General features: G+C 70.9%; 44 protein-coding genes and 1 pseudogene (1 of these 45 only partly in view). 17 read left to right on the top strand and 28 right to left on the bottom strand.

What is annotated here, in order from left to right; translation table 11 throughout:
• Nucleotides 1-34 precede the first annotated feature (34 nt).
• Nucleotides 35-244 carry a hypothetical protein gene (locus tag ACWA15_RS08790; RefSeq protein WP_464059242.1) on the bottom strand — a complete coding sequence of 70 codons (210 nt, stop codon included), beginning with the start codon at nt 242-244 and terminating at the stop codon, nt 35-37.
• A gap of 223 nt (nt 245-467) precedes the next feature.
• On the opposite strand from ACWA15_RS08790, the gene ACWA15_RS08785 reads away from it, so the two are divergent.
• The 10 genes and pseudogenes from ACWA15_RS08785 to ACWA15_RS08740 all read left to right on the top strand — a co-directional run bounded on the left by ACWA15_RS08785 (nt 468) and on the right by ACWA15_RS08740 (nt 12,121).
• Entirely contained in the window at nt 468-1,613 is a 1,146-nt protein-coding gene (locus ACWA15_RS08785) for an IS1380 family transposase (RefSeq protein ID WP_464059241.1), read from the top strand.
• A 234-nt stretch (nt 1,614-1,847) separates the two neighbouring features.
• Nucleotides 1,848-2,035, top strand: a pseudogene (locus ACWA15_RS08780) (transposase); the annotation flags it as partial.
• Between the two features lie 384 nt (nt 2,036-2,419).
• Entirely contained in the window at nt 2,420-3,472 is a 1,053-nt protein-coding gene (locus ACWA15_RS08775; protein WP_464059240.1) for a hypothetical protein, read from the top strand.
• 17 nt (nt 3,473-3,489) lie between these two features.
• Complete coding sequence (locus tag ACWA15_RS08770; protein ID WP_464059239.1) at nt 3,490-4,104, top strand: hypothetical protein; 615 nt, start codon at nt 3,490-3,492, stop codon at nt 4,102-4,104.
• Nucleotides 4,105-4,920: 816 nt separating this feature from the next.
• On the top strand, nt 4,921-5,490 hold the full coding sequence (locus ACWA15_RS08765; protein ID WP_464059238.1) for a hypothetical protein: 570 nt from the start codon (nt 4,921-4,923) through the stop codon (nt 5,488-5,490).
• 52 nt (nt 5,491-5,542) lie between these two features.
• The gene (locus ACWA15_RS08760) at nt 5,543-6,736 is read left to right on the top strand and encodes a peptidoglycan-binding domain-containing protein (protein ID WP_464059236.1); all 1,194 of its coding nucleotides are present in this window, start codon (nt 5,543-5,545) and stop codon (nt 6,734-6,736) included.
• Nucleotides 6,733-7,401: an ABC transporter ATP-binding protein gene (locus tag ACWA15_RS08755; RefSeq protein ID WP_464059235.1), complete on the top strand. Its 669-nt coding sequence runs from the start codon at nt 6,733-6,735 to the stop codon at nt 7,399-7,401. Before ACWA15_RS08760 ends, ACWA15_RS08755 begins: the two co-directional genes overlap by 4 nt.
• Complete coding sequence (locus tag ACWA15_RS08750) at nt 7,401-8,495, top strand: FtsX-like permease family protein (protein ID WP_464059233.1); 1,095 nt, start codon at nt 7,401-7,403, stop codon at nt 8,493-8,495. The genes ACWA15_RS08755 and ACWA15_RS08750 overlap by 1 nt, the downstream gene beginning before the upstream one ends.
• A 362-nt stretch (nt 8,496-8,857) precedes the next feature.
• Nucleotides 8,858-11,758, top strand: coding sequence for a MobF family relaxase (gene mobF / locus ACWA15_RS08745; protein ID WP_464059231.1), 2,901 nt, complete (start codon nt 8,858-8,860; stop codon nt 11,756-11,758).
• A 39-nt stretch (nt 11,759-11,797) separates the two neighbouring features.
• Nucleotides 11,798-12,121, top strand: a complete 324-nt coding sequence (locus ACWA15_RS08740) for a hypothetical protein (protein ID WP_464059230.1) — start codon at nt 11,798-11,800, stop codon at nt 12,119-12,121.
• A gap of 348 nt (nt 12,122-12,469) precedes the next feature.
• Here ACWA15_RS08740 and ACWA15_RS08735 read toward each other — a convergent pair whose 3' ends face one another.
• On the bottom strand, nt 12,470-13,798 hold the full coding sequence (locus tag ACWA15_RS08735) for an MFS transporter (RefSeq protein ID WP_464059229.1): 1,329 nt from the start codon (nt 13,796-13,798) through the stop codon (nt 12,470-12,472).
• 236 nt (nt 13,799-14,034) lie between these two features.
• On the bottom strand, nt 14,035-14,937 hold the full coding sequence (locus ACWA15_RS08730; protein WP_464059228.1) for a helix-turn-helix domain-containing protein: 903 nt from the start codon (nt 14,935-14,937) through the stop codon (nt 14,035-14,037).
• A 247-nt stretch (nt 14,938-15,184) separates the two neighbouring features.
• On the opposite strand from ACWA15_RS08730, the gene ACWA15_RS08725 reads away from it, so the two are divergent.
• The 3 genes from ACWA15_RS08725 to ACWA15_RS08715 all read left to right on the top strand — a co-directional run bounded on the left by ACWA15_RS08725 (nt 15,185) and on the right by ACWA15_RS08715 (nt 19,052).
• Nucleotides 15,185-16,231 (top strand): NAD(P)-dependent alcohol dehydrogenase, encoded by a 1,047-nt coding sequence (locus ACWA15_RS08725; protein WP_464059227.1) that lies wholly within the window; start codon nt 15,185-15,187, stop codon nt 16,229-16,231.
• Between the two features lie 19 nt (nt 16,232-16,250).
• The gene (locus tag ACWA15_RS08720) at nt 16,251-16,799 is read left to right on the top strand and encodes a cyclophilin-like fold protein (protein WP_464059226.1); all 549 of its coding nucleotides are present in this window, start codon (nt 16,251-16,253) and stop codon (nt 16,797-16,799) included.
• Between the two features lie 153 nt (nt 16,800-16,952).
• Nucleotides 16,953-19,052: an MMPL family transporter gene (locus tag ACWA15_RS08715; protein ID WP_464059224.1), complete on the top strand. Its 2,100-nt coding sequence runs from the start codon at nt 16,953-16,955 to the stop codon at nt 19,050-19,052.
• Here the strand turns inward: ACWA15_RS08715 and ACWA15_RS08710 are convergent.
• Nucleotides 19,039-19,671: a hypothetical protein gene (locus ACWA15_RS08710; RefSeq protein WP_464059222.1), complete on the bottom strand. Its 633-nt coding sequence runs from the start codon at nt 19,669-19,671 to the stop codon at nt 19,039-19,041. The genes ACWA15_RS08715 and ACWA15_RS08710 overlap by 14 nt on opposite strands.
• 130 nt (nt 19,672-19,801) lie before the next feature.
• Nucleotides 19,802-20,368, bottom strand: a complete 567-nt coding sequence (locus ACWA15_RS08705) for a TetR/AcrR family transcriptional regulator (RefSeq protein ID WP_464059220.1) — start codon at nt 20,366-20,368, stop codon at nt 19,802-19,804.
• Between the two features lie 61 nt (nt 20,369-20,429).
• On the opposite strand from ACWA15_RS08705, the gene ACWA15_RS08700 reads away from it, so the two are divergent.
• Together ACWA15_RS08700 and ACWA15_RS08695 are read left to right on the top strand one after the other, a co-directional pair.
• On the top strand, nt 20,430-22,064 hold the full coding sequence (locus ACWA15_RS08700; RefSeq protein ID WP_464059219.1) for an FAD-binding protein: 1,635 nt from the start codon (nt 20,430-20,432) through the stop codon (nt 22,062-22,064).
• 223 nt (nt 22,065-22,287) lie between these two features.
• A complete protein-coding gene (locus ACWA15_RS08695) occupies nt 22,288-23,058 on the top strand; it encodes a metal-dependent hydrolase (RefSeq protein WP_464059217.1) in 771 nt (256 codons plus the stop codon).
• Nucleotides 23,059-23,159: 101 nt separating this feature from the next.
• Here the strand turns inward: ACWA15_RS08695 and pyk are convergent, their stop codons facing one another.
• The 13 genes from pyk to ACWA15_RS08630 all read right to left on the bottom strand — a co-directional run bounded on the left by pyk (nt 23,160) and on the right by ACWA15_RS08630 (nt 42,017).
• A complete protein-coding gene (gene pyk / locus ACWA15_RS08690; protein ID WP_464059216.1) occupies nt 23,160-24,578 on the bottom strand; it encodes a pyruvate kinase in 1,419 nt (472 codons plus the stop codon).
• A gap of 86 nt (nt 24,579-24,664) precedes the next feature.
• Nucleotides 24,665-26,131 carry a glutamate synthase subunit beta gene (locus ACWA15_RS08685; RefSeq protein WP_464059215.1) on the bottom strand — a complete coding sequence of 489 codons (1,467 nt, stop codon included), beginning with the start codon at nt 26,129-26,131 and terminating at the stop codon, nt 24,665-24,667.
• A complete protein-coding gene (gltB, locus tag ACWA15_RS08680; RefSeq protein ID WP_464059214.1) occupies nt 26,124-30,701 on the bottom strand; it encodes a glutamate synthase large subunit in 4,578 nt (1,525 codons plus the stop codon). Before gltB ends, ACWA15_RS08685 begins: the two co-directional genes overlap by 8 nt.
• Before the next feature lie 136 nt (nt 30,702-30,837).
• Entirely contained in the window at nt 30,838-31,902 is a 1,065-nt protein-coding gene (gene lgt, locus ACWA15_RS08675) for a prolipoprotein diacylglyceryl transferase (protein WP_464059213.1), read from the bottom strand.
• Nucleotides 31,899-32,720, bottom strand: a complete 822-nt coding sequence (trpA, locus tag ACWA15_RS08670; RefSeq protein WP_464059211.1) for a tryptophan synthase subunit alpha — start codon at nt 32,718-32,720, stop codon at nt 31,899-31,901. The genes lgt and trpA overlap by 4 nt, the downstream gene beginning before the upstream one ends.
• Nucleotides 32,717-33,964 carry a tryptophan synthase subunit beta gene (trpB, locus tag ACWA15_RS08665; RefSeq protein WP_464059209.1) on the bottom strand — a complete coding sequence of 416 codons (1,248 nt, stop codon included), beginning with the start codon at nt 33,962-33,964 and terminating at the stop codon, nt 32,717-32,719. Before trpB ends, trpA begins: the two co-directional genes overlap by 4 nt.
• 95 nt (nt 33,965-34,059) lie before the next feature.
• Nucleotides 34,060-34,872, bottom strand: coding sequence for an indole-3-glycerol phosphate synthase TrpC (trpC, locus tag ACWA15_RS08660; protein ID WP_464059207.1), 813 nt, complete (start codon nt 34,870-34,872; stop codon nt 34,060-34,062).
• A gap of 209 nt (nt 34,873-35,081) precedes the next feature.
• Nucleotides 35,082-35,351 carry an HGxxPAAW family protein gene (locus ACWA15_RS08655; RefSeq protein WP_464059206.1) on the bottom strand — a complete coding sequence of 90 codons (270 nt, stop codon included), beginning with the start codon at nt 35,349-35,351 and terminating at the stop codon, nt 35,082-35,084.
• Nucleotides 35,352-35,507: 156 nt separating this feature from the next.
• On the bottom strand, nt 35,508-36,149 hold the full coding sequence (locus tag ACWA15_RS08650) for a Trp biosynthesis-associated membrane protein (protein WP_464059205.1): 642 nt from the start codon (nt 36,147-36,149) through the stop codon (nt 35,508-35,510).
• A complete protein-coding gene (locus ACWA15_RS08645) occupies nt 36,146-37,726 on the bottom strand; it encodes an anthranilate synthase component I (protein WP_464059204.1) in 1,581 nt (526 codons plus the stop codon). The genes ACWA15_RS08650 and ACWA15_RS08645 overlap by 4 nt, the downstream gene beginning before the upstream one ends.
• Nucleotides 37,723-38,169 (bottom strand): phosphoribosyl-AMP cyclohydrolase, encoded by a 447-nt coding sequence (hisI, locus tag ACWA15_RS08640; protein WP_464059203.1) that lies wholly within the window; start codon nt 38,167-38,169, stop codon nt 37,723-37,725. Before hisI ends, ACWA15_RS08645 begins: the two co-directional genes overlap by 4 nt.
• Nucleotides 38,170-38,268: 99 nt before the next feature.
• Entirely contained in the window at nt 38,269-40,104 is a 1,836-nt protein-coding gene (locus ACWA15_RS08635; RefSeq protein ID WP_464059462.1) for an ABC transporter ATP-binding protein, read from the bottom strand.
• A 71-nt stretch (nt 40,105-40,175) separates the two neighbouring features.
• Nucleotides 40,176-42,017: an ABC transporter ATP-binding protein gene (locus ACWA15_RS08630; protein ID WP_464059460.1), complete on the bottom strand. Its 1,842-nt coding sequence runs from the start codon at nt 42,015-42,017 to the stop codon at nt 40,176-40,178.
• A gap of 127 nt (nt 42,018-42,144) precedes the next feature.
• Here ACWA15_RS08630 and ACWA15_RS08625 point away from each other — a divergent pair, with 127 nt between their 5' ends.
• Complete coding sequence (locus ACWA15_RS08625) at nt 42,145-42,795, top strand: TIGR03085 family metal-binding protein (RefSeq protein ID WP_464059201.1); 651 nt, start codon at nt 42,145-42,147, stop codon at nt 42,793-42,795.
• Here the strand turns inward: ACWA15_RS08625 and hisF are convergent.
• Genes hisF through ACWA15_RS08595 form a run of 6 tightly spaced genes read right to left on the bottom strand, consistent with a single transcriptional unit; the run spans nt 42,743 to nt 47,663 of the window.
• Nucleotides 42,743-43,525, bottom strand: coding sequence for an imidazole glycerol phosphate synthase subunit HisF (gene hisF, locus ACWA15_RS08620; protein WP_464059200.1), 783 nt, complete (start codon nt 43,523-43,525; stop codon nt 42,743-42,745). The two genes, ACWA15_RS08625 and hisF, sit on opposite strands and share 53 nt — an antisense overlap.
• Nucleotides 43,526-43,569: 44 nt before the next feature.
• The gene (locus ACWA15_RS08615; protein ID WP_464059199.1) at nt 43,570-44,469 is read right to left on the bottom strand and encodes an FKBP-type peptidyl-prolyl cis-trans isomerase; all 900 of its coding nucleotides are present in this window, start codon (nt 44,467-44,469) and stop codon (nt 43,570-43,572) included.
• A 50-nt stretch (nt 44,470-44,519) separates the two neighbouring features.
• Entirely contained in the window at nt 44,520-45,884 is a 1,365-nt protein-coding gene (pafA, locus tag ACWA15_RS08610; protein WP_464059198.1) for a Pup--protein ligase, read from the bottom strand.
• A gap of 7 nt (nt 45,885-45,891) precedes the next feature.
• Nucleotides 45,892-46,611, bottom strand: a complete 720-nt coding sequence (gene prcA, locus ACWA15_RS08605; protein ID WP_464059197.1) for a proteasome subunit alpha — start codon at nt 46,609-46,611, stop codon at nt 45,892-45,894.
• Complete coding sequence (prcB, locus tag ACWA15_RS08600) at nt 46,608-47,465, bottom strand: proteasome subunit beta (protein ID WP_464059195.1); 858 nt, start codon at nt 47,463-47,465, stop codon at nt 46,608-46,610. The genes prcA and prcB overlap by 4 nt, the downstream gene beginning before the upstream one ends.
• A 6-nt stretch (nt 47,466-47,471) precedes the next feature.
• The gene (locus ACWA15_RS08595) at nt 47,472-47,663 is read right to left on the bottom strand and encodes a ubiquitin-like protein Pup (RefSeq protein ID WP_464059194.1); all 192 of its coding nucleotides are present in this window, start codon (nt 47,661-47,663) and stop codon (nt 47,472-47,474) included.
• Nucleotides 47,664-47,810: 147 nt separating this feature from the next.
• Here ACWA15_RS08595 and ACWA15_RS08590 point away from each other — a divergent pair, with 147 nt between their 5' ends.
• Nucleotides 47,811-51,977, top strand: a complete 4,167-nt coding sequence (locus ACWA15_RS08590; protein WP_464059193.1) for an SCO7613 C-terminal domain-containing membrane protein — start codon at nt 47,811-47,813, stop codon at nt 51,975-51,977.
• 76 nt (nt 51,978-52,053) lie between these two features.
• Here ACWA15_RS08590 and dop read toward each other — a convergent pair whose 3' ends face one another.
• From dop to ACWA15_RS08570, 4 genes are all read right to left on the bottom strand, one after another.
• Nucleotides 52,054-53,643, bottom strand: a complete 1,590-nt coding sequence (gene dop, locus ACWA15_RS08585) for a depupylase/deamidase Dop (RefSeq protein ID WP_464059458.1) — start codon at nt 53,641-53,643, stop codon at nt 52,054-52,056.
• Between the two features lie 183 nt (nt 53,644-53,826).
• Entirely contained in the window at nt 53,827-55,515 is a 1,689-nt protein-coding gene (gene arc / locus ACWA15_RS08580) for a proteasome ATPase (protein WP_464059192.1), read from the bottom strand.
• Between the two features lie 46 nt (nt 55,516-55,561).
• The gene (locus ACWA15_RS08575; RefSeq protein ID WP_464059456.1) at nt 55,562-56,575 is read right to left on the bottom strand and encodes a tRNA (adenine-N1)-methyltransferase; all 1,014 of its coding nucleotides are present in this window, start codon (nt 56,573-56,575) and stop codon (nt 55,562-55,564) included.
• Between the two features lie 90 nt (nt 56,576-56,665).
• A protein-coding gene (locus tag ACWA15_RS08570; RefSeq protein ID WP_464059191.1) for a M50 family metallopeptidase crosses the window boundary here: on the bottom strand, nt 56,666-57,671 show its 3' portion. The gene runs 119 nt beyond the window's last position; only the last 1,006 of its 1,125 coding nucleotides appear in the window; its start codon lies beyond the right edge, outside the window; the stop codon is at nt 56,666-56,668.

Here is a 57,671-nt window from a genome sequence, read left to right as displayed (position 1 = left end):
CCGGCGCTCTGGTAGACGAGAGCTTCTGCAGGTGTCAGGTCAGTGGTGTGACCGTCGTAGCTGCTTCGATGACGGCGGGGTCATGGCTGGCGACCAGGACTGCTGCGCCGCTTGCGGCTGCTTCGTGGAGCGCGTCGATGACGGTGGCGTCGTGCGCGGGAACGTGGATCCAGACCCGACGCGACGTCCCCGGGTAGATCGTGCTGCGGACCCACGTCAGCTCGACAGTCTCACCGACCGGCACGTCAGGCTGGCGCTGCGAGTCGGGGCCGTACGCGTACGTGACGCCGATCTCGTCGAGCGCAAGGGCACGCTACGCCACAGGAGTCGGCACGTCTCCACCTAGCCTCGGGCTTTCATGGCGGGGTGGTCTGACGCCCGTGTCGTGACGCAAGAAAGTGCCCCTGACCTGGGATGATGTGGATTGTCTAGAAACACGTTGAGCCAGTTCGAGGAGCACCTTCAAGGTGAAGAGTACCGTCGTCTATCCCCGTCTGAACATCGCCACGTCGAGCACCGCCGCAGTCGGCCAAGCTGGTGGGCTGCTGCTCACCGAGACGATCCGTGCGACCGGCTTGGATCGGGCGCTGGGAGAGGCATTGTTGCCGTGGCGCAAGCCGAACGCGGTGCACGACCCGGGCAAGGTGATCTTGGACCTGGCGGTCGCGTTGGCGCTGGGCACGGCGCACTCGGAGAAGGAACTGGCTGCGGGGAACTTCAAGCGTGGGTATGGGTTCCACCCGCTCTGCGCGTTCCTCGACCACGGCGGCGAGGGCACCGGTGAGCCGCTGGCGATCATGCTGCGCCCGGGCAACGCCGGGTCCAACACCGCCGCCGACCACATCGCCGTGGTCGCCGGCGCCCTCGCGCAACTGCCCGGGCACAGTGGCCGCAGGCGAGGAACGAAGAAGATCCTGGTCCGCACCGACGGAGCCGGCGGCACCAAGGCCCTCATCGAATACCTCACCGCCGCGCGCCTGTCCTACTCGATCGGCTTCACCCTGCCCGACAACACCCCGGACCTGCTCGCCCTCATCCCACCGAAAGTCTGGGTCCCCGCCCTGGACGGCGACGGCGAGATCCGCGAAGGCGCGTGGGTCGCTGAGCTCACAGGCCTCATGGACCTCACCGGGTGGCCCAAGGGCATGCGCGTCATCACCCGCAAAGAACGGCCCCACCCCGGCGCGCAGCTGCGTTTCGACGACGTCGACGGGATGCGCATCACCGCGTTCGTGACCAACACGCGCACCGGCCAGCTCCCTGACCTCGAGCTGCGTCACCGGCGCCGGGCCAGGTGTGAAGACCGGATCCGGATCGCCAAGGACACCGGACTGCGCAACCTGCCGCTCAAGGCCTTCGCCCAGAACCAGATCTGGTGCGCCATCGTCGCCCTCGCCTCGGACCTGCTCGCCTGGATGGGGATGCTTGCCCTCACCACCCATGAGGCCCGCCGCTGGGAACCCAAGAGACTCCGCCTGCGCCTGTTCACGATCCCCGCGGTCCTGGCCCGCACCAGCCGACGCACCTGGCTGCGCCTCTCCGACCGAACGCCTTGGGCGACCCTGGCCGCCCAAGCAGTCACCACGCTGCGGGCGCGCGCCGCACCGGGCTGACCACCAGCCGCGGCCCCTCCCCCGACGACTCCCCGAACGACCACCCGGCCCATGGAACCGGCGCCCACCCCGACGACACGGGGACCTTGTCATACCCGTCGGGCAGAATCACACCTCAAGCGAGCGCACCGGCGCCCAAGCGACCAAGCGCAGGGGATCGATGAAAGATCGAGGCTAGACAGGCGCGCCGACGCCCAAGGCGCCCGAACTCAACTGCTCGACGAAAGATCGAGGCTACGACGCTGGCGCAAGGAATTCCTTGGCTACTTCACGACCGACCGCGCGAACAACGGCGGCACGGAGGCGATCAACGAATTATCGAGCTCCACCGGCGGATCGCACGCGGCTACCGCAACCGCGAACACTACCGATTGCGCATGCTCCTGGTCGCCGGCGGACTGCTGCTCCCACCGCAACTCTGAAGAGCCACTTTGCCGGGCCCTTCCGGTGAACACTGGGTGAACTCTCGCCCCTTCCGCGCGTCCGGCCTGGACGCCTGCATTGGGGCAATGCAACATAGGCAGTGCATGGCTCGGGGTAGCAGATTCGGCAATGACTCAACTGGTCGATCGCGAATCATCGACGCATCTCATCTTCTCCGAGCACCTGGAGAACGCTCGGACGGTAAATGGGAGATTGAAGTGCGCAAAGATCGGAGGCTCGGCCTCGCAATGGCCGTCGCCCTGTGTATATGGACCGCCGCTAGCGTGACGGTCGCGACGTCGGCTTCTGCCGGTCCGAGCGTCCTGCGACCATCTTTGGCAGGGGACGACTCGATTACGTTGGTCCTTGCGGCCGGAGCTACGATGTCCGACCTGACAACCGCTGCGGCTTTGATCGATGCCGATCTGGTACGCGTCCGTTACGCCGGGGAGACCGGCGTCGCCGAGATGCAGGTGCCGATGGACGCCTCGGCAAGTCAAGTGGAAGCTGAGGCCATGGCACTCTTCCAACGGATAGATGCACCCGTTGCGCCCCTAGCAGGTGGAGAGATCATTGCTTCCAGGAATGTGACGGCCGACGACCTAACCGCACTCGGTTCACTGCCTGGGGTTGAGTCCGCGACCCGGCCCGAGGCGCTGGAACAGGCGGGCGACATTCGTGCGCTCAACAATATGGCAGCCGCCGCGCCGCTCGCGGGCAATGACTGGGCATCGTGGTTCCCATCTGACTGGGATGTCGAAGCGTACAATTTATCGAGGTGCACGCAGATCGTCGGTGGGAAGTGTGTTGCGACGACCCGACTAGCGGCCATGGACCACAGTTTTGCGTGGAAATCAGGCAATACCCCCTCTGCGTGGCCCGACACGGACTGGGGCCTAGAGATCGGGCTAAGCCTGTACAATGACGACACCTGCGCCGGTCAGGTGTCTAGCCATGGCTGGTGGGCGAATCAGGGGACATACGAATGGGCGACGAGCGTTCCCGCTGTCGCCGAGCCCTACCTCGACGATGACCGTGAATTCGACGCATGCGGTCGACTGTCCCAAGAGTTCGGTATCGGCCATCCCGAGAAGATGCCTACCTCCGGAGGAGCCTACGGATTTTCCATCAGTACTCCGAATCGCGGTTATGCAGTGAGCTCACCCTTCGGAGCCAGCATGCAAGTAGTGAGCAATGACTGCAACAATGCTGGCTCAAGTGCCAGTTCTTGGTGCATGGGGCTCAACACAGACCGCGTGTTCCCATACGGACAGCAATCGGTCGTTCTCGTCAATAGGAGCCGTGGGGCGCGCATGCCCAGTTGTGCGCGCATGCATGACGGCTGGACGGCTCCGGTCTTGTGGGCGAACAACACGAGCATCCTGCTGCCAGCGCCACTCGGCTACTACGACTCGTGCTTCTCCAACGACTTCTGATCGCCGGGGACCTGACGATGCCAACCCGAAGGACGCGCGACGTCGCGGCGTTGTGCGTGCTGGTGGCCGCGGTGGGGCTGGTGGCATGGTGGCCGCGGCTCGGGCGGGCACCGGCCGGCTGCGCGGTCGCGGATGTGTGCCAGGGGAACGGCACCGGCAAGCTGCTGATGGCTGTCACAGTGCTGGTGGCCGTGGTCGTCGGGATCTTCGTCGCGGTGTGGGTGCTGCTCGTCTCCCCGCGGCGCGACGACATCTCCAACCTCTCCAGTGCGCGCAGGTTCTGCATGGCAGGGACGGTCGGGATCGAGTTGCTGCTCGGGGTCGCTCTGGTGCTGCTCGCGGTCGGAGACAACGCCGACCGGCTCCCGACCAGCGCCCTGCTTGCGGCCGCGATGCTGCTGGTCGCCATCCCGCTCGCCGTCGGCCCGCACCGGGCGGTCGCCTTCGTCCTCGTCTGCGCGGCCCTCGCTGCCCTGGACCTGGTCTGGTCGGCCTACCTCGTGCTGCCGACCTCTCTCCTGCTCGTCCACGCGGGCAGCCTGCTCGCCTCGGTCTCCTCCGCCGCGCAGGCGGCACACACGTCGGCTCGTGCCGGCTCGTCGCCGAGCAGGGCGCCACGGACGGGCTCATAGCAGGGCCTCTGGGGCCGCGTCATGGCTGTGGTCGCGGGACTTGGGTGGGCTGGGCTCGTGGCAGGCCGTTTGCGGACCGTCGACGGCCGGTGCCGAACTGCCCTGGGCTGTGCGGACTATCGCCAGTCGTCGAAGAGTCCCCGTGGTGGAGCGTCGACCGTTAACCGCTTTGCTCTCCCGTCGACGTGTCCGTTGCTGGGGTTGCAGCCTTTGAATGGGCCGTCGGTGCTGAGTGTCGCGCGGTTCGGCGACCTCGAGCACCCCTCGGCTTCTACACCCCACGCGAGATGTTCGACAAGCTCCTCAACGACAGTGTTGTCTCCACGGATTGACACCAAGGGCTGGGCTTCAAGTACTCACATGCGCTCCCGTCCCTTGACACCCGGAGCCAGGTCAGCGATCAGGTGGCCACAGCGCCCCCTGCCTGCACGCAGTGCAAGAAGAGTCAGCCGCCCCGTCATTGGACCGCCATCGGTCGTCGAGCCGCAATGATCTCGCCGGTGGTGGCGTCACAGAGCGCAACAACTTTGGTGCGGGTGACGGCGTGAACGGCTCGTCCGGCGTGAGCCCTGAGTGTTTGGCCAATATTCACTTTCGGTTAACACTCCGCAGTCGAGCCACGAAATAGCCTCCGAAGTGCCAGTTCCGACTTATCAGAGAGGTCGTGACAATGAAGGCGAAGCGGATCTTGGGTGGCATCACCGCCGCGTCCGTTCTCGCAGCAGGTCTTGTGCTCGGCGGTGCAGGAGCAGCCTCGGCTGGCTCCCAAACCCTCTACCTGTGATCCATATCTGACCAGCTGGAGTCGATTCACTCATGATCAAGCACACGCGCGCGCTGACCAGCGTGTTCTTCGTCGCGGTTGGGCTGCTGGCCGTCGGTTGCTCGACGGACGGCCAGCAGTCCGGCGTCGACACACCCGACGGTGGAACGTCCCTGACCGAGGCCGGGGTTTCACCAGAGGGGCAAGCCGTCCTCGACTGCCTCCGCGACAGGGACTGGGAGATCGTCGACATCGCCGTCGATGCCGACGGCAACGAGTCGTGGACCGCCCCGGGGGTGTTCGGTGCACAGGCCGAGGCCTACTACGCGGACATGGCGGAGTGCACGGAGCTGAACACGACCATCAGGCCACTCGAGGACATCTCGCAGGAGGAGTGGGAGCAGGCCTACGCCTTCACTATTGAGTCGGCTGAGTGTGTTCGCGGCCAGGGCTACGACGTCCCCGAGACACCCACTTTCCAGGCGTGGCAGGACTCCTTCTTCGTCAACGATGGCTCCGGCGAATGGCGCCCGTGGGCCTTTGTGCCGGACGAGATGAGCCAGTCCGCGTTCGAGGACCTCGAGGCGACCTGCCCGCAGCTGAGCCTGGCACCCGCGCAATGAAGTCTCTGTCAGCCTTTCATCTCGTGTCGTCGGCGTCGATCGTGGTCGTGCTGTGAGGCGCGTCCGGCTCGTGGCGACCGTCGCCGTGGTGTCCGTGGCATTGGGCTCGGTGTTCGGGTGGGCTGCCAGCTCGCTGTTCAGCCCGCCGCCGCCTCTGCCTGCGGGGGCGGCATTCTCGGTCGTCGAGGTCAGCGAGGGTGAGCTCTCCCGTACGGTCGCCATCAACGCGGCGGCATCGTGGTCTGGTGGCGACCAGCTGGTCAACCAGTCTGCGGGTGTGCTGACGCAACGGCTCATCGCCAGTGGCGAGACGGTGAGCTCTGGCGATGTCGTGTACACGGTCGGTCTCTCGCCGGTGGCGGTGGCCGTGGGGGACGTGCCCGCGTTCCGCGACCTGGCGCTGGGGGCGCGCGGGGCCGACGTGAGCCAGCTCCAGCAGATGCTCGTCGAGACCGGTCACCGCAGCCAGGCTCCGGACGGTGTTCTGGGCCCAGCCACCCTCGCGCAGTACAAGGCGTGGCAGCGGGCCTCTGGGATCTCGGTGACCGACTCGGCACCTCTGGGCAGCCTGCTGTTCGTGAGCTCGTTGCCCGCAGTCGTCGGCTGGGCTGACGTCGCCGAACCGAGCGCGGACGGCTCACCCGGACCGGACGTCAAGGGCGTGGTGGGTGCCACCCTCGCGCCTGGGGACGCGGTGGCACGGTTCCTGCCGCCGGTGCCAGCGTTCTCGATCGACCTCCCCCCGGGTCAGCGCCGGCTGGTCGACGCCGGGATGCCCGTCACGCTCGGTCTCGGTGAGCACCAGTGGCAGGCGGTGATCGAGGCGATCGCGGCGCCGCGCGAGGACGGCTCAGCGAAGGCGACTCTCGCACCGGTCGAAGGCGCGCAGAGCATCTGCGGTGAGGACTGCCGCGCGGTCCCCATCGCGGGAGCAGGGTCGATCGGGGCGACGATCACTGTCCTGGCCCCGACGCCGGGACTGATCGTGCCCAGCGCCGCCCTCGCGGTGGCCGCGGACGGTTCGACGGCCGTGGTGAGCGCCGAGGGCCAGACCATCCCTGTCACGGTGACCGCCATCGTCGGGGGCCAGGCGCTCATCGAGGGCGTGCCGGTCGGCACCGAGGTCCGGGCCTCAGGTGGCGACGGAGCCAGCGTGCCTCAGCCCGGAACCGGGTCCGGGGAGCCGGGCCCCACCAGCCCTGCCCCCACCGCCCCCGAACCGGGCGAGGGCGAGCCGGACCAATGAGCGATGCGCGTCTTGTCGCCGACGAGGTGAGCTTCGGCTACACCCGCAGCGGCCCGCTGATCGTCGAAGGCTGGTGCGCCGAGTTCCCCGCCGGGAGCGTCTCGGCGATCAGCGGTCCCTCCGGGTGCGGGAAGTCGACGCGGCTCTACCTGCTGGCCCTGATGCTCAGGCTCCACTCCGGTGCCATCCAGCTGTCCGGACGACGGGTCGACGCGCTGCCTGATGCCCAACGTTCTCGGACCAGGGCAGAGCAGTTCGGGTTCGTCTTCCAGGACGCGGCCCTCGACCCGACTCGGACCGTGCTGGCCAACGTGCTCGAGACGGCCCTCTACCGCGGCAGCGACCCTCGCGCGCTGCGAGGCCGGGCTGCCGAGCTGCTGTCCACGATGGGGGTGGACGTGCCGCCGCAGCGTCTTCCCGGCCAGATCTCGGGAGGTCAGGCACAGCGCATCGCGCTGTGCCGGGCGCTGGTGGGCTCCCCGTCGGTGGTCTTCGCCGACGAACCCACCGGCAACCTCGACCCGGACACCACCGACACGGTGCTGGACATGCTGCGCCACCAGGCCGACCAGGGCGCCGCCGTCATCGTCATCACCCACGACCGGCGGGTCGCGGCCTGGGCTGACGTCCGACACACCCTCGCCGCCCCCGCAGGAGTGTCCTGATGCCCCTTGTCGCGTGGCTTCGAGAGGTTGGCGCCTCCGCGCTCAGCCAGCGCGTGAGCACCGCGATGACCCTGCTGTTCGTGCTCAGCGCCACCGCCGTCGTCATCGTCACCGCGGGCCGAGCCGCGGGGGCAGAAGCCGCGGTTCTGGCCGACGTCGACGCTGTGGGGACGCGCACCCTCACCGTGCGGGTGACCGCACCCCACGACGACTTCAGTGCCGGGCTCGTCGACCGGATCGCCGCCCACCACGATGTCGTCGACGAGGTCACCGGTTTTGGGTCGGTCACCGACGTCACCGCGACCGAGGGGAGCGCACCGGTCGCGATGAGGACGGTGTACGGGTCCCTGGGCGGGGTACCGGTGGCGCCCTTGGCTGCCGTGGCCGGGACGGCGCAGGCCGTGGCCACCTCGGACGCGGTCACCACCCTCGGGCTGCTCGCCGGCCGAGGGTCGGTCTACGGCACCGACGGGACCGAGACGCTCATCACCGGTGACGTCGAGCTGCCCGCCCACCTGGCATCGATGGACCCAGTCGTCCTCGTCCCAGGCCAGGGCCACGCAACCGAACCCTTGGCGGTCATCACCCTCGTCGCGCACAAGCCGGCAGACCTCCCGCTGATCACCGACCTGGTCACCGACGCCCTGAGCGACCTCGACCCCGCCACCGTCAAGATCGAGACCTCTCAACGGCTGGCGGACCTGCGCGCAGTCCTCGAGGGGCAGCTGACCCGCCAGAGCCACACCCTGGTCCTGGGTATCCTCGTCGGCTCCGCCTTCGCCATCATGGTCAACGTGTGGAGCCTCGCACTGACGCGCCGCAAGGACTTCGGCCGCCGTCGGGCCCTCGGGGCGACCAGGACGATGATCGTGGGCCTGGTCACCGGGCAGGTCGCGATCATCGCCACCGTGGGCGCCATCGCTGGCGTCGCCACCGGCACGGCGGTGATCGCCGTCACCGGCGACCCGCTGCCACCGGCCAGCTACCTCACCGCAGTTGCCGCCGCCTTCATCACCGCCTCGATCGCCACGGCCGCCGTCCCCGCCGTGTGGGCCGCCAACCGCGACCCCCTCACCGAGCTGCGCGTGCCCTGAGCCGTGAGCCGTGAGGCTGGCTTCGGGCAGGGGAAAAGCTCAGGTCCCACGCCTGCGTGATGTGGACGCTCAAGAGCTCGGCCCGCCGCGCTGCGCCTGGGCGGAGCAGCCGCGGGTCCTGCGTGCGCCGGCGCCCTGCTTGAACGCTCGCTCCTTCGCCTCCGCGGACAGCCTGAGCGGGGGGTTGTCCTCTGGGGTATCGCCCTCGAACAGGGGCAGGAGCACCGTCGACTCATCAGAGGCAACCGCAGTGCCTTGGACGATGTATCGCTTTCGTGTCTGGGCGTCGCAACCACGTCTTGCGCCACCTTCCGCACACCTACACCTAGGAGGCCTCGACGCGGACGGGGGTGGTGGCAGTGATGTCGATGCACAAGCTCGTCGCCGGCGACGGGTACGCCTACCTGACCCGCCAGGTCGCCGCCGGCGATGCCGGCCTGGAACCGGGTACGTCGCTGACTGCCTACTACGAAGCCACCGGCAACCCGCCAGGGCGTTGGTACGGAGCGGGCCTGGCGGCCTTGGGAACCGAGCCTGTCCACCAGCTGAGGGCCGGCGACCGCGTGACGGAGGAGACGATGGCTGCGGTGTTTCGCGACGGCCACGACCCCCTCACCGGCGAACCGCTCGGCCGGAGCTTCCAGAGCGAAAGCGCCGTGGTCGGGTTCGACCTGACCTTCACCGCGCTCAAGTCCGTGTCGGTGCTGTGGGGGTTGGCCGACGATGCGACCCGCGCAACCGTCTACTCCGCCCACCGCGCGGCGCTGGACCAGTCGTTGGCGTTCGTCGAGCGCACGGTCATCCGCACCCGGGTCGGAGAGGGCGGGTGCCGTCAGGTCAGGACCCGGGGGATGATCACGGCGGCCTTCGACCACTGGGACACCAGGGCCGGGGACCCGAACCTGCACACCCATGTCGTGCTCGCCAACAAGGTCCAGGGCCCTGACGGGTGCTGGCGGTCCCTGGACGGCAAGAGCGTCTACGCGGCCGTGGTCACGGTCTCCGAGCTGTACGACACGCTGCTAGCCGACGAGCTCGCCCGGCGCCTGCCCGTGGCATTCTCCCGGCGTGATCGTGGGCCGCGGCGCAACCCGGCGTTCGAGCTCGACGGCATCGGTGATGACGTCCTGGCCTTGTTCTCCGCCCGCGCCGAGCAGATCCACTGCGCCGAGGTGGACTGGGCGGCCACGTTCGCGGCCACGCACGGCCGGGCGCCGACTCGGGTGGAGACGACCCGTGCGCGCCAGCACCTGGCCCGGGCGACCCGCCCACCCAAGACCGTCCGACCGGTGCGAGAGCTCTTCGCGGAATGGGCGAACCGGGCCCGCGCCCTGACCGGGATCGAGCCGGTCGATCTGGCCGCCCGGGCACTCGCTGGGACCTACGGGCGCCCCTTGCACTCCCACGACGTCGGCCCTGAGGTCCGCGCCGCGATGGTCGCTCAGATCCTCCAGGACGTCTCGACGAAGCGGTCCGTCTGGACGACGTGGAACCTGGGCGCGGCCGCACTGCGGGCGTCCCGGCCGCTGCGGATGGCCGACCCCGAGGAGCGCCTGCACCTGCTCAACGACCTCACCGGGCAGGCCGCCGCGGGGTGCGTGCACCTGGACGACACCCGCGACCCCGAGCGGTGCCGCGTCGGAGAGTCCCTGTTCACCTCCACCGAGCTCCTCGCCGCCGAGAAGTCCCTCATCGACGCCACCACCACCCCGGCGCACCTCCCCCGCGCGCTCGAAGACCTGCGGAACCCGTCGGTGCGGATCCGCGTAGCCCTGGACGCCCTCACCGCCGACCAGCGCCTCGCCGCCGAAGCGGTCCTGACCTCACCCCACCTGCTCGACGCCCTCGTCGGACCAGCCGGGTCGGGCAAGACCACCACACTCGCCGCGGTGACAGCGGCATGGCGTACTACCGGCGGACCCGTCCTGGGCCTTGCCCCGTCCGCCACCGCCGCCCACGCCCTGCAGGAGTCTCTCGGCGTCCCGTGTCAGACGACCGCGAAGTGGCTCTACGAGTCCGTCGGACCCGGCGCCCGCACCCGCGCCGGCGCCTACACGCGCGCCATCGAGACGGAAGCGGACTCGTCGGACTACTTCACGCGCCGCGACGCCCGCGGCTCCGCGTGGCAGGCCCGCGCCGAGCAAGACGCCTGGCGCTTGACCCCGGGGCAGCTCGTCATCATCGACGAGGCGTCTCTGGCCGACACCCGCATCCTGGCAGCGATCGTTGCCCAAGCCCGCGCCGCCAATGCCCGGGTGCTCCTGGTCGGTGACCACCTGCAGCGCGGGTCGGTGGACGCCGGCGGGATGTTCGCGATGCTCGCCCGCCGCGGACCCACCGCCGAGATCACCTCCCTGTGGCGGTTCACCCACCCCTGGGAGGCGCGCGCCAGCCTCGAGCTGCGCCGCGCGCACCCGGGCGTCCTGGACACCTACGACGCCCACGGAGCGATCTGCGACGGCACCCGATCCGAGATGCTCACCGCGGCGCTGGCCGCCTGGACCGATGCCCGCGAGCACGGCCACACCGCCGTGCTGGCAGCTGCCGACAAGGACACGGTGCGCGATCTGAACGACGCCGCCCGGACTGCCGGGGTCCACGCGGGCACTGTCAGCCGCGAGGGCATCGAGCTGCACGACGGGCTGCTCGCCGGGGTCGGCGACCGCATCGTCACCCGCCACAACAACCGCCGCCTGCACACGCCGGACGGGTTCGTCCGCAACGGCGCACTGTGGGACGTCGTCGCCATCGGCTCCGACGGGTCGCTTGACGTCCACTGCGCCGACGCCGCCGGCGACCTCGACCGCGGCAGCCAGGCCGTGGTGCGGTTGCCCGCCGACTACGTCGTCGAGCACGTCGAGCTCGGCTACGCCACCACCACCGCGCGGGTCCAAGGCATCACAGTCGACCAGACCCACACCATCGCCGCCCCGGGTATGGCCCGTGAAGACCTCTACGTCGGGATGTCCCGCGGGCGAGACCTCAACCGCGTGTACGTCGTCACCGACGCCATCGGTGACGAGTGCCTCCCCGACACCGCTGCACCCGCACGATCAGCGCTGGAGGTCCTGCGGGAGGTCCTCGCGACGTCCCACGTCGAGCAGAGCGCCACCGAGACCTGGGACACCTACCACCCCGACGAGCCGCCACCGATCCCGCCCGTCCACCCGCGCGACGACGACGGCATGGGCGCACCCCGCACCGCGCCGCCCACCCTCTCCCCACCGAGCCGGTACGACGCGCCGGCCATCGAACGAAGCTGACCGTCACCCGGAACCGCCCGACCGCGAGAGGACTCACCGATGAGCGAACCACTCCCCGACCGAACCTTCAGCCCCGAAGAGGTCGCCCAGACCCTGGGCACCTCGCCGTGGTGGGTCCGCGAACAGGCCCGGGCCGGCCGCGCGGACCACCTGCGCGTGGGCAAGGGCCGGATCCGGTTCACCGACGCCCAGGTCGCCGCCCTCGTCGACCGCGTGACGGTCCACGAGGACGCCTCGCTCAGCGAACGCCACCCCGTGGCGGTCGACGCGTCGGTCCTCGGCGCCACGGTCCGTTCCCTCGGTGCCCACCGGTCCCCTCGCTCCTACCGTTCCCCCGCACCACCGTCCCGGGAGGCACACTGAGGCCACAAAACCCCATCCCCCATGGGGACACGACCGACCTATCGGCTGCAAGGTTTCCGACAGGTCCCAACGTCACCGCAGATCAACGATCTGCGGTACCAACCTATGGACAAGAATCTCAGTATTTGGAGACTTCGAATCCCACCCGGGGCACCACTCTGACCTGCAAAAACGCAAGCCTTCTCCCCACGTGGGGACAGAGCTTCCCCATGAGCGCGATGGACTCATAGCGAGCATCGAGAAACGCGTTCGCGGAGATGGCACTGTGGCCTACCGCATCACCTGGCTCGACCCCACGCAGCCCGGCAGCCCTCGCCGACCCGATCCGTGACGCGACCGGAGCAAGGCTCAGCGAGCTCCCGACGTCTCAAGAGCAGGTGTAGCGGGCACCGAGGTGAGCGAGCCGTGTTCGTCGCCACCGTGGCCGCCGTGCGGACCGCGGTCGTCGAAGAAGCAATATGCCATTCCGGCGAGGACCACGAGCGCGGCTGCTCCAGACGGAATCGCCAGGGCGGCAGCGCTGCCGAAGTGCTCGCCGACGACACCCGTGACGGCCGACCCGAGCGACTGTCCGACGATGACGGCGGAGCCGAGGATCGTCATGACGGTCGTCGACCGTCCGGCCGGGCTGAGCGTCGACCCGATGCTGTACTGCGTCACGAGGGTGGGCCCCACACCGATGCCGATGACGGCGAGCGCCACGATGAGGTGGTTGACCGACCCTGCGAACGGCAGCGTGATCGTGCCGGCGAGGATCAGGGTGGAGAAGACGAGCCAACGGGCGCGCAGCGTGAACCCTGCGGGGAACAGGGCCACAGCGAGGGCGAGAGCCGCCGAGCCCACGCCCATGACGCCGTAGACCAGCCCGGCGCGCTCGGGAGCGCCTTGGTCGTTCATGAAAGCAGTGAGCGAGGTGAGCGTCGCGCCGAAGAAGAGCCCGATTCCGAGGATCCCGACGACCACGGACACGAGCCCAGGGTGCGCCAGGCTGCGCAGTGGAGCGGCCTCGGGCCCGTCGTCCTCCATGCCCTGTACCGTGCTCGTGGGGTGCAGGGCGAATGCCGTGACGAACACGACGGTGAGGACGCCGGCGGCCACGAGCGGCAGCCACGGCGCGACCACGGAGGCGAGCAGCCCCACGAGGAACGGCCCGACGACGAACACCGTCTCGTCGGCGGCGGACTCGTACGCCATCGTCGAGTTGAAGCTACGGACCCGGCGCGCCGGCGCGAGCCGCTCGGAGATGATGCGGACGAGGCGCGTCCGCGACATCGGGCCGATCTGCGGTGCGGTGGTGCCGATGAGGAAGGCGACGGCGAGGACCGCCGCGTTCGACAGCGTGGAGTTCACCGCCCAGGCGAAGCCTGCGAGCAGGAGGCCGTTGGCTGCTCCGGCCGGGAGCAGGACCGCGCGCTGGCCGAACCGGTCGGCTGCGGCGCCGAGCAACGGCCCGACGACCGCGGTCCCGAGGCCCACCATCGCGGAGGACAGGCCTCCGAACGACAGGGATCCACGGGCGGAGACGACTACGGTGAGGACTCCGACGACCATCATCGCGAACGGCAGCCGTGCGATGAACGCGATCGGGAAGTAGAACAGGCCGGTGTGACGCACGAGCGGGGAGGATGACGCCTCGGAGAGTGGTGCTCCGGACAGTGATTCGTGGGTGTTCTTCATGGCCTCTGCGGACGACCACAGCCGGGGCTGCGATAGCTCTGGTGCCGCCGTCGTCCCGTCGGCAGGAGGCCGACAGCCGGTAGATACACGTTGACGAGTCTTACGGCACGACCTCGATCGGTGCGCCTGCTGTCGGCCACGGTACCAGCCATCGGCCTCCGGCGAGGGGCGCAGTGGCCGGGATCACCCGCTCGCCAGGCACCCGGGCCCCGCTTTCAGCCTTGCGACCGCGCCGTTCAGGCGAAGGTGGATCTCCCCGACTCGTTGGCCTCACCGGCGTGCTCGTCGGCCCGCGTCGCCGCCCACGCCGAGAGCAGCTGGAGTGCATCGGCGGACGGTGTTCCGGGGATCGCGTTGTAGATGGTCAGCGTGTGTCCTGGGTCGCTGGGCAGGTCGACGGAGTGATAGGACAGCTCGAAGGCTCCGACGGCGGGGTGCAGGAAGTGCTTCGTGCCGGCGTGGTGCAGGCGCACCTCGTGTGCGGCCCAGAGGATGCGGAACTCCTCGCTGCGCGTGGCAAGGTCCCCCACCAGGGCCGACAGTGCACGGCTGCGCGGGTGGCGCCCGGCAGCCAACCGCAGCTGCGCGACGGCCACCCGCGCGGCCCCGTCCCAGTCCGGGAAGAGGTCTCGGGAATCGGGGTTCATGAAGGTGAACCGTGCGAAGTTGGGCCGTGCGTCACCGGTGGCGTCCAGCATCGGTGAGTAGATCGCGCGGGCGAGGTGGTTCATCGCGGTGACGTCCAGGAAGGGGCTGACGACGAACGCACCCGCCTCGGTCATGGCGTCGACCATCCATTGCAGGCTCGGTCGCGGGGCTGCACCGCCCGGACGAGGGCGGCCCGTGGTGCGCGTGCCCCGTGCGCCGGCACGCACGAGGTCGAGGAGGTGGGTGTGCTCAGCTTCGTCCAGCTCGAGCGCCCGGGAGACCGCCTCGAGGACCGAGTCGGACGGGTTGGCGACCTTGCCCTTCTCCAGACGCGTGTAGTAGTCCGTGGACACTCCCGCGATCATCGCGAGCTCCTCGCGGCGCAGCCCTGGCACGCGGCGCGACCCGAACGAGGCGATGCCAGCATGCTCAGGGGTGATCCGCCCGCGGCGGCTCATGAGGAAGTCACGTAGTTCGTCACGAGGGTCCATGGGACAAGCGTAGGCAGTGGGTCCCGAGACAGACAGGGGTCCGTCAGGCACCCCTCTACGGAGGTCGACCGACCTTGCAGGCGACACCACCTCGCGCGGGAGGGGCAACGCGGTCAGGCCTGCGGGGGGTGCAGCAGGGCCCCCCACGCTGCTGGCGCCTCACGGTCGTCGGGCTACACCATGGAGTCAGGCCTGGGCCGCACCTCGCGCCCTCGCCGCCCCCCACCGTCGACACCCTGGAGCACCCATGCCCACCACCGTGAACGCCTACGCCGCGACAGCTCCCGACCAGCCGCTGACGCGCACCACCATCGAGCGTCGCGACGTCGGCCCGCACGATGTCCGCATCGACATCAAGTTCTCCGGCGTGTGCCACTCCGACATCCACACCGCCCGTGGCGAGTGGGGGCCGGTGCCCTACTCGCTGGTCACCGGGCACGAGATCGCCGGTGTCGTCGCCGAGGTCGGCCCGGAGGTGACGACGTTCGCTGTCGGAGACCGCGTGGGTGTCGGATGCATGGTCAACTCCTGCGGTGAGTGCGCGCAGTGCGCCAAGGGCCAGGAGCAGTACTGCCTGCAGGGGATGACCGGCACCTACGGGGCCCTCGATCGTGACGGCACGAACACACAGGGCGGCTACTCCCAGCAGGTGGTCGTCACCGAGAGCTTCGTTCTGCGGATCCCGGACGGCATCGCTCTCGAGGTCGCCGCTCCGCTCCTGTGCGCGGGCATCACCACGTACTCCCCGCTGCGGCACTGGGGCGCCGGTCCCGGCACGAAGGTCGCCGTGGTCGGCTTGGGCGGCTTGGGTCACATGGCCGTCCAGCACGCCCACGCGATGGGTGCCGATGTCACCGTGCTCTCTCAGACGTTGAAGAAGCAGGAAGACGGTCTGCGCCTCGGGGCCGACCGCTACTTCGCCACCAGCGACCCCGACACCTTCACGGCACTCGCTGGCCAGTTCGATCTGATCGTCAACACCGTCAGCGCCTCGATCGACCTGGACGCGTACCTGTCGCTGCTCGAGGTCGACGGAACCTTGGTGAACGTCGGCGCACCCGCCCACCCGCTGCCCGTGCAGGTGTTCTCGCTGATCCCCTTCCGGCGCTCGTTCGCAGGGTCAGCGATCGGCTCCATCGCCGAGACCCAGGAGATGCTCGACTTCTGCGCGGAGCACGGCTACGGCGCTGAGGTCGAGGTCATCGCGGCAGACACGATCAACGAGGCCTGGGAACGGGTGCTCGCCTCTGACGTGCGGTACCGGTTCGTGATCGACGCCGCCACGCTGGCCTGACCGCCCCAAGCCCAGGCCGATGACCCTCGCCCCCGCACCGGTCCACCCCACTCTGTGCCGCCTGGGGCTGGCCGTCCTCGGCACCGCCCTGGCGTGGAGCCTGGTCGCCTGCGCCACCACCCCCGAACCGACGGAACCGACCATGACCACACCAGCCGCAGCAGGCACCCCGAGCGATCCTCCCACCGCGACACCGGACACCACCCCGGAGACGACCGGCATCCACGTGGTCGTCGGCGAGACGGTGCTGCACGCGACCTTGTGGGACAACGCTGCCGCACGCTCTCTGCTCAACCAGCTCCCCCTGACGCTGCCCGTCCAGGACTTCGCGCAGCAGGAGAAGACCAGCACCCCACCGCGCCCGCTGTCCATGGACGGGATGCCCGCCGGAGACGACCCCGAACCGCTCGACGTCGGCTACTACGCCCCCGACGGCGTCCTCGTCTTCTACTACGCGGACGTTGGCTACGTCACCGGCATCGCGCGCCTCGGGCACTTCGACACCCCCATCGACGCCCTGGTCGACCTGGCGGACGGAACCACGGTCACGATCGAGCTCGCGCCGTGAGCACGACACGCTGACCGCCCCGCAAGGTGGCCGCTCTGGCCATATCCGCGCTGACGAACGACGCCACGCTTCTGCCAGTTGCCGGTCCCCACGCACGGTGCCAGCATTGAATGATCGTGAATCCGACATTCCCTCTCCTGGGAAGGCGCGCCCATGTTCGCCTGGATCGCCCGGACGGTCATCTCCCACCCGTGGCGCGTGATCAGCGTCTGGGCGCTCTTCGCTGCCGCCGCTGTCGTCTTCACCCCGAGCCTGGACGACTACACCACCGGCAACCAGCAGTCCTTCCTGCCGGACTCCTTCGAGTCGGTGCAGGCCCAGGACGCCGGCACCACCTATTTCCCTGCACAGTCCGGGGCGACCGGGAGCCTCGTCGTGGTCCGCACCGACGGCGCCGCCCTGTCTGCCGCGGACCAGACGACAGTGTCGACCCTCGCGACGACGCTGCAGGGTGAGGCGATCCCGGGGGTGCTGTCCGTCCAGGCCACCCCGCAGTCGGTGTCGCAGGACGGCACGACCGCCGCCCTCTCGGTCGCCTTCGACGGCCAGCCCGGCGACGAGCAGGTCGACGCCGCCGTGCCCGACCTCCGGGACGCGGCCGACACTGCCCTCGACGGGACCGGCCTGACCAGTGCGCTCACCGGGAACGCCGCGATCGGGGTGGACACCACCGCTGCCTACGACTCGGCCGAGCGGACCATCACGATCGCCACCGTGGTGCTCATCGTGGTGCTGCTCGGACTCGTCTTCCGCAGCCCCGTCATCGCGGTCATCCCGATCCTCGTGATCGGCGTGGTGCTCATGGTCGTCACCGGCCTCACCGCGCTGCTCGCGGACCTGCTCGACTTCCAGGTGAGCAACACCCTGCAGCCCATCCTCGTCGTGGTGCTGTTCGGGGTCGGCACCGACTACATCGTGTTCCTGCTGTTCCGCTATCGCGAGCACCTGCGCCGGGGAGAGTCGCACACCGAGGCGCTCGAGTTCTCCGTGCGCGTGGTGGGCAAGGTGGTCGCCTCGTCCGCGCTCACCGTCATCGGTGCCTTCGCGGCTCTGCTCTTCGCCCGGCTGGAGTCCCTGAGCACGCTCGCCCCCGGCCTGATCGTGGCGGTCGCGGTCATGCTGGTGACTGCCCTCACGCTGGTGCCCGCCCTGTTCGTCCTGCTCGGTGCGCGACTGTTCTGGCCGTTCGGACCCGGCAAGGAGGCCGCGCGCAGCCCGTTCGCGGCGGTGGGGACCACGACGGCGCGCCGTCCGGTGGTGCCCGCTCTCGCCGTCGGCGTCGTGCTCGTGGGCCTCGCCTTCTTCGCCCCGGGATTCCAGGCCACCTACAACACGCTCGACGAGCTGCCTCCGGACACCGCCTCCCGGCAGGCCTTCACCACGCTCGACGCCGCGTTCCCGGCCGGAGCCCTCAGCCCGACCCAGGTCTACGTGGTGGGGACAGCCCCGCTCGACCCGGCCGCGCTGACGACACTGGCCACCACGTTGTCCGCGGTGCCCGGGGTCACCACTGTCGCACCACCACAGACGACGACCGACGGCACCGCCGCGCTGATCACCGTCGTGCTCGCCGACGACCCGTACTCCGACGCCGCGATGTCCACGGTCGAGGGTCCGCTGCGCGCGGCGGCCGACGGGTCTGTCCCGGGCGCTCAGGTCTACGTCGGAGGGCAGACGTCGGCGTTCGTCGACGTGCGCGACCAGCTGCAGGCGGACACGACTCGGGTGTTCCCGATCGCGGCGGCGATCATCGTGGTGATCCTGGCCGTGCTGCTGACCTCGGTGCTCGCCTCGATCAACCTGCTTGTCTGTGTCGCGCTCACCTTTGCCGCGACCCTCGGCGCGGTGGTTCTGCTGTACCTGCACGCGCTGGACTACACCGGTATCGACTTCTCGATCCCCATCGTGCTGTACCTGTTCGTCGTGGCGATCGGCACGGACTACAACATCCTCATCGCTGCACGCATGCACGAGGAGTACCGCGGCGGTGCCGACCCGCGCGAGGCCGCCCGGATCGCGATCACCCACGACGCCCCCACGGTCGCGGCGGCGGGGATCATCCTGGCCTGCACCTTCGCCTCGCTCATGCTCACCGGGATCGCGAACCTCGCCCAGCTCGGGTTCGGCGTCGCGGTGGGCATCGTCATCGCCGCCTTCCTCATGGCACCGCTGCTGGTCCCCGCGCTGTCCGCGCTCCAAGGCCGCGCCTTCTGGTGGCCGACGCGCCGGGCCGGCGACCTCACGCGGTCGTGATCGGCTGCCCCAGGGCGATGACGACCCCCGCGACGAGGCCGATCGCTGCCAGCACGAGCAGCGCCACGCGGGTCCGCACGTACTCGAACCGCTCGGCGATCGCGGCGAAGAACAGGACCACCGCGAACAGCAGGGTGGTCAGGGTGTAGACGTCGGAGTCGGTGTTGGCCTGCTCCCCGGCCGCGAAGAGCGCATCGGCTCGGGCCTCAAGCTCAGCGGCGTTGCGGTCAGGCTCGAGCTCGTACTCGGGCATCACCAGCGGGCTGTGCGGCGCGTCCGCGTTGTGCAACGGATCGAGGGCCTCCCATGCCAGGAAGGCGACCTCGAACTCCGGCCGGAACCGCTGGCGGTAGAAGTCGGCGATCACCTCTTCCCCGGAGAGGGTCGCGTCGATGTAGTTCTCGAACACCGTGAGGTCGGCGATCCGGAACTGATTGCCCGCGCTGCGCTGCTGCGCCGCATTCGTCCGCGCCCCGGACGCCTGGGTGTAGCTGCTGGACTGGATGCCGTCCCAGAGCGAGGCCTGATATCCGCTCCACGCCGTCGCCAGCGCGGTCAGCCCGAGGAGCACGACGACGACGAGCTCCGACCACCGTCCGGTCTCTGTCTCGTCGCTCATCGGAGAGTCCTCACTCATCGATTCCGGCTGCAGGGCGAGCGTCGCCACCTCAGTACACACCTGCACCCACCACCCGGCAACGGGGCGGCCACAGGGCGGCGGCCCGCTGCGCAGCGCCGGTCCCGGAGACCTACGAACTCAGGTGCGCCAGCCCCACCATCTCCAGGACCCGCGCGACCGAGCGGGCGGCCTCCGCGTCGTCGTGCGCGGTGACGACGACGCCGTAGACCGTCCGCTGGACGAGGACCAGGTCGTCCACCGTGAGGGTCGCCGGGGCCGCACCGGCCTGCTGGGCCCGGGCCAGCAGCGGCTCGATCATCCGGCGCAGGCGTGCCCCGCCGTCGTAGTCCGACTGGGTCCGGCGCGCGTCGACGACCATCTCGACGAATGCGGCGTCGGTGATCGTCAGGTCGACGAGGCACTGCCAGAACCGGCCGAAGGCGCCGGCGTCCTGCACCGCGGCGATCGTCTCGAGGGCGCCGAAGTTGACCTCGAAGACGGCGTGCGCCAGGTCCAACCGCGTGGGGAAGTGCCGGTAGAGCACCCCTTGCCCGACGCCGGCCTCCCGCGCGATCGCGCTCAGCGGCACCCGGTAGCCGCGGTCGGCGAAGAGCCGCCGTGCGGCCTGCAGGATCGCGCGCCGGTTCTCCGGCGCCGCCGCAGGACCTCGGTTGCTTCGCTCTGGCCTGACTCCCATGCGCACCACTATAGTGATCTGGACAACGTTGTCCGGTTCGAGGTGGGAGCAGCCCGTGTCTATGTCTTTCGATCACAGCTTTGACGTGGTGGTGGTGGGAACCGGGGGCGCGGCCTTCGCGACCGCGCTGGCCGCCGCCGATGACGGCTTGAGCGTCCTCCTGCTCGAGAGCACCGACAGGTGGGGTGGCAGCACCGCCATGTCGGGGGGTGGCATGTGGCTGCCGAACAACCCGCTCATGCAGCGCGACCGCATCGGGGACTCCCGCGAGGAGGCCCTCACCTACATGGACGCCTCGATCGGTGAGGTCGGCAGGTCCACGTCCGCCGCGCGGAAGGCAGCCTTCGTCGACGGTGTCGCTGACTTCGTCACGACGGCGGAGAAGCACGGCATGGTCTTCGCCCGGGCCACCGACTACCCCGACTACTACCCCGAGCACCCCGGCGGCAAGATCGGCCGCAGCATCGAGGTGAAGCCGTTCAACACCAAGAAGCTCGGCAGCCTGTACGCCTCCCTGCGCATCCTCATGCCGTTGCCGATCAAGACGGACGACGTGTGGCTGCTGGCCCGCGCCTGGTCGACCCCCTCAGGCTTCGTCCGCGGCGCCCAGCTGACCTTCCGCATCCTGGGCGGCATCCTGCGCGGCCAGCGGCTGGTCGGGATCGGCGCAGGCCTCGTCGCGTCGTTCGGGCACGCGGTCCTGGTGAACAACAAGGTGCCGCTGTGGCTGAGCTCCCCGGTCGAGGAGCTCGTCCTCGACGGCGACCGGGTGACCGGCGTCAGAGTCACCAAAGACGGGCGCAGCGTGACCGTCGGGGCCACCCGGGGCGTCATGCTCGCCGGTGGAGGCTTTGACCACAACACGCAGTGGCGCCAGAAGTACCAGGGCGTCGACGGCTACCCGTCCGGCAACCCGGGCAACCTCGGTCACCCGATCCAGATGGGCCAGGACGCCGGCGCCGCGGTCGAGCTCATGGACGACGCCTGGTGGGGCGCCTCGATCGCCCCGGTCGAGGGCGGCGAGCCGAGCTTCCTCGTCGGCGAGCGGTCACTGCCCTACTCGATCATCGTCGACGCCGAGGGAGCCCGCTTCGCCAACGAGGCGGAGTCCTACGTGGACCTCGGCCACCACATGCTCTCCCACGACACCGACGGCGCGTACTGGTTCATCCTCGACTCCCGGCACGCCAAGCGCTACCTGCGTTCCTTCGCCCTCGACCCGCGCGCCAACAAGGCGATGAAGGAGCAGGGCATCCTCGTCAAGGCCGACACCCTCGCGGACCTGGGCCGCGAGCTCGGGCTCGACGAGGCGACGTTCCGCGCCACGATCGAACGGTTCAACGGCTTCGCCCGAGCCGGGCGCGACCAGGACTTCAGCAAGGGCGACTCCGCCTACGACCGCTACTACGGCGACCCGACCGTCCACCCGAACCCCTGCCTCGGTCCGATCGAGAAGGGCCCGTTCATCGCGTACAAGCTCGTCGTCGGTGACCTGGGGACCAAGGGCGGTGTGCTCACCGACCTGGACGGCCGGGTGCTGCGCGAGGACGGGTCGGTGATCGAGGGGCTCTACGCCGCGGGCAACACCTCCGCCTCGGTCATGGGCAACACCTACCCCGGTCCCGGCTCGACCATCGGTCCGGCCGTCGTGTTCGGCATGCGTGCCGCCCGGCACATGGCGCGCCCGACGGCGTAGTCGACGCCGACACGACAACGGCCCCCGGTGATCGACCGAGCACCGGGGGCACCGGCGTGTGACGTGTGCCCACCAGATTGACTTGTTCGAACGCGCGTACGTAGCCTGATTCTTTCAGGCAGCACCGACGGACAGAGACCATCATCACGCGTTCGACCCACCCCGCTCACCCGCCCGCTCCCCTGCCCACGACCGTCGGGCACCCGGCCCCCGGACGCCCCTCATGATGGGCGCGCACCACGCGATCTCCGGCTCGGCGGCCTGGGTCGCGGTCGCCGGCACCGGCCCCCTCATGCTCGGCCTCTACCCCGTGTCCGACTCCGGCCTCATCATCGGCGCCGTCGTCTGCGCCGGCGCGGCCCTGCTGCCCGACGCCGACCACCACTCCGGGACCATCTCGAACTCCCTGCCCCCGCTGTCGAAGATCGTCACCCGGGTCGTCGCGACTCTCAGCGGCGGCCACCGCAACGCCACGCACGGGCTGCTCGCTGTCCCCCTCGCCGTCCTCCTCGCCGTCGGCGCAGGGCTGGTCGGACTGGAGACGGAGACCTTCGGCCGGGTCGCGGTGGGCGCCGGGGTGCTCTCGCTGCTGCTCGTCGCCTACGCCGCGAAGGCCCTCAAGATCACCAACGACGGCAGCTGGCTGCGCTCGTGGGGCATCGCCCTCGTCGTGTCCACCCTCGTCACCCTGTACGCCCCGCAGGAGTGGGAATGGCTGCCGATCGCCGTCGGGCTCGGGGTCGCCGTGCACATCGCCGGCGACCTGCTCACCACGGGCGGGATCCCCGTGCTGTGGCCGCTGCGCCCGCGTCCCCCGCGCTGGTGGCGCCGGACCCAGCTGCTCAACGACCTGTGGCTGCCCACCGGGCGGATCGCCCTGCCGGTGCTCGGGGACACCGGGTCACGCCGCGAGTGGGCCGTGGCGATCCCGATGACCGTCTACGCGGGCTACGGCTCGCTCGTCGCCCTCGCCGGCCTGCTCCAGGGCGCCTGAGCCCCGGTCCACCCACGACGAAGCCCTCGCCTCCTGTGCAGGAGGCGAGGGCTTCGTCGTCGGGCAGGATCACCGGCTGGTCAGGTGACCAGCGTCGGTGCTCAGACCTCGTCGCCGATGCGGTGCACGAGGATCGAGTTGGTCGTGCCGGAGACGCCGACCGGTGCGCCGGAGACGACAACCACGAGGTCGCCGATCTCGGCAAGGCCGTTGGCCTGCAGGGTCGTGTCGACCTGGCGGACCATCGCGTCGGTGCTGTCGACCGAGGGAACCTCGTAGGACTGCGTGCCCCAGGTCAGGGACAGGACGCTGCGGACGTCGCTGCGCGGGGTGAACGCGAGCAGCGGCAGCGCCGAGCGCAGACGGGACATCCGACGCGCGGAGTCGCCGGACTGGGTGAAGGTCACGAGGTACTTGACGCCGAGGATCTCACCGATCTCGGCGGCGGCACGCGTGATCGCTCCACCGCGGGTGTGCGGCGTCGACCCGAGGGGGGCGATCCGCTCGCGGCCGAGCTCCTCGGTGCTCTCGATGATGCGTGCCATGACGCGCACGGCCTCGATCGGGTAGTCACCGACGCTCGTCTCACCGGAGAGCATGACGGCGTCTGCACCGTCGAGGACGGCGTTGGCGCAGTCCGAGGCCTCGGCGCGGGTCGGGCGGGGAGCGGTGATCATCGACTCGAGGACCTGGGTGGCCACGATGACCGGCTTCGCGGCGCGGCGAGCGAGCTCGATCGCACGCTTCTGCACGAGCGGAACCTGCTCGAGGGGGAGCTCGACGCCGAGGTCACCACGGGCGACCATGATGCCGTCGAAGGCGTCGATGATCTCGACGAGGTTCTCCACTGCCTGCGGCTTCTCGATCTTGGCGATGACGGGAAGGACGCGGCCTTCCTCCTCCATGATGCGACGCACGTCGTCGTAGTCGACCGCGCTGCGCACGAAGGACAGGGCGATGATGTCCGCACCCAGGCGCAGGGCCCAGCGCAGGTCAGCCTCGTCCTTGTCGGACATGGCCGGGACGGAGACGGCGACACCGGGGAGGTTGAGGCCCTTGTTGTTGGAGACGGGTCCGGAGACCTCGACGCGGGTGACGACCCGGGGGCCCTCGACCGCGATGACACGGACGAGGACACGGCCGTCGTCGATGAGGATCGGGTCGCCGACGCGGGCGTCGTTGGGGAGGCCCTTGTGCGTGGTGGAGACGAGCTCCTTGGTGCCCACGACGTCTTCGGTCGTGATGGTGAACGTGTCACCGACGTTGAGCCACTGCTTCTCGTCGTTCAGGAAGCGGCCAAGACGGATCTTGGGGCCCTGGAGGTCGACGAGGACGGCGACCGAACGGCCGGAGGCCTTCGCGGCCGCACGCACGTTGTGGTAGACGGCTTCGTGCTCTGAGGGCTCCCCGTGGCTACGGTTGATCCGGGCGACGTCCATTCCGGCGTCGACCAGGTTCTGCAGCTGCTCGAGGGAGGCGGTTACGGGTCCGATGGTGCAAACGATCTTTGCTCTGCGCATAGCTCCAGCCTAGTTGCTTGGGTAAGTACTGCAGTCGGGACGAAAGTCTTGCGGCGCCCCGTGCACGCGTGCTCGGGGCGCCGTGCTCAGGGACGTAACGCGGCGGTCGTGGCCTTGACGGGCGCCGGGAGCTCAGTGCTGCCCTGCAGGTATGCGTCTACGGTAGCCGCCGTAGCCCGTCCTTCGGCAATGGCCCACACGATGAGAGACTGGCCGCGACCTGCGTCTCCGGTGATGAACAGCCCGGGGACCGAGGAGGAGAAGTCCTCGCGGCGGGCCAGCAGGCCCCGCGGTGTCAGCTCCGAGCCCGTCTGGCCGACGATCGAGTCGGTCTCGGGACCGGTGAACCCCATCGCGATGAGCACGAGGTCGGCCGGGATGATCCGCTCGGTGCCGGGGGCAGGAGCGCGGCGCCCGTCGGGCAGGTACGCGGTCGTGGCGACCTTGAGCGCCACGAGCTGGCCCTTGGCGTCGCCGACGAACTCGACGGTCGAGGCGAGGTAGTCGCGCTCCCCGCCCTCGGCGTGCGAGCTGGACACCTCGAAGAGCAGCGGGTCGGTGGGCCAGGGCTGGTTCGCCGTGCGCTGCAGCGGGGGCCGCTTGCCGATGGCCAGCGTCGTGACGGACGCCGCGCCCTGGCGCAGCGACGTGCCGATGCAGTCCGAGCCGGTGTCACCGCCACCGATGACGATGACGTGCTTGCCGGTCGCCACGATCTGGTCGGGGACCTCTTGGCCTGCCACGACGGCGTTGGCCTGCGGCAGGAACTCCATCGCGAAGTGCACCCCGTCCAGGTCGTTGCCCGGGATGGGCAGCCCGCGCGGGACGGTCGCACCGGTAGCCACGATCACCGCGTCGAACCGGGACCGGAGCTCCTCCCAGGTCACGTCGACGCCGATCTCCACCCCGGCCCGGAACCGGGTCCCCTCCGCCGTCATCTGCGCCAGCCGGCGGTCGATGTGGCTCTTCTCGAGCTTGAAGTCGGGGATCCCGTAGCGCAGCAGTCCGCCGATGGCGTCGTCGCGCTCATAGACCGCGACCGTGTGGCCCGCCCGGGTGAGCTGCTGGGCAGCGGCCAGCCCGGCCGGCCCCGACCCCACGACGGCGACGGTCTTGCCGGTCAGGCGCTGCGGGATCATCGGGACCACGTAGCCCCGCGCGAACGCCTCGTCGATGATCGTGACCTCGACGTTCTTGATGGTCACCGCGGGCTGGTTGATGCCGAGCACACAGCTCGACTCGCACGGCGCCGGGCAGACCCGACCGGTGAACTCGGGGAAGTTGTTCGTGGCGTGCAGACGCTCGATCGCGTCCTCCCACTCGTCCCGGCGCACGAGGTCGTTCCAGTCGGGGATGAGGTTGCCCAGCGGGCAGCCCTGGTGGCAGAACGGGATGCCACAGTCCATGCACCGGCTGGCCTGGACCTTGACGAAGGCCGAGTCTTCGACCCGGTGCTCGTGCACCTCGCGCCAGTCCAGCAGCCGCACCTCGACGGGGCGGTACGCCGGGAGCTGACGCTCCCGGGTCTTCAAGAATCCACGGGGGTCAGCCACGGGAGCCCTCCAAAATCTCTTCCCAGACACCGGGTGCGGAGACGTCGACACCGTCGACGTCAGCCTTGGCGAGCGCCGAGCGGATACGGGCGAACTCCGTCGGCAGGATCTTCGTGAACCGCGCACGGGCGGCCTCGAAGTCGGCGAGCAGCGCGTCGGCCACCCGAGAGTGCGTCTCGGCGAGGTGCCGGCGCAGCAGGTCCTCCACGACGCGCGCGTCGTCGTCGTCCAGTCCGGAGAGGGTGAGCTCCCCGGTCGTGGCGGCGGCGACGTTGAGCGCCTCCCGGCGCAGGTCGAGGACGTAGGCGGTGCCGCCGGACATGCCGGCACCGAAGTTGCGGCCGGTGCCACCCAGGACGAGGACGGTGCCGCCGGTCATGTACTCGCAGCCGTGGTCACCCACACCCTCGACCACGAGGGTCGCGCCGGAGTTGCGCACGCCGAAGCGTTCACCGACGTAGCCGCGCAGGAAGATCTCCCCCGACGTGGCTCCGTAGGCGATGACGTTGCCGGCGATGACGTTGTTCGTCCCGGTCAGCACCGCGGACCGGTCCGGGCGCACGATGATCCGTCCGCCCGAGAGGCCCTTGCCGACATAGTCGTTGGCGTCTCCGAACAGCCGCAGGGTCACCCCGCGCGGCAGGAAGGCACCGAGGGACTGACCGGCCGAGCCGGTCAGCGTGACGTCGATGGTGTCCTCCGGCAGACCCGCGCCGCGGTACCGCTTGGTCACCTCGTGGCCGAGCATGGTCCCCACGGTGCGGTTGACGTTGCGCACAGGCAGCGCGATCTCGACCGGCGTGCCGTCCTCGAGCGCCTGCGCGGCGAGGGCGATGAGCTGGTGGTCCAGGGCCCGGGCGAGCCCGTGGTCCTGGGTCGTGGTGTTGCGCAGCGAGGCGCCCGGGACCGGCTGGGGCACCGTGAGCACGGGCCCGAGGTCGAGCCCCTGGGCCTTCCAGTGGGTGATCGCGCGGCGCGCGTCGAGGGTCTGCACCTGCCCGACAGCCTCCTCGATCGTCCGGAAGCCCAGGGCCGCCAGGTGCTCGCGGACCTCCTGGGCGATGAACTCGAAGAACGTCACGACGAACTCCGGCTTGCCGCTGAAGCGTGCGCGCAGCTCCGGGTTCTGGGTGGCCACGCCGACCGGGCAGGTGTCCAGGTGGCACACCCGCATCATGATGCAGCCGGAGACGACCATCGGCGCCGTCGCGAAGCCGAACTCCTCGGCCCCGAGCAGGGCACCGATGATGACGTCACGGCCGGTCTTCATCTGCCCGTCGACCTGCACGACGATGCGGTCGCGCAGGTTGTTGAGCACGAGGGTCTGCTGGGTCTCGGCCAGACCGATCTCCCACGGCGTCCCGGCGTGCTTGAGGGAGGTCAGCGGGCTCGCGCCGGTGCCGCCGTCGTGCCCGGAGATGAGCACGACGTCGGCGTGCGCCTTGGACACTCCCGCCGCGACCGTGCCGACGCCGAACTCGGAGACGAGCTTGACGTGGATCCGCGCCGCCGGGTTGGCGTTCTTGGCGTCGTGGATGAGCTGGGCGAGGTCCTCGATCGAGTAGATGTCGTGGTGCGGCGGCGGGGAGATGAGCCCGACGCCGGGAGTCGAGTGCCGCGTCTTGGCGACCCACGGGTAGACCTTGTGACCGGGCAGCTGACCACCCTCGCCGGGCTTGGCGCCCTGGGCGAGCTTGATCTGGATGTCGTCCGCGTTGGTCAGGTACTCCGACGTCACCCCGAACCGCCCGGAGGCGATCTGCTTGACCTTGCTGCGGCGAGCCGGGTCGTACAGGCGCTCGGGGTCTTCCCCGCCCTCGCCGGTGTTGGAGCGTCCACCGAGCTGGTTCATCGCGCTCGCGAGCGTCTCGTGCGTCTCGGCGGAGATGGACCCGTAGGACATGGCCCCGGTGTTGAAGCGCTTGACGATCTCGGAGATCGGTTCGACCTCGTCGATGGGCAGCGGTGGGCGCAGCCCGTCCTTGAACTCGAGCAGCCCGCGCAGCGTCATGAGCCGTTCGGTCTGGTCGTCGACCCGCTTGGTGTACTCACGGAAGACGTCGAACTGGCGGGTCCGGGTGGAGTGCTGCAGGCGGAAGACCGTCTCGGGGTCGAAGAGGTGCTCCTCGCCGTCGCGGCGCCACTGGTACTCCCCGCCGACCGCCAGGGACTGGTGAGCCTGGAAGTTCCCCGAGGCCGGGTAGGCCTCGGCGTGGCGGGCGGCGACCTCGGCGGCGATGACGTCGAGGCCGATGCCTCCGAGGCGGCTCGTGGTGCCGGTGAAGTAGTCGCCGACCAGCTCGTGGGAGAGCCCGATGGCCTCGAAGACCTGCGCACCACGGTAGGAGGACATCGTCGAGATGCCCATCTTCGACATGACCTTGAGCACGCCCTTGCCGAGGGCCTTGATGAGGTTGCTCACGGCCTGCTCGGGGCTCACCGTCACATAGCTCGTGGTGGCGAGGTCCTCGACGGTCTCCATCGCAAGATACGGGTTGACCGCGGCCGCGCCGTAGCCGATGAGCAGCGCGACGTGGTGCACCTCGCGGACGTCACCGGCCTCCACGACGAGCGAGACCTGGGTGCGGGTGTGCTTGCGCAGCAGGTGGTGGTGCACGGCACTGGTGAGCAGCAACGACGGGATCGGTGCGAGGTCCTGGTGGGAGTCCCGGTCGGAGAGCACGATGAAGCTCGTGCCGCGGGCGACCGCCTCGTCGACCTCGGCGAAGATCTCCTCCAGGCGTGCCCGCAGGGCCGCCCCTCCCCCGGCGACGGGGTAGAGGCCGCGGACGGTGATGGCGGAGAAGGTCCCCGAGATCGAGGGGGCCTTGTGGATGTTGATGATCTTGGCGAGGTCGTCGTTGTCGATGACCGGGAAGGACAGCACGACCTTGCGGGCGTGGTCCGGGGAGTCGGAGAGCAGGTTCGGCTCGGGGCCGATCGCGCCGCCGATCGCGGTGACGAGCTCCTCGCGGATGGCGTCCAGCGGCGGGTTGGTCACCTGCGCGAACATCTGCGTGAAGTAGTCGAAGAGGACCCGGGGGCGGTTGGAGAGCACGGCGACGGGGGTGTCGGTCCCCATCGCGCCGAGCGGCTCGGCCGCGTTGTTGGCCATCGGGGTGAGGAGGATCTTCACCTCCTCCGCGGTGTAGCCGAACGCCCGCTGGCGACGCTGCACCGACGCCGGGGAGTGGATGACGTGCTCCCGGTCGGGGAGCGTGTCGAGGTAGATCGAGTTCTCCTCGACCCACTGGCGGTACGGGCGCTGCGCGGCGAGCTGGGACTTGACCTCGTCGTCGGAGACGATCCGACCGGCGGCGGTGTCGACGAGGAACATCTTGCCGGGCTCGAGCCGGCCCTTCTGCACGATGGTCGCGGGGTCCAGGTCCAGGACGCCTGCCTCGGAGGCGAGCACGACCAGACCGTCCTGGGTGACCCAGAACCGGCCCGGGCGCAGCCCGTTGCGGTCCAGGACCGCGCCCATGAGCGTGCCGTCGGTGAAGGTCAGGCACGCGGGGCCGTCCCACGCCTCCATGAGGTTGGCGTGGTACTCGTAGAAGGCGCGACGCTCGGGGGACATCTCGGCGTGGTTCTCCCACGCCTCGGGAATCATCATGAGCACGGCGTGCGGGAGCGACCGTCCACCGAGGTGGAGCAGCTCGAGCACCTCGTCGAAGGACGCGGAGTCGCTCGACCCGTCCGAGCAGATCGGGAGCAGCGTCGTCAGGTCACCGAGGTTGTCGCTGGCCAGCTTGCCCTGCCGGGCGGCCATCCAGTTGCGGTTCCCGCGGACGGTGTTGATCTCACCGTTGTGGGCGATCATCCGGAACGGCTGGGCGAGCGGCCAGGACGGGAAGGTGTTGGTCGAGAACCGCGAGTGGACCAGGGCGAGCTCGCTCGCGTAGCGGGGGTCGGACAGGTCCGGGAAGAAGGGCTCGAGCTGGGCCGTCGTGAGCATGCCCTTGTAGGTGAGCGTGCGGGCGGACAGCGAGGCGAAGAAGAGCCCCAACTCGTTCTCGGCACGCTTGCGCAGCCGGAAGGCACGACGGTCGAGGTCGATGCCGGACAGCTCGCGGGCCGGGTCGGCGAGGACCACCTGGCGGAAGGTCGGCATCGAGGCGCGGGCGCTGGGACCGACGAGGTCGGCGGTCACCGGGACCTCACGCCACGCGAGGACCTCGAGCTTCTCCTCGGCCGCGATCGCCTCGACCGCACGGGCGACCTCGTCGGCCTCCACGCGGTCCTGGGGCAGGAACGCCATCCCGATGGCGTAGGAGCCCACCGGGGGCAGGTCCGCCGCGACGACGTCACGGATGAAGGCGTCCGGGATCTGGGTGAGGATCCCCGCGCCGTCCCCGCTGTTCGCCTCGGCGCCCACCGCACCGCGGTGGTCGAGGTTGAGCAGAGCGGTCAGGCCGGCGTCGACGATGTCCCGCCCAGGCGTCCCACGCAGCGTGGCCACGAAGGCCACACCGCAGGCGTCGTGCTCGGCGCGCGGGTCGTAGAGACCTTGCGCTCCGGGTGCGTCGGGCCTGGGGGAACTGCTTGCACTTTTCAGCGGCGTGGACATCAACACCGTCCTCACGGAGGGCCTGCTTGACGCAGGCTTTGCTTTACTGGGGGGATTTGAGGGACGCCATCGGCCCAAACGACATGACAGTACTGTTCAGTTGTTTCGACGACGTTTCGCAGCAGAGTCACTCAGGTCACACGCCGTGGGACTCTTGACCTTTGCTGCGGCCTGACCTGGGCTTCTTCGGTGCATCGTCTGTTTCGGGCGTGGTCACGGAGTCCGCCGAAGACCCCGTGCCTGTCTCAGGATACGACCCCGTCTCGGCGGTCCCGTCCTGCGTGGCGTCGTCCGCCGCGTCGTCCGTCGCGTCGTCCGCGTCGGCCGCTGCGCGCGCCCGTGCTGCCCTGCTCGGGTCGAGATAGACGGTCTCCTCCCGGGCACCGCCACGCCGCCCCACGACGATGAAGGCGACCAGCGCACCGAGGCCGACGACGATCGAGGTCCACACGTTGAGGCGCAGCCCGAGGACCGTCTCGGCGGCGTCGATGCGCAGCAGCTCGATCCACAGCCGACCGGCCGTGTAGAAGACGACGTAGAGCCAGAACACCCGGCCGTGACCGAGCCGGAAGCGGCGGTCGAGGTAGATCAGCAGCGCCGCGGCAGCGAGGTTCCAGACCATCTCGTAGAGGAAGGTGGGGTGGAAGAGGGTGCCCACCGGGTACCCGGCGGGCAGGTGGTTCTGGCCGATCTCCAGCCCCCACGGCAGAGTCGTCGGGCTGCCGAAGAGCTCCTGGTTGAACCAGTTGCCGAGCCGTCCGATCGCCTGGGCGATGAGCAGCCCGGGGGCGAGCGCGTCGGCGAAGGCACCGAAGCTCACCCCGGCGCGACGGCACCCGATGTACGCGCCGACGGCGCCGAACGCCACGGCGCCCCAGATGCCGAGCCCACCCTCCCAGATCGCGAAGGCCTTGAGCGGGTCTCCGCCCTCCCCGAAGTAGGCGTCCGGGGAGCTGAAGACGTGATAGATACGCCCGCCGACGATGCCGAAGGGCACCGCCCAGTAGGCGATCTCGTAGACCTCGTCGGCCAGGCCGCCGCGTTCCTCCCAGCGCTTGCCGGTGAGCCACGCGGCGACGAAGATCCCAATGAGGATCGCGAAGGCGTAGGCGCGCAGCGGCAGCGGCCCCAGGTGCCACACGCCCGTGCTCGGGCTGGGGATCGAGGCGAGGATCGTCAGGGTCTGCTCCGAGGCGCTCACGCGCTCTGCCCCGCTCCCGCGCGGGCCGAGCGGACACCGGCCGCGAGGCCGCGGGCGACGTCGCTCATCGCCGCCAGACGCTCGGCGAACGGTCCGTCCCCGAGCAGCGGCTTGACGAAGGCGGAACCGACGATCACGCCGTCGGCGTACCGCCCGACCTCGGCGGCCTGCTCCGGGCGGGAGACACCGAGGCCGACGCACACACGCTCGGCGCCGGCCGCGCGGGTCGCCGCGACGAGCTGCTCGGCCCGGGAGCCGACCGTGGCCCGCTCCCCGGTCACACCCATCGTCGAGGCCGCGTACACGAAGCCGCGCGAGGCAGCAGCGGTCAGCGCGAGGCGCTGCGGGGTCGAGCTCGGGGCGACGAGGAAGACCTTGTCGAGGTCCCGGGCGTCGGCGGCGGCGATCCACTCCGCGGCCTCCTCGGGGACGAGGTCGGGGGTGATGAGCCCGGCTCCCCCGGCGGCCGCGAGGTCGCGGGCGAAGGCGTCGACCCCGTAGCGCAGCACCGGGTTGAAGTACGTCATGACGAGCACCGGGGCGCCGAGCCCGGCGACCGCCTCGATCACCGTGAACACGTCCTTGACCCGGGACCCGCCCTCCAGCGCGATGGTCACCGCGTCCTGGATCGTGGCGCCGTCCATGACCGGGTCGGAGTACGGGATGCCCAGCTCGAGGATGTCCGCCCCGGACTCGATGAGCGTCCGGGCGGTCTCGATGGACTGCTCGAGGGTGGGGAACCCGATCGGCAGGTAGCCGATGAGCGCGGCGCGCCCCTCAGCCTTGAGCTCGTCGATCCGACGTGCGGTGGCGCTCACGCGTCTGCTCCTTCTGCGCTGAGGTCGGTGTCGGCGTCGACGAGGTCGAACCACCGCGCGGCCGTGGCCACGTCCTTGTCACCACGGCCGGACAGGTTCACCAGGATGAGCTCGTCCGTGCGGCCCGCGGCACGGGCCTCCAGGCCCAGCTTGATGGCACCGGCGAGGGCGTGGGCGGACTCGATCGCGGGGATGATGCCCTCGGTGCGGCTGAGCAGGCGCAGGGCCTCCATCGCCTCCGCGTCGGTGATCGGGTGGTACTCGGCCCGCTTGATGTCGGCGAGGAAGGAGTGCTCGGGGCCGACCCCGGGGTAGTCCAGGCCCGCCGAGATCGAGTGGCTCTCCTTCGTCTGCCCGTCCTCGTCCTGGAGCAGGTAGGACCGGGCGCCGTGCAGCACGCCGGGCGCCCCGCCAGTGATCGAGGAGGCGTGCCGGCCGGTCTCGACACCGTCGCCGCCGGCCTCGAAGCCGACCAGGCGGACGCCCGCGTCGTCGAGGAAGGCGTCGAAGATGCCGATCGCGTTCGACCCGCCGCCGACGCAGGCCGCCACGACGTCGGGCAGCCGGCCGGTGAGGTCGAGGACCTGCTGGCGGGCCTCGACACCGATGACGCGCTGGAAGTCACGGACCATCGTGGGGAAGGGGTGCGGGCCCGCGGCGGTCCCGAAGACGTAGTTGGTCGTCTCCACGTTCGTCACCCAGTCGCGCAGCGCCTCGTTGATCGCGTCCTTGAGGGTGCGTGAGCCGGTCGTCACGGGGATCACCTCGGCGCCGAGCAGGCGCATCCGGGCGACGTTGAGCGCCTGACGCTGGGTGTCTTCCTCGCCCATGTACACGACACACTCGAGGTCGAAGAGCGCTGCGGCGGTGGCGGTGGCGACGCCGTGCTGGCCGGCGCCGGTCTCGGCGATGACCCGCTTTTTGCCCAGCCGCTTGGTGAGGAGCGCCTGGCCGAGGACGTTGTTGATCTTGTGCGACCCGGTGTGGTTGAGGTCCTCGCGCTTGAGGATGATCCGGGCTCCACCGGCGTGCTTCGCGAACCGCGGCACCTCGGTGATGATGCTCGGGCGCCCGCTGTAGGACCGGTGCAGCTCGTTCAGCTCGGCGGCGAACGCCGGGTCGGCGACTGCCTTGTGGTACTCGGCGTCGAGCTCGTCGAGGGCAGCGATCAGGGCCTCTGGGACGTAGCGTCCGCCGAACTCGCCGAAGTAGGGGCCTTGGAGGTTCTGCAGTGATTCAGGCAAGGGGTTGGGCCTTCCAGAGTTGCGACGATCGGCGCCTCCGGGACGCGCCGATGAGGTCGGACCGCCCTGCGAGGACACCGGGAGAGCTGGGTGTGTCAGTGCCGGACGGCCCAGAGCGAGGGGTGTGAGCCGGCGGCGACGAGGTCGGCCACGGCGGAGCGCGGCGACTCACCGGTGACCAGGGCCTCCCCCACCAGGACGGCGTTCGCCCCGGACCGGGCGTAGTCCATGACGTCGTGCGGGCCGCGGACACCGGACTCGGCGATGCGCACCACACCGTCGGGGACGGCCGGGGCGAGCCGCGCGAAGGTCGTGCGGTCGACCTCGAGGGTCTTGAGGTTGCGGGCGTTGACCCCGACCAGGCGCGCCCCGGCGTCCAGCGCCCGGGTCACCTCGTCCACGGTGTGCACCTCGACCAGCGCGGTCATGCCCAAGGAGTGCACCCGCTCCACGAGCGACTCCAGGACGGTCTGCTCGAGGGCGGCGACGATGAGCAGGACGAGGTCCGCGCCGTAGGCACGGGCCTCCCACACCTGGTAGGGCGAGACGACGAAGTCCTTGCGCAGGATCGGGATGTCGACCGCGGCACGAACCGCGGTGAGGTCGGCCAGGCTCCCGCCGAATCGGCGTTCCTCGGTGAGCACCGAGATGACCGACGCGCCGCCCTTCTCGTACTCGCGGGCGAGGGCCGCCGGGTCGGCGATGGGGGCGAGAGCCCCCTTGCTCGGGCTGGACCGCTTGACCTCGGCGATCACCGCCACGGCGTCCTCGTGGTTGAGCCGGCTGACGCACTCGAGCGCGTTGGGCTGGCGGAGAGCGCGTTCCTTGAGGTCAGCGAGCGGCGTTGCCGCCTCGCGGACCGCGAGATCTTCCCGAACTCCGACGATAATGTCATCGAGCACCGTCATGACGCCTCTTCTCCCCGAACATCGCCTGCACCAACTGAGGCACTCTCACTGCGGTCATCCACGTCCGCGTCCCGCGGACCTGCTTCCAGTCATCGTAGAGCCGCTACGTGACGAGCGACTCATCGGTGCGTCCCGTGAGACGACGCGAGGCCCCGCAGCCGACCCGGACCCGCCCGGCGGCTGGTGCCGCGGCGGGTCTGGGGACGGCTCTAGCGACGAGCAGCTGCGTCGTCGGCGACGGGCGGCTGGCCGTAGCCGGCGACGGCCAGGATCTTCCCGCCGACCAGGCCGACGACGACGATCGCCGCACCGACCCAGACGAGCCAGACGACGGGCACGCACATCGCGACGCCGGCGACGATGGACCCGACGACCACGACGATCGTCGTGAACCAGGCGGCGAGGGTGTGCCCGTGGTTGGAGGGCGGCGAGGACGGCGGCAGGTACGAGACGTCGATCGGCGCGGAGCTGTCAGTCATGGGTCATGCCTTTCCTGGAAACGTGGTCCCAGCCTATCCAATGCTGGCGCGCTGGGACGTCATCGGGCGTCGGCGGGCGATCAGGCACGGTCAGGCGGGCGGTGGGGTCAGTGGTGTCAGGGTGGGGCGGGCGGGGTCAGGGTGGGGCGGGCGGGGTCAGGTGGGGTCGTCGCCCTGGGTGAGCGCGTCCCAGGCGTCCCGCTCGTCGAGGTCGGCTCCCGGAGCCTGCGCACCCGGGGCCTTGGCGCCCGTCGCGCCCGCGGCACCCGCCTCGTTCGTGCCCGCCGGGGCCTGCCCCGCGCCATGACGGGTGTCGTACTTCCTCGTCCGGCTCCCCCAGTCGATCGGGGCGACCGCGGCCCGCACGGCGACCGCGATGATCGCGAGACCGCAGGCGACGGTGAGGTAGGGGGCGTAGGACACGCTCACGTCACCGACGACCCCGACCACCCCGGTCGCCTCGGCGACCCCGGACCGTGCCGCGGCGTCGGGCGAGCGGATGAAGGTGAAGCCGGAGCCGGCGATCACCAGGCCGCCGAGGACCACGACGACCAGGGTGAACCAGCGGGCCACCCGGCCGACCAGGCCGAGCGCGAGGCCGGCCGCGACGACGACGAGCGCGGCCGCGCTCACCCCCGCCGCGGCCGCGGTGCCGGTCACCGTGACCGTGACCTGCTCGTCGAGGACCGTCGACGCGTAGGTCGTCAGCCACGTGGGCGCCGCGGTCGCGACCCCCGCCGCGCCGAGCGCGACGAGGGAGAGCACGACCTGGCGCCGTCCGGTCGCTCCTCTGGTCATGGTCGGGCTCGCAGCCGGCTCGCGATCTGCACGGACCGCACCGCCGCGGCGGCCTTGTTCCGCGACTCCTCGTACTCCAGCGCCGGGACCGAGTCGGCCACGATCCCGCCGCCGGCCTGGACGCTGGCCCGGTTGTCGCGGATCAGCGCGGTGCGGATGGCGATCGCCATGTCCATCGTCCCGTCGAAGCCGAAGTACCCCACGGTCCCGCCGTAGATCCCTCGCGAGGCGGGCTCCACCTCGTCGATCAGGGCGATCGCGCGGGTCTTGGGCGCGCCGGAGAGGGTGCCGGCCGGGAACGTCGCGGTGAGCACGTCGAGGGCGGTGACCTCGGGGCGCAGCTGACCCACGACGGTCGAGCAGATGTGCATGATGTGGCTGAACCGCTTGATCGCCATGAACTCCACGACCTCGACGCTCGACGGAGCGCACACCTTCGCCAGGTCGTTGCGGGACAGGTCGATGAGCATGATGTGCTCGGAGCGTTCCTTGGGGTCGGCGAGCAGCTCCACGCCGAGGCGCTGGTCCTCCTCCGGGGTCGTCCCGCGCGGGCGGGACCCGGCGATCGGGAACGTCACCACCCGGCGGTCGGTCACCTTGGCCAGGGTCTCCGGGCTGGAGCCGACGACCGCGAAGTCGCGTCCTGCGGCGTCGACCAGCTGGAAGTAGTACATGTACGGGCTCGGGTTGATCGTGCGCAGCACCCGGTAGACGTCGAGCGGGTCGGCCGGGCAGTCGAGGTCGAGGCGCTGGGAGATGACCACCTGGAACACCTCGCCGTCGCGGATGGCGACCTTGCCGGTCTCCACCGCCCGCTCGAAGTCCGCGCGGGCGGTGCGGAACTCGAGCTCCGGCTCGGTGGCGCCCGGGTCCAGGACCCGCAGCACGTCGGCGCCCGAGGGGGCCGCGGCCACGAGCTGGGCCTCCATCGCGTCCAGCCGCGCGACGGCGTCGGCGTGCGCCTCCTCGACCCGCTCGTCGGTCGCGTCGAAGTTGATCGCGTTGGCGATGAGCCAGACCGAGCCGTCGATGTGGTCGACCACCGCGAGGTCGCTGGCCAGGCACAGGGTCATCTCGGGCACACCGAGCTCGTCCGGGGCGGTCGCCGGCAGCGTGGGCTCCCAGCGGCGCACGAGGTCCCAGCCGAGCGCGCCGACGAGGCCCCCGGTGAGCGGGGGCAGGCCCTCGATCGCGTCGGTGTGCAGCACCCGCAGCGTGGCGTCGAGCACCTCGAGCGGGCTGCCCGACGTCGGCACGCCGGCGGGCACGTCACCGCTCCACACGGCCTCGTCGCCGGCCACGCTGAGCGTGGCCCGCGAGTTCACGCCGATGAAGGAGTAGCGGGCCCAGCCGCCGTCGATCTCGGCGGACTCCATGATGAACGTGCCCGGGCGTCCCGCGGCCAGGGTGCGGTACAGCCCGACCGGTGTGACGTCGTCGGCCAGCAGGCGGCGCACGACCGGGACCACCCGGCGACCGGCGGCCAGCTCGCAGAACTCCTCGAGCTGGGGCCAGGTCTGGCCCCAGGCCAGCGTCCCGGCGGTGCGGGGACCCCCGCTGGATGGCGCTGCGGTCACGATGAGGGCTCCTTGGTGGGTGCGGGGGTGGTGGCGTCCGCGGTCGGCGTGTGCTCAGGGGACCGCGCGCCGACGACGGCGCCGAGGTCTCCCCCGGTGAGGAAGCAGGTCCGCTCGCCCGTGTGGCAGGCCGCACCGACCTGGTCGACCTCGACGAGCAGCGCGTCGCCGTCGCAGTCGATCGCGACGGACCTGACCCACTGGACGTGCCCGGAGGTGTCGCCCTTGCGCCAGTACTCCTGACGGGATCGGGAGAAGAAGGTCACGCGACCGCTGGACAGGGTGCGGGCGAGCGCCTCGTCGTCCATCCAGCCGAGCATGAGGACCTCGCGCGTGTCGTGCTGCTGCACGACCGCGGCGACCAGGCCCGCGTCGTCGCGCTTGAGGCGCGCGGCGATCTCGGGGTCGAGGGTACTGACAGGGGCGGGGATGGAGGAAGGCATCGACACCGGTGCATCTTCCCACGACCCGGCCGTGCGGGTCACCCTGAGCACCCGGTCAGCGCACCTGGACGCACCTGGACGCAGCTGGGCGCACCCGGGTCAGTGCACCTGCGAGACCCAGGCGGCGTGCATCCGCGCGTAGTGCCCCTCGCCGGCGACGAGGTCGCGGTGCGTCCCGACCTGGGCGATGCGCCCTTCGTGCACGACGACGACGAGGTCGGCCGCCTCCGCGGTGGAGAGGCGGTGCGCGATCGTGATCGTCGAGCGTCCCTGGGTCAGGGAGTCCAGCGCCCGGGCGACGCGCACCTCCGTCGCGGGGTCGACGGCGCTGGTCGCCTCGTCGAGCACGAGCAGATCAGCCCCGGCGAGGTAGGCGCGGGCGATCGCGACGAGCTGGCGCTCCCCGGCGGAGAGGGACTCCCCGCGCTGGCCGATCTGCGTGGCCAGCCCGTCCGGGAGGTCGGCGATCCAGTCGGTGAGGCCGAGGTCGGTGATCGCCTCGTCGAGCAGGCCGTCGAGGAGGGCCTCCGGCAGTGCGTCGGGCACGCCGTCCGGGACGGCGTCGGGCACGCTGCCAGCCACGACCGGCTCGGGCCGGTGGCCGTAGGCGATGTTGTCGGCGAGCGACCCGTCGAAGAGGAAGCCCTCCTGCGGGACCATGACCACCCGTCGGCGCAGGCTCGCGCCGCGGATGTCGCGCAGGTCGGTCCCGTCGAGCAGCACGCTGCCGCCGACCGGGTCCATGAGCCGGGTGGCGAGCTTGGCCAGCGTCGTCTTGCCCGAGCCGGTCGCACCCACGACCGCGACCCGGGTGCGCGGGGGCAGCACGAGGTCGATGCCGTGCAGCACCGGCGCACCACCGGGGTAGGCGAAGGTCACGCCGCGGAACTCGATGCCGGCCGGCCCGCGGGGGCTGTCGACGCCGGCCGCACCGGGGTCGGCGACCAGGACCGGGGTCTCCAGGACCGCGAGGACGCGGCGCCAGCCGGCGACCGCGTTCTGCAGCTCATTGAGGATCTCGGTGGCCATCTGGACCGGTCCGGTGAAGAGCTGGACGAGGAAGAGGAAGGCGAGCAGCTGCCCGATCGTCAGCGTCCCCCCGACCCCGAGGTACGTCCCGGCCACCACGACCGCGCTGAGCACGAGGTTCGCGACGAGCACGCCGGAGGAGAAGACGACCGAGACGAGGCTCTGCGCGCGGACCGCGGAGCGGCGGTGGGAGTCGATCGCGCCGTCGATGCGTCGCTGGGTGCGCTCACCCACCCCGTAGGCGCGGATGGTCTCGGCCCCCACGACGGCCTCGGACACCGCGCCGAGCATCGCACCGACCTTGGCCCGCACCGCGGTGTAGGCCTGGTTGACCTTCTTCTGAGCCGGGCGCAGCACGAAGAAGAGCGGCACGAAGCACACCCAGACCACGATGGTCAGCTGCCAGGAGTAGACGGCCATGAGGGCGGTGGCGGCGAGGATCTGGAGGATCGAGACGAGCAGCATGATGCCGCCCCACTGGACGAACAACGAGATCGTGTCCACGTCGCTGGTCACCCGCGACACGAGCGAACCGCGCCGCTCGGTGCTCTGGGACAGCACGGACAGGTCGTGGACGTGACGGAACGCCTTGACCCGCAGCGAGGCCAGGCCTGCCTCGGTGCTGCGGAACAGGCGGACGTTGACCAGGGCGGAGCACATGCCGGCGAGCAGCAGCACGACGGCGGCAGCCGAGACGAGCCAGGCCACCCGGGTGGTGTCCACCCCTCCCGGGGCGAGGATCCCGGTGTCGACCGTCTGCTGCACCGCGAGCGGCACGACAATCCGCCCGCCCGCGGCGCCCATGGCCAGGAGCAGCGTGATGACGACGCCGTCGATGATCTCGGGTGAGACCTGGACCCCGCGGCGCAGGGTGGCGAAGACGCCGAGCTCGCTCGCCGAGGCGATCGCGCCGCCGGTCTCACCGGTGCCGGACGCCTCGTGTGCTGTGGTCCCGTGCGGGACCTTTCGTGCGGCGCTCACGCCTCGTCCTCCCGTCGGGCGGCCTCACGCTGGTAGGCCAGCGCGAGATCGCGGAATCCTTCGTCTCGTTCGATGAGCTCGTGGGCGGGGCCGGTGTCGACGACCGCCCCCGACTCCAGGTGCACCACCCGGTCGGCCAGGGCGACGCTCGACATCCGGTAGGCGACCATGATCACGGTCGTCCCGGAGCCAGCCCGCAGGCCGGCGAGGATGCCCTGCTCGACCTCGGGGTCGACGGCACTCGTGGCGTCGTCGAGGATGAGCAGCCGGGGCTGGCGCACCAGCGCCCGGGCGAGCGCCACCCGCTGACGCTGCCCGCCGGAGAGGTTCGCGCCGCGCTCCCCGAGCGGGGCGTCCAGGCCCAGCGGGAGCGCGCGCACGACGTCGGCCACCCGGGCCAGCTCGAGGGCGGCCCACACCTCGTCGTCGCCGGGGCGGGTGGGGTCGTCGTCGTCGGCCAGGGTGATGTTGGCCCGGATCGTGTCCTCGAAGATGAAGGTGGTCTGCGAGACGAAGGCCACCGCCCCGGTCACCTCGGTCGGGACGAGCTCGCGGACGTCGACGCCGTCGAGCAGCACCTGCCCGCGGCTGGGGTCGGAGAGCCGGCTGAGCAGCGAGACGAGCGTCGTCTTGCCGGCCCCGGTCGACCCGACCACCGCGACGGTCTCCCCCGGTGCCACGTCGAGGGTGATCCCCCGGAGCAGGTCCACGTCACCGGTCGCGCTGGGAACGCTCACACCGACGTCCGTCAGCCGGACCGTCAACCCCTCACGCCCTCGCTGAGTGCGGGCGAACGGCTGCCCGCTGGGCGTTTTGTCCAGCCGTTCGGCCGCACTCAGCGAGGTGGGTGGGGTGGGTGGGGTGGGGAGGCGGCGGGTGCCGGGGACGAGGGCACCTCGGGCGTCGAGGACCTGGCTGATCCGGTCGTAGCCGACGATGCCGCGCGGCAGCTCCCCGAGCACCCAGCCGAAGGCTCGGACCGGGACGGCCATCATCGTCAGCAGGTAGGCCGCCGAGACCACCTCACCGGTCTCGACCGCCCCGCTCTGGACCCGGACGGTGCCCACGAGCAGCACGAGCAGCGTGCCCAGCGGCGGCAGGAACTCGATGATCGGGTCGAAGAACGCCCGGACCGTGCCGACCTTGACGTTGGCGGCGCGCAGCGCGGCGGTGCGCTCGGCGAAGCGGGCCTCCTCGCGGGCCTCGGTGCCCAGCGCCTTGACGAGCAGCGCCGCCTCGAAGCTCTCGTGCGCGACGTCGGCGACCTCGGCGCGGAGCTGCTGGGCGAGGGTGATGGCCGGGGACATGTACTTCTGGAAGACGAAGTTCACCAGGACCGCGACGGGCAGCACGCTCAGCGCCGCGACGGCGAGCCAGCCGTCCAGGCTGACCAGGGCGACGGCGGCGATGAGGATCATCACGCACACGCCGAGGGCGAAGGGCAGGGGGTTGAACACCCCGGTCGCGGCCTCGACGTCGGAGCTGACGTTGGAGAGCAGCTGGCCGGTGGGGTGCGCGCGGTGCCACGACATCGGCAGCTCGAGGTACCGGGCGGTGACCGCCCGTCGGTGCCGGGCCTGCAGGTTCGCCACCCCGATGCCGGCGAAGATCCGGCGCGCCGCGACGCTCAGGGCGAGGACGAGGCCGACTCCGGCCAGCGCTGCGCCACCGATCCAGGCCCGCCGGGCCGGAGTGGCGTCGTTCATCGCCGGGACGACGATCGAGTCGGTCACCGCGCCGAGGACCTGGCTCACGGCGACCGTCAGTCCGCCGAAGATCGCGGAGGCGCCGATCGCGAGGACGTAGATGCGCCACTCGGCGCGGATCCCCGCCCCCATGAGAGCCAGGGAACGACGGGTACGGCTTCCGGTGAGGGCATGGGTGGTCACGAGCGGAACCGTCCTAAGCGAGGGAAGCATCGATCCTCTCACAGTCACGCGTGCCCCCACGTGCCACGATGGGCACATGGCAACTACGTGGAACGTCGACGAACGTGCGGGCCTGGCCCGCGTCCTGGCCGACCTCGGACCGGGGCGCCCGACGCTGTGCGAGGGGTGGCAGACCGAGCATCTCGCCGCCCACCTGGTGCTGCGCGACCGGACGCCATGGGCGCTGGGGCGGACCGCTGACCTGGCCGAGCGGGCCCGCGACCGCGCGGAGTACGACCGGCTGGTGGCGGAGATCGCCGCGGGGCCGGGCCGCCTGGCGCCGGGTAGCTGGGCCGGGGAGCCGATGAACCTCATCGAGTTCTACGTCCACATCCAGGACGTGGTCCGCGCCCAGCCGCCTGCGGACTCCCCCGGCGTGGACCCTCTCGACCCGGCGCACGCCGCCGCGCTGTGGGCCCACTTCCGCCACTTCGCACGCCTTCTCTACCGGCCCGCCCCCACCGGGGTGATCCTCGCGGCGGACGAGGGCCACCGGGTCGTGGTGCGACGCCCCCGCTCCGGCCACGGCAGCGTCGTGGTCGCCGGGCCCGTCTCCGAGCTCATCTTGCACGGGTTCGGCCGTGGCGCCGCGGCCGACGTGCAGATCCACGCCAGCCCGGCCGACGCCGACGCGCTCAGCGAGCGGTTCCCCGCACCACGATCCCGTCCGCTGCCATCGCGTCCTTGACCTCGCCGATGGTCAGCCTGCCGAAGTGGAAGACGCTCGCCGCGAGCACGGCGTCCGCGCCCGCCTTCGCCGCGGCAGTGAAGTCCGCGGCGCTCGACGCGCCGCCGCTGGCGATGAGCGGGACGCTCACCCGGCTGCGCACGGCGGCGAACATCTCGAGGTCGAAGCCGTCGTAGGTGCCGTCGGCGTCCATCGAGTTGAGCAGGATCTCCCCCGCGCCGAGCTCAGCCGCCCGCACCGCCCATTCAACGGCGTCGATGCCCGTGCCCTGCCGGCCGCCGTGGGTCGTCACCTCGTAGCCGGACTCGGTGCGCACGTCACCGGTCACCCGGCGGGCGTCGACCGAGAGCACGAGCACCTGGCTGCCGAAGCGGTCGGCGATCTCGGAGAGCAGCTCGGGGCGGGCGATCGCGGCGGTGTTGACCCCGACCTTGTCGGCCCCGGCGCGCAGCAGCCGGTCCACGTCGTCCGCGCTGCGCACCCCGCCACCCACGGTCAGCGGGATGAAGACCTCCTCGGCGGTGCGCCGCACGACGTCGTACGTCGTCTCGCGGTTCCCCGACGACGCCGAGACATCGAGGAACGTCAATTCGTCGGCGCCCTCGGCGTCGTACTTGCGGGCCAGCTCGACCGGGTCGCCCGCGTCGCGCAGGTTCGCGAAGTTCACGCCCTTGACCACCCGGCCTGCGTCGACATCAAGACACGGGATGACGCGGACCGACACAGACATGTTCCCTGCTTCCTCAGGCGAGCGGACGACTACGGCACGCTACCTCATTCGAGGGGCACTGCCGGGGACACGGCAAGGATGTCGACAACGTAGACGAGGGTCTCGGTGGAGAGTTCGTTGCCCGAGGGGCCGAAGGCCAGGCCGGGCGGGACGACGAGCATCACCCTGCTGCCCACGGGCAGGTCCACGAGACCCTCGTCGACACCCTCGATGACCGCGTCCGTCCCGACCGGGATGGTCACCGGCAGGTCGCCCCACGTGCTGGAGAGCACCTCCCCGGTCGACCACTTGGCCTGCACCAGCTGGATGACGACCTTGCTGCCGGCACTGACCTGCTCACCGGTGCCGCGCACGACCTGTCGCACGACGGGCATGGTCGGCGCGGGCTGGTCGACGGGGATCGTCACGGTGGGCACCCCCTCGGCGTCTTCGGCGACCACGGGCAGCCCCGCCTCAGGGTCCCTGATGTCGCCCATGGCTCGGGTCGGGAGGATGTCGATGCTCATGACGGTCGGGACGCCGTCCGTCTCGACCGCGTGCAGGATCCGGGCGCCGACCCGCTGACCGGAGAGCACCGAGACCAGGTCGGAGCCGATCGCCTCGTCGGTGACCAGGTACGCCGCCGGGACCGTGAGGAAGTCGTTGCGCAGCGCCGTGGCGTCGGCGCCGTTCTCGGAGTAGATCCGCAGCAGCACCGGCTCACCCTCGACGACCTCGTCGCCGTCGCCCTCCCAGACCACCTCGGTGACCGGGGAGTCCAGGGTGAGCGGCACGGAGTAGGCCAGCACGGGAGCCTCGGCGGCCGTGCCGGTGATCGTCACGACCGGGGCCGCCACCGTGGCGGAGGGAGCGTCGTCGGCGGACGGGCCGCAGGCGGCAGTGACGGTGAGCACACCGGCCACGGCGCACGAGGCAGCGAGGACTCTGAGTTTCCGTAGGCGCATAGACGGCCCATCCTACCGAGCCACGATGAAGGTCTCGTAGAGGCGACCGCTCACATGCTCTCGATCAGCCGGTCCACCCGCTCGTCGACGCTCTGGAACGGGTCCTTGCACAGCACGGTGCGCTGTGCCTGATCATTGAGTTTGAGGTGCACCCAGTCGACGGTGTAGTCCCGTTTGGCCTCCTGGGCCTTGCGCACAAAATCTCCCCGAAGCTTCGCCCGGGTGGTCTGGGGTGGGATCGCCGTCGACTCGAAGACTTCGATGTCGCTCGCGACCTTGTCCACCAGCCCGCGCGCGGCGAGGAGGTTGTACAGGCCCTCGGTCCGGGAGATGTCGTGGTAGGCGAGGTCGAGCCGGGCGATGCGCGGGTCGTCCAGGGCCAGGGAGTGCTTGTCCTGGTAGCGCCGGATGAGCTGGTGCTTGATCACCCAGTCGAGCTCACGCTCCACGCTCGTCAGGTCTCCCGACTCCAGCGCGACCAGCCCGCGCTCCCACAGGTCGAAGACCTGCTTGTCCATCGAGGAGATCTCCCCGCTGTCCTCCACGAAGGTCCGGACCCGGGTGAGGTACTCCTGCTGCAGCTCGATCGCGGTGACCGTGCGACCGGTGGCCAGCATGATCGGCGCCTTGCCGGTCATGTCGTGGCTGATCTCCCGGATCGCCCGCATGGGGTTCTCCAGCGCCATGTCCCGCATCGGGATCCCGGCCTCGATGACCCGCAGCACCATGTCGGTGGCACCGACCTTGAGCATGGTGGTCGGCTCGGCCATCGACGAGTCGCCGACGATGACGTGCAGGCGCCGGTACTTCTCGGCGTCGGCGTGCGGCTCGTCCCGGGTGTTGATGATCGGCCGGGACCGGGTCGTCGCGCTCGAGACCGACTCCCAGATGTGGTCCGCGCGCTGGGACAGGCAGAAGGTCGCACCCTTCGGCGTCGCCATGATCTTGCCCGCCCCGGTGAGCACCTGACGGGTGATGAGGAAGGGGACGAGGATGTCCGCGAGCCGGGCGAAGTCCCCCTGGCGGCGCACGAGGTAGTTCTCGTGGCAGCCGTAGGAGTTGCCGGCGGAGTCGGTGTTGTTCTTGAAGAGGTGGATCCGGCCCGGGATGCCTTCGAGCTCGAGGCGTTGCTGGGCGTCGGCCACAAGCCCCTCGAGGATGCGTTCCCCGCCGCGGTCGTAGGCGACCAGCTGGCGGATGTCGTCGCACTCCGCCGTGGCGTACTCCGGGTGGGACCCCACGTCGAGGTACAACCGGGACCCGTTGCGCAGGAAGACGTTGGACGACCGCCCCCACGCCACGACCTTGCGGAAGAGGTACCGGGCCACCTCGTCGGCGGACAGGCCCTGGCCGTCCGCGGCGGCGCAGGTGACGCCGTACTCGGTCTCCAGACCGAAGATTCGTCGGGTGCTCATGGCGTCCTCACGTCGCAGGCGGTGATGTCAGGAGCTCGTCGAGCGCCGGACCGGCGAGACGGCGGAAGGCCCGGCGCGCGCGGGTGCGGTCCAGGACCGCGACCTCGAGGTGGGTCGCCGGGATCTGGCGCGGCTCGCCCTCAGTGGTCCCGGAGCCGAGGGGTGTGGCCAGGACCGTGCGCACGAGCGTGAGCACCTCCGCAAGGGTCATCCCGGGGCGCCATCCGGTGCTCATGACCTCCCCGAGCTGCTCGGCCTGGCCACCCATGACGACGTACCCGTGCTCGTCGCCGACCGAGCCGTCGTAGGACAGCCGGTAGATCTGGTCCAGATCGTGGGTGGCACCCACCTGGGCCACGACGAGCTCGACCTCGAGCGGCTTGGACTCGGTCGTGAAGACCGTCCCGAGCGTCTGGGCGTAGGCGTTGGCGAGCCCCCGGGCGTTGACGTCTGACCTGTCGTAGGAGTAGCCGCGCAGGTCCGCGTAGCGCACGCCGGCGACCCGCAGGTTCTCGAACTCGTTGTACTTGCCCACCGCGGCGAAGGCGATCCGGTCATAGATCTCGGAGATCTTGTGCAGGGCCCGGGACGGGTTCTCCGTCGCGAAGGCGATCCCGTCGTCGTAGGCGGCGACGACGACGGACCGGCCGCGTGCGATGCCCTTGCGGGCGTAGTCCGCACGGTCCTTCATGAGCTGTTCGGGCGAGACGTAGAACGGCATGCTCATCGCAGGTCACCTCCGTGCTGCTTGCCGTGGGCCGCGCGGGCGTCGCGCACCGCGCGGGTCCGTTCGGCGGCGATCAGGTCGACGACGTCCTCGAGCTCGTCGGCGGGCACCCGGCGGAAGCCGTCGACGGTGACCGTGGCCACGACCGGCCAGATCTTGCGGATCGAGTCCGGGCCGCCGGTCGCGGAGTCGTCGTCGGCCGCGTCGACCAAGGACTCCACGGCCACCCGGACCGCGGAGGGTGCGTCCATGCCGGCCCGCCAGAGCTTCTTGAGCGCGCCGCGCGCGAAGACCGAGCCGGAGCCGACGCTGTGGTGCTCGTACTCCTCGTACCGGCCGCCGGTGACGTCATAGGAGAAGATCCGGCCGGTGTGGTCGTCGAGGTCGTAGCCGGCGAACAGCGGGATGACCGCCAGGCCCTGCATGGCCATGCCGAGGTTGCCGCGGATCATCGTCGAGAGCCGGTTCGCCTTGCCGTCCAGGGACAGCAGCGTGCCCTCGATCTTCTCGTAGTGCTCGAGCTCGAGCTGGAACAGCCGGACGAGCTCGATGGCCAGGCCCGCCGTCCCGGCGATCCCGACGACGGAGTAGTCGTCAGCGGCGAAGACCTTCTCGATCTCCCGGTTGGCGATCATGGAGCCCATCGTGGCGCGCCGGTCCCCCGCCATGACCACTCCGCCGTCGAAGGTCGCCGCGACGATGGTCGTGGCGTGCGGGGTCATGGGCACCGTCCCGGCAGGCAGCGGCCGGGCACCGGGCAGCAGGCTCGGGTCGTGCGCGGCAAGGAAGTCGACGAAGGACGCGGTCCCGGGGGTGAGGAAGGCACGGGGGAACTTACCGGTGGGGTCCGCCATCGCGGATCACTGCCCGCCCTTCTGGACGAACCCGCGCACGAAGGACTCGGCGTTGATCTCGAGGACGTCGTCGATCTCGTCGAGGAGGGCGTCGACCTCGGTGTCCCGGGTCTGTGCAGCGGCGACCGGGGCGGGTGCCGGGTCGACGTCGTCGGGCTCCCGGTCCTGCGATGCGTGGTGCTGACGTTCCTGTGCCATGTCATCCTCCTTGCCTCCGCAGCACTGCTCGACCTGCGGCTCGACGAACTCCCATCTAACCCCATCGCACCCCTCGTGGCAGAGGTTTGTCCACAGCGGACCCGGACGTGTTGGGCAACTCCGGCCATCTACGGCAGGATCACCACCATGAGGTCCATGCCGCCCCACGAACCCACGCGGGCCAGGTGGCTCGACGTGAGCGCGCTGACCGACCCGTCCCGCTGCCCCGCCTGCGCGGCCCCGCTCGCCGGGACGACGTGCCGGGCCTGCGGGCTCGACGTCGCCGGCCCCCGCGGGCGCGAGCTCTGGGACCTGTCGCAGGAGGTGGTGGGGACCCTCGCCCGGCGCGCGGAGCTCATCGCGCAGATGCGCGTCCTGGCGCGGCCGTCGTCGCCCGCCCGGTCGCCGTACGCCCCGGGTGGCGCGGCTGTGGGAGCAGCAGTGCCACCGTCGTCCCTGCCCGGGCCGTTGGCTCCACCATCGGCCCCGCGATCCGCTCCGCAGTTCGTTCCTCCCACCACGCCGCGGTACGCCCCACCCTCCGGCCCACCCTCAGCCCCACCCCGTCCGACGCCGGCCAGGACCGGGTGGGCGATGCAGACGATCCTGCTCGTGCTCGGCGCCACGCTGCTCGCGGGTGCGGGTCTGGTCTTCACGGTCTTCGCGTGGGGGCAGCTGCCGCTGGCGGCTCGCGGGGTGATCCTCGCCGGGATCGCCGCCGCGGTCTTCGCCGGGGCGCACCGTGCCGCCCGCGCGAACCTGCGGTCCTCGTCCGAGGCGATAGCGGCCCTGGGATCAGCCCTGGTCGTCCTCGTCGCCTGGGTGCTGTGGGCGGCCGTCCTCCCCGACCACGTCGACGGATCGGTCACCATGGCGGGTGCCCTCCTGGTCGCTTTCGTGGTCCTCGTGCCGATCGGTCGGGCGCTCGGGATCGCCACGCCGTCCGTGGTCGGACTGGTCGGACTCACGCTCGCCCCGTCGGTGCTCGCGACCGGGACCACGTCGCTCCCGCTCGCCTCCCTCCTGCTCGCCCTCTCCGCCGCTCTGTGCCTGGTCGGGCAGCATCGACTGATCACCACGAGCACCGGGATCACCACGAACGCCACGGCAGCTCCCGCGCCCGTCACCCTCAGGCACGCCCGGACGACACTCACCGTTCTCGCCCCGATCTACCTGACCCTCGCGGCGTTCGTCGCGGCGGCCGGCCTCGTCTCCCAAGGCCCCGAGCAGACCCTAGCCCCGCTGGCCGGGATCGCTCTGGTGAGCGGCCTGTGGGCCTGGGTCTGCGCCCCCGTGCCCTCCGGTCGGGCCTGGTCCGCGGTGACCGGGACGACCCTCGCCCTGCTGGGTGCGACCGGTGTCGCCGCGCTGGACGGGACGCTCCGCCTCGCTCTGATGTGGCTGCTGCCGCTGGGCGCGGCTGTCGGCGTCAGCGCCACCGTGGGCCTCCTGCGAGCGCTCCCGCGCCTGAACCCGACGGGTGCGCGCGCGGCCTGGGTCGTCTTCCTGGTCGCCGGGATCCTGCCGGTGGGTATGACCGTGCTCACGGTCCTCCGTGTCCTGAGCGCAACCCAGGTCCCGCCCAGGCCGCTCGTCCGACTCGACGTCGCGCAGATCCTCGCTGGGCTGGTGGTGATGGCCGCCGCCGCACCGCTGCTGCACCTGCTGGGCGGGCGCCTGATCACCGCGCGGGCGCCCACCCCGGCAGGGCCGTCCCTCGCACCGTCCCCTGGCCCCGCCCCTGGGCAGCCCGCCTTGGCTCCCCTCCCCACCGCCGGCCCCCTCTCCACCTACGGCCCCCTCACCGCCTACCCGCGGTACCCCGCACCGGTCGCCGCCGCGCCGCGCCCGCGCGGGACCTTCTCCACTCACCCGCTCGGGGTGAGCGTCGTGGCGTCGGCCGTCGGGCTGCTGGGGCTCCCCCTCCTCATGCCCGACGTCGTGTGGGCGGCCGCGACCTGGCTGACGCTCGCGGTGCTGGTCTGCGTCACCAGCGCCCGCCTGCCCGCACCGCCGCTCCCACCGGCAGCGGCGCCGTTCCCACCGGACCGCCTCCTCACCCTCGTGCTCAGGTGCGCCCAGGCGTTCTGCGCCGCTGCGGTGACCACGGCCACTCTCCTGTCCTTCTCCCTGGCCGCCGGTGCGGACGCCTCGGTGACCGGCGAGGGTGGGCGCGCCCTCGTCGCAGCGTCCTTCGCCGTCGCCGGGCTGGTCCTGTGCGTCGCCCGCTCCTGGGTCCCGGCCGGCCCCGGCAACCGTGCGGCGCTGCTCTTCGGCTCGCTCGTCATAACCTCCGTCGGCTTCGCCATCCTCGCCCGGCTCGTGGCGGGGTGGACCTCCCTCGGGTGGTACGCGGCGCCGTTGCCGGTCCTCCTCGTCCTCGCCGCGGCGGCCATGCCGACGGCGGTCGGCCGGCGCCCCGCCCGTCCGCTCGGCGCCGACCAGCTCGCCGCCCTGGCCGCCGCGGCGGTGCTGCTCGTCCCCGGTCTTGTCGCCGGATTCTCGATCGCCGTGACCGCGACGCCGGCGGACACCGGTCAACCCCTCGGGTCCTCCCTGCTGTCCACGACCGTGCTGGTCGTCGCGATCGTCGCGACCTGGCAGCTGGGCTTCGCCGCACAGCCGCCCGCGCAGGTGTGGCTGCGCGCCGCGGCGGGAGCGGCCGCCCCCGTGCTGGCGGTGCTCCTGCTGCTCAGCCTGCGCCCGATCGCCCTGGACCTGGACCTCTCGCTCGGTGACCTCGACTGGTCGCTGGCGGTCCTCGGGCTGCTGGCCGTCCTCATCACCTTCGCGGGCGCGAGAAGGTCCCCGGTCGGTCCTGCCTGGCTGGGCTGCGAGGTCGCCGTCATCGTCCTCGCGGTGGTCACCACAGCGGTCGTGGTGAGTACCGGGGAGTCCACGCGGGTGTCGATCGCCCTGATGATCTGCGCCGCGGGGACCCTCGCCTACGCCGTCGTGTCCGGGCGCCCCCGGTGGGCCTGGCTCGCGCTGGCTCTCGCGGTGTGCGCCTCGTGGGTCTCCCTGGCCGGCACCAGCTTCCCGCCGGAGTCCTACACCGCACCCGGAGGCCTGGTCGTGGTCGCGGTCGGTCTCTGGCAGCTCGTGGCGTCGCTGCGGGCGGACCGCTCCCAGGAGGGTCCCCTCCGCATCCTGGTCGCGGGCCTGGTGGTGCTGATCCTCCCAACCGTCCTCCTGGCGCCGTCCTCGGCCACGGAGGTGCGCGCCGTGATCGTGGCGGTGGCCGTGGTGTGCCTGGGGACGATCGCCCACCTCCTCACCGTGAGCCGTCGCCCGCGGGTGCGCCCGCTCGCCCTCGCCCTCGCCGTGCTCGCGCTGGTCGCCGCCGCCGTCGGGCTGGGTGGGCGCGCGGTGGCCCTCGCCGCTCAGGTGGCCGATCGTGTTGCCGGCCCGCAGGCCGCGGGAACGTCGGGCCTGGACCCGGCGACGCAGCGGCTCGTCCTGACCCTGGGCCTGTGGACCGCGGTGGCAGTCACGAGCACCGCCCTGCTCGCCGTCCACGTCACCCGGACCTGGTTCCCGCGGACGGTCCCCGTCAGCTCCCGTCCCTCCGTCCTGGTGGGCGATCCTCGGGTGTGGGCGGTCACGGTGTGCACGCTCCTGGTGACCGCCCCGGTCGGGGTCCTGGTGGCCCGGGGATCCTTCGACACCATGACCGTGTGGGTCGCGGGGGCCCTGGTGGCCGTGTGGGGGGCCGCGGCTCTGCTCGGCACGCCACCCGGGGCGCCCCGGGTCCGCTCGCACCTGGAGTTCGCGCTCCGTGCCGCACCCGCTGTGGCCGGGGCCTACGCTGCCGTGCTGCTCAGCGCGTCCGAGCTGCCGGAGTCGGTGACCGGGACGGAGTCGATGACCGGGCACGGTGCATTCTTCGCGCTGCTGACGTTCGCGGGGGCCTTCGTCGCGGTCGTCGCCGTGCGCGCCGCGCAGGTGGCGCCGTCGTCGTCCACCTGGCGCACGGTCTCCGCCGGTGCGCTCGCCACGATCGTCCCGACCACCCTGGCCATGTTCGCCGACCCGACCGGGTGGTGGATCGCCGTCGCGTTGGTGGTGGCCGCCGGGTGGCTCGTCCTGGGCGTGACGCTGCGGTGGCAGGCGCCGGTGGCCTGCGGCGGTGTCGCTCTCGCCGTCCAGACGGTGGTCCTGGCGGGCCCGCCCGCCCTGGCCGCGCTGTCCGGGATCCCGGGGTGGGTCGTCCTGGCGGGCGTCGGGGGGGTGCTCCTCACGCTGGGTCTCACCTTCGAACGGCAGGTCACGACGGCGCGCACGGTGCTGCGCCGCTACTCCGAGCTGCGCTGAGGCGCTGCTCCGAGCCCCGCTGCGCTGCTACTCCGAGCCCCACTGTGGCGCCCCCGATCGCCTCAGTGGGGTGGGCTCACCCCATGAGCGCGGCGAGGAACTCTCCGGCGTCGTCGTGCTCGGCGAACAGTGCACCGACGTGCTCCTGTGTGCCCCGCCACGGGTCCATCATCGGCACGCGCTGCAGCGAGGGCGCACCGGGGATGTCGAAGATCACCGAGTCCCAGCTCGCCGCGGAGATCTCCGCCGGGAACCGGGCCATCGCCTCACCACGGAAGAACGCGCGGGTGTCCGTGGGCGGGTGCGCGGTGGCGACGGCGACCTCGGCGTCGGTGACCAGCCGCTCGACCGCACCGGCCGCGACGAGGCGGTGGTAGATGCTCCGCTCGGGGCGCACGTCGCACCACTGCAGGTCCATCGCCCGCAGCCGCGGGTGGTCCCAGGCGAGGCCGTCCCGGCTGCGCAGACCCTCCAGCAGCCGCAGCTTGGCGACCCACTCGACGTCGCGCGCGCACGCGGAACGGTCCGTGCCCAGCCGCGTGAGCACGTCCTCCCACCGGTCCGTCACCGCGCGGCTCGCCTCGTCCCAGCCGGTCACGTCGAGGACGCGCGCGACCACGTCGAGGTAGGAGCGCTGCACGTCGAGGGCGGTCATCCGGCGCCCGTCGGCGAGATCCAGGAGGGCGGTGAGGTCGAGGTCGCGGCTGACCCGGGCGACGTCGGCGACCGGGTCCTTGAGCCGCAGGGCGGCCAGCTCACGGCGTGCCCCCGGAAGGTCGTCGAGGTGCTCGAGCACCCACAGCACCATCGACGTCGTCCCGAGCTTGAGGTAGGTCGCCGTTTCGAAGAGGTTCGCGTCCCCGATGATCAGGTGCAGCCGGCGCCAGCGCACCCGGTCGGCGTGCGGCTCGTCGCGGGTGTTGATGATCGGGCGGCGCAGCGTCGTCTCGAGGCCCACCTCGGCCTCCATGTAGTCCGCCCGCTGGGACATCTGGAACCCGGCGTCGGTGCCGGTCGCCCCGAGGCCCACCCGCCCGGACCCGGTGAACACCGTCCGGGTCACCAGGAAGGAGGTGAGCAGCTCGATGATCGTGGTGAAGGGGACCTGCCGGTCGACGAGGAAGTTCTCGTGGGTGCCGTAGCTGGCGCCCTTGCCGTCGATGTTGTTCTTGTAGAGCTGGATGTCCAGCCCCATGGTCGCGGCCACCTCCCGGGAGGCGGCAAGCATGACCCGCTCCCCAGCCACGTCCCAGCGCACGCCGTCGAGCGGGTTGGTCACCTCGGGCGAGGAGTACTCGGGGTGGGCGTGGTCGACGTACAGGCGCGCACCGTTGGTGAGGATCGCGTTCGCGGCGCTGGGGTCGTCGTAGGCCTCGGTCGTGGGCCGCACGATCGCCTGCAGCTCATCGGCGGTGCCCGACGGCGGACCGGCTGGGGCCGGGCGGGTGGGGTCGTCGGTGAGCAGCGAGGGGTGGGCGGAGGCACGCGGGACGTGGAAGCCCCGGGCATCGAGCAGCGGGTCCTCGTCGTCGTAGTCCCACCGGGCCCGGCCGCGGGCCGTCGAGCTGATCGCCCGGTAGGCGGTCACCACCTGGCTGGACATGAGCATCGGGTTCGCCAGCGGGATTCCTTGCTGGAGGACGCCGTACTCGGTCTCGATCCCCATCACCCTGCGCACAGTCACCCCCCAACCCTACCGACCCAGTCCCCACCATCCCCGTCCCCCGTTCCGTCCCACGTCCCGTGAGTGGGGGATTCTCCACGCGAAACGCCGATGATCAGCGTGTAGAACCCCGCACTCAGCGGGGTGGGGTGGGTGGGGGGGTGGGGTGGGTGGGAGGGGGGTGGGCTAGAGGTACTGGCCGGTGTTGGTGACGTTGTCGATCGTGCGGCCGGCGGCGTTCTTGCCCTTGCCGTCCTTGTCCTGGACGATCGTGCGGATGAAGACGATGCGCTCGCCCTTCTTCCCCGAGATCCGCGCCCAGTCGTCCGGGTTGGTGGTGTTGGGCAGGTCCTCGTTCTCCTTGTACTCGTCCACGCACCCGGCGATGAGGTGGTCCACCCGGATCCCCCGCTGACCGGTCGCCAGGAAGTCCTTGATCGCCGACTTCTTGGCCCGGTCGACGATGTTCTGGATCATCGCCCCGGAGTTGAAGTCCTTGAAGTACAAGATCTCCTTGTCCCCCGAGGCGTAGGTGACCTCGAGGAACTGGTTCGCGTCGGAGTCGGCGTACATCCGCTCCACGACACGCTGGATCATCGCCTCGAGAGCGGCGCCCACGTCCCCGCCGTGCTCGGCGAGGTCGTCGGCGTGGATCGGCAGGTTCGGCGTGAGGTACTTGCCGAAGATCTCCCGGGCGCCCTCGGCGTCGGGCCGCTCGATCTTGATCTTCACGTCCAGCCGGCCCGGGCGCAGGATCGCCGGGTCGATCATGTCCTCGCGGTTGGAGGCTCCGATGACGATGACGTTCTCGAGCCGCTCGACGCCGTCGATCTCGGCGAGCAGCTGCGGCACGATGGTCGTCTCGACGTCGGAGGACAGGCCGGTCCCGCGGGTCCGGAACAGCGACTCCATCTCGTCGAAGAAGACCACGACGGGGTTGCCCTGGGAGGCCTTCTCGCGGGCCCGGGCGAAGATCAGCCGGATGTGACGCTCGGTCTCCCCGACGTACTTGTTGAGCAGCTCGGGGCCCTTGACGTTGAGGAAGTAGCTCTTCGCCTGGGCGGCGGTCTCCACGAGCGCCGGGTCGGCGCCGTCGGCCACCTGACGCTCCGCGGAGCGGCGGGCGACGGCCGCGGCGAGGGAGTTGGCGACAGCCTTCGCGATGAGCGTCTTGCCGCACCCGGGCGGGCCGTAGAGCAGGATCCCCTTGGGCGGGCGCAGCCCGTGCTCGCGGAACAGGTCGGGGTGGTTGAACGGCAGCTCGACCGCGTCCCGGATCTGCTCGATCTGCGGGCCCAGCCCACCGATGTCGGAGTAGTCGATGTCGGGGACCTCCTCCAGCACGAGCTCCTCGACCTCGGCCTTGGGGATCCGTTCGAAGACGAACCCGGACCGGGTATCCACGGTGAGGGCGTCCCCGGCGCGCAGCGGCGCGCCGTCGAGGGACCCGGCCAGGCGCACCACACGCTCGTCGTCCGCCCGTCCGACGACGAGGGCGCGACCGTCGTCGAGCACCTCCTTGACCGTGACCAGCTCACCGATCACCTCGAAGCCGCCCGCGGCGACCACGACGAGGGCCTCGTTGAGCTTGACCTCCTGCCCCGGGCGCAGCTCGGACAGGTCGAGCGTCGGGCTAGCCCCGACGTGCATCTTGCGCCCGGCCGAGACGATGTCGAGGGTGCCGTCGCCGTGGTCGGCCAGGAACACCGCGTAGGTGCCGGGAGGCTTCGCGAACTCCTCGATCTGCTTGGTCAGCTCGATGATCTTCGTCCGCGCCTCCCCGAGCACCTGGGCGAGCCGTTCGTTCTGCGCCGAGAGCACTGCGAGGCGGCGTGCCTGCTCTCCGGCCGTTCCCGGGACTGATGGCGATGACATGTCACTCATGAGGAGCACCCCTTTCGCTGTCCGAGTTACGACCCTGTCACAGATCGTCGGGGACCGCTCCGTCGTCCACGTGGTCATCCGGTGACGATCCGGTGGCAGCGATGCCCTCGACGGCCTGGCCCACGTCGCGGCGCACACGGCGGACCTTCTTGTCCGAGACGGACCGCTCGCCGAGGTCCTCGGCGCTCCATTCCTCCTCCGTCACCGGGTAGGACCCCTTCGACGGCCGACGACGGCGCACCGGTGCGTCGATCCCGTCGGCCATCCGGCGGGTCGTGATGAGGAACCCGGTGTGGCCGACCATCCGGTGCTGGGGGCGCACGGCCAGGCCCTCGAGGTGCCAGCCCCGGACCATGGTCTCCCACGCCTCGGGCTCGGTGTACCGGCCGTCGTCGCGCAGGTCCTCCGCGAGCCGGGAGAGCTGGGTGGTGGTGGCCACGTAGCAGATGAGCACGCCACCGGGGGCGAGCGCCTGGGCGACGGCCTCGAGGTTCTCCCACGGGGCGAGCATGTCCAGGACGACCCGGTCGACCGTGCCCGGCTCGGCCACCTCGGGCAGCACGTCGGAGAGGTCACCGATGGACAGCTCCCAGGCGGGGTGCGGGCCGCCGAAGAACAGCTCGACGTTCCCGCGGGCGATGGCAGCGAAGTCCTCGCGGCGTTCGATCGAGTGCAGCGAGCCGCCGTCGCCGACCGCGCGCAGCAGCGACATGGTCAGCGCGCCGGAGCCGACGCCGGCCTCGATCACCCGGGCGCCGGGGAAGATGTCCGCCATGGCGACGATCTGGCCGGCGTCCTTGGGGTAGACCACAGCCGCACCACGCGGCATGGACAGGGTGTAGTCGCTGAGCAGCGGGCGCAGCGCGAGGTACTCGATGCCCGAGGTGGTGCGGATGACCGAGCCCTCGGACTCCCCGATGATCTGGTCGTGCTCGAAGTACCCGCGGTGGGTGTGGAAGCTCGCACCGGCGGCCAACGTGATCGTGTGCAGGCGGCCGCGCGGGTCGGTCAGCTGCACCCGGTCACCGGCGCGGAAGGGACCACGGCGCAGCTCGGCTCCGGTCGAGGTCGCCGGCGCGGGCTGCGTGCCTGACGTGGCGGGGAGGTCGGGCGTCGCGTTCGGTTCGTAGGTCACAACAGATCAGTCTAGGTGCACCGCTCGGGCGAGGTCAGCAGCGCGCAGCAGCCCCACCACCCGCCCGGCGTCCACGACGACAGCCACGGGTGAGCGGCGCGCCACCTGCACGGCGGCCTCGTGGAAGGCCGCTCCGCGCAGCCCGCCGTCGACGACGGAGCCGGGGGCCAGCGCGACCATGACCGACCAGGCCTGCGTCGAGGCGGCCGCGTCCTGCGGGACGGCTGCGAGCGCAGCGTCGTCGACGTAGCCGACGACCTGACCGTGATCGACGAGGACCACGTGGGCCTGGGTCCCGCCGAGCTGGGCACCCCGGACGGTCTCGCGGACCTGGGCGACGGTGGCTCGGACGTCGACCGCGACGGCGGGGGTGGCCAGCCGTCGCGGGTCGAGGGTCTCGATCCGCGCACGGGTCCGGCTCCGCTCGAGCGCGCCGGTCGCCGCGCTCCACATGAAGGAGCCGACGAGCCCCGCCCAGACGACCATGAGCAGCTGGACCTGCTGCCCGCGCAGGGTCGGTACCCCGATCGCGGCCAGGACCAGCCCGACCGCGAGGACCCGCCCCGACCAGGCCGCGGCGACCGTCCCGCGCAGCCGGGAACCGGTCAGCGCCCAGACGACCGACTCGGTGATCTGGCCGCCGTCGAGCGGGAGACCGGGCAGCAGGTTGAAGGCCGCCACGGCCGCGTTCGCGAAGGCGGTCACGTAGAGCAGCAGCGCGAGCGAGGTCGTCGCGGGCTGGGCCTGGTACCCCAGCCAGGCGGCGCCCGCCAGGACGAGGTTGGTCAGGGGACCCACGACCGCGATGAACGCGGCGTTGAGCGGGGTGGTGCGGGAGTCGGAGTAGGCGGTGTGCCCGCCCCAGAAGGTCAGCGCGAGCTCGTGCACGGTCATCCCCTGCGACCTCGCGGCGAGGGCGTGGGCGACCTCGTGCAGGAACACCGACACCATGAGCATGATGACGAGGACGAGTGAGCCGGCCACGGCCCGCGACCCCAGCTCCGGGTTCATC

Source organism: Sanguibacter sp. TS_SC_8, from assembly GCF_055361235.1.
This window is presented reverse-complemented; position numbering and strand designations above follow the sequence as displayed.

Bases quoted from the DNA above. Each gene is read 5' to 3' on its own strand.
- ACWA15_RS08775 (WP_464059240.1), top strand. From the start codon at position 2,420: ATGTCCGACCTGACAACCGCTGCGGCTTTGATCGATGCCGATCTGGTA.
- ACWA15_RS08770 (WP_464059239.1), top strand. From the start codon at position 3,490: ATGCCAACCCGAAGGACGCGCGACGTCGCGGCGTTGTGCGTGCTGGTG.
- ACWA15_RS08765 (WP_464059238.1), top strand. From the start codon at position 4,921: ATGATCAAGCACACGCGCGCGCTGACCAGCGTGTTCTTCGTCGCGGTT.
- ACWA15_RS08755 (WP_464059235.1), top strand. From the start codon at position 6,733: ATGAGCGATGCGCGTCTTGTCGCCGACGAGGTGAGCTTCGGCTACACC.
- ACWA15_RS08750 (WP_464059233.1), top strand. From the start codon at position 7,401: ATGCCCCTTGTCGCGTGGCTTCGAGAGGTTGGCGCCTCCGCGCTCAGC.
- mobF (WP_464059231.1), top strand. From the start codon at position 8,858: ATGTCGATGCACAAGCTCGTCGCCGGCGACGGGTACGCCTACCTGACC.
- ACWA15_RS08740 (WP_464059230.1), top strand. From the start codon at position 11,798: ATGAGCGAACCACTCCCCGACCGAACCTTCAGCCCCGAAGAGGTCGCC.
- ACWA15_RS08735 (WP_464059229.1), bottom strand. From the start codon at position 13,798: ATGAAGAACACCCACGAATCACTGTCCGGAGCACCACTCTCCGAGGCG.
- ACWA15_RS08730 (WP_464059228.1), bottom strand. From the start codon at position 14,937: ATGGACCCTCGTGACGAACTACGTGACTTCCTCATGAGCCGCCGCGGG.
- ACWA15_RS08725 (WP_464059227.1), top strand. From the start codon at position 15,185: ATGCCCACCACCGTGAACGCCTACGCCGCGACAGCTCCCGACCAGCCG.
- ACWA15_RS08720 (WP_464059226.1), top strand. From the start codon at position 16,251: ATGACCCTCGCCCCCGCACCGGTCCACCCCACTCTGTGCCGCCTGGGG.
- ACWA15_RS08715 (WP_464059224.1), top strand. From the start codon at position 16,953: ATGTTCGCCTGGATCGCCCGGACGGTCATCTCCCACCCGTGGCGCGTG.
- ACWA15_RS08710 (WP_464059222.1), bottom strand. From the start codon at position 19,671: ATGAGCGACGAGACAGAGACCGGACGGTGGTCGGAGCTCGTCGTCGTC.
- ACWA15_RS08705 (WP_464059220.1), bottom strand. From the start codon at position 20,368: ATGGGAGTCAGGCCAGAGCGAAGCAACCGAGGTCCTGCGGCGGCGCCG.
- ACWA15_RS08700 (WP_464059219.1), top strand. From the start codon at position 20,430: ATGTCTTTCGATCACAGCTTTGACGTGGTGGTGGTGGGAACCGGGGGC.
- ACWA15_RS08695 (WP_464059217.1), top strand. From the start codon at position 22,288: ATGATGGGCGCGCACCACGCGATCTCCGGCTCGGCGGCCTGGGTCGCG.
- pyk (WP_464059216.1), bottom strand. From the start codon at position 24,578: ATGCGCAGAGCAAAGATCGTTTGCACCATCGGACCCGTAACCGCCTCC.
- gltB (WP_464059214.1), bottom strand. From the start codon at position 30,701: ATGTCCACGCCGCTGAAAAGTGCAAGCAGTTCCCCCAGGCCCGACGCA.
- trpC (WP_464059207.1), bottom strand. From the start codon at position 34,872: ATGACGGTGCTCGATGACATTATCGTCGGAGTTCGGGAAGATCTCGCG.
- ACWA15_RS08655 (WP_464059206.1), bottom strand. From the start codon at position 35,351: ATGACTGACAGCTCCGCGCCGATCGACGTCTCGTACCTGCCGCCGTCC.
- ACWA15_RS08650 (WP_464059205.1), bottom strand. From the start codon at position 36,149: ATGACCAGAGGAGCGACCGGACGGCGCCAGGTCGTGCTCTCCCTCGTC.
- hisI (WP_464059203.1), bottom strand. From the start codon at position 38,169: ATGCCTTCCTCCATCCCCGCCCCTGTCAGTACCCTCGACCCCGAGATC.
- ACWA15_RS08630 (WP_464059460.1), bottom strand. From the start codon at position 42,017: ATGGGGGCGGGGATCCGCGCCGAGTGGCGCATCTACGTCCTCGCGATC.
- ACWA15_RS08625 (WP_464059201.1), top strand. From the start codon at position 42,145: ATGGCAACTACGTGGAACGTCGACGAACGTGCGGGCCTGGCCCGCGTC.
- hisF (WP_464059200.1), bottom strand. From the start codon at position 43,525: ATGTCTGTGTCGGTCCGCGTCATCCCGTGTCTTGATGTCGACGCAGGC.
- ACWA15_RS08615 (WP_464059199.1), bottom strand. From the start codon at position 44,469: ATGCGCCTACGGAAACTCAGAGTCCTCGCTGCCTCGTGCGCCGTGGCC.
- pafA (WP_464059198.1), bottom strand. From the start codon at position 45,884: ATGAGCACCCGACGAATCTTCGGTCTGGAGACCGAGTACGGCGTCACC.
- prcA (WP_464059197.1), bottom strand. From the start codon at position 46,611: ATGAGCATGCCGTTCTACGTCTCGCCCGAACAGCTCATGAAGGACCGT.
- prcB (WP_464059195.1), bottom strand. From the start codon at position 47,465: ATGGCGGACCCCACCGGTAAGTTCCCCCGTGCCTTCCTCACCCCCGGG.
- ACWA15_RS08595 (WP_464059194.1), bottom strand. From the start codon at position 47,663: ATGGCACAGGAACGTCAGCACCACGCATCGCAGGACCGGGAGCCCGAC.
- ACWA15_RS08590 (WP_464059193.1), top strand. From the start codon at position 47,811: ATGAGGTCCATGCCGCCCCACGAACCCACGCGGGCCAGGTGGCTCGAC.
- dop (WP_464059458.1), bottom strand. From the start codon at position 53,643: ATGGGGATCGAGACCGAGTACGGCGTCCTCCAGCAAGGAATCCCGCTG.
- arc (WP_464059192.1), bottom strand. From the start codon at position 55,515: ATGTCATCGCCATCAGTCCCGGGAACGGCCGGAGAGCAGGCACGCCGC.